Here is a 56,556-nt window from a genome sequence, read left to right on the forward strand (position 1 = left end):
CAGCCGACTCTTCGGAAAAGTCACTTCCCGAACCCGCCAAACCAAAGCCTACAACCGAGCCCGACCCAACGCCTTGACAAACACAGAGGAACCCCCGGTAGCCCGGTGGCTTTCCAGGCATGGTCCGATAGGGCCTGAAGGGAGTCGGTCCGTGGCACCACCGAAGAAGTACCCCGACGAGTTGAGGTCCCGTGCTGTCCGGTTGTACCGGGAATCGGATCCCAAGCCGGTGATCCGGCGTCTGGCCGAGCAGTTGGGCGTGCACCCGGAGGCGTTGCGGAACTGGATCCGGCAGGACGAGGCCGACCGCAGCGAGCGGGACGACAGGCCCACCGCGACCGAGTCGGAGGAGCTGCGTCGGCTGCGCAAGGAGAACGCGGAGCTCAAGCGGGCCAACGAAATCCTCAAGACCGCGTCCGCGTTTTTCGCGGCGGAACTCGATCCGGCCCGGCGACGGTCGTGAAGCTCGTCGAGCAGCTTCGCGGCCGCTTCGGGGTCGAGTTCGTCCTCCGGGTCCTCGGTGTCGCCTCCTCCACCTACCGCGGCTGGGTGGCCCGCCACGACAAGCGCCACCTGGTCGTGCTGCGCAACACGGCCTTCTCCGGCGGGCCCGCCACCACGGCGGCGCTGGAGGCGTTCCGCGCCGACGGGGGCCTGGACCTGCCGATCGCCGAGAGCGACCTGCGCCTGTTCACCGCTCTGGAGAAGATGCGCGACCAGTCACCGCCGGGGTTCCTGCCGTGGCTGCTCACCCGCCGCCCCGCGACCTCCTCGCGGCTGCTGACCAGAGCGCTGGCCGACCTCGACCACTTCGCGACAACGTCCGTGCCGCAGGCCTGTCACGACGACACCGGCCCGGCGCCGGAGTGGCCGGGGGTCAGTGGCACGCTGTCCGACGTCACCGCCGACCAGCCCGCCACCTCGTCGGAGGAGACCGACGCACCGGGAGAGCCCGCCGAGGCGGTGGGGGAACTCGCCACCGACGAGCCGAGCGTGCGCCTGGGCACCGGCGTCGTGACCGGCACGCCGTTCACCGTCCCGCTCGCCCTGCTGCGCAAGCACACCGTCGTCTTCGCGGGCAGCGGCTCGGGCAAGACCGTGCTGCTGCGCCGCCTGGTCGAGGAGGTCGCACTGCACGGGGTCTCCTCGATCCTCATCGACACCAACAACGACCTCGCCCGGCTGGGCGATCCCTGGCCCTCCCCGCCCGCTCTCTGGGAACCCGGCGACGCCGAACGCGCCGACCGCTACCTGCGCGACACCGACGTGGTGGTCTGGACACCCCGGCGCGAGGCGGGCAGGCCGCTCACCCTCGACCCGCTGCCCGGCTTCGACCGCGAACCCGACGACCCGGACGAGTTCCGCACCGCGATCGACGCGGCCGTGGCCGGACTGGTGCCCCGCACCAACCTCGGTGGACGCAAGGCCACCACCGGCCGAGCGGTCCTCACCCAGGCCCTGACGCACTTCGTCCGCGGCGGGGGCGGTGAGCTGCGGGACTTCCTCGCGTTCCTGGCCGACCTGCCGCCCGGGATCAGCACCGTGCGGGACGCCCCGCGCCTCGCCGCCGACATGGCCGACGGCCTCAACGCCGAGATGATCAACGACCCGGTGTTCGGCGGGGCGGGGGAGCGGCTCGACCCCGGTGTGCTGCTCACCCCTCCGGCCGGCAAGCGGGCCAGGGTGTCGGTGATCAGCTGCATCGGCCTGCCCAACGACGACCAGCGGCAGACCTTCGTCAACCAGCTCCAGCTCGCCCTGTTCTCGTGGATCAAGCGCAACCCCGCGAGGGACCGGCCGCTCGGCGGGCTGTTCGTGCTGGACGAGGCGCAGACGTTCGTGTCCTCGCGCACCACGACCGCCTCCACCCAGAGCACGCTGACCCTGGCGTCCCAGGCGCGCAAGTGCGGGCTGGGCATGGTCTACGCGACACAGGCCCCCAAGGCGCTGCACAACGTGGTCTCGGGCAACGCCGCGACCCAGTTCTTCGGCCTGCTCAACGCGCCCGTGCAGATCCAGGCGGCAAGCGACCTGGCGCGTGCCAAGGGCGGCCGCATCGACGACGTCTCCCGCCTGCCCGCCGGTCAGTTCTACGGCGCCACCGAGGGAACCGGGCTGTCGAAGGTCCAGGTGCCGATGTGCCTGAGCCACCACCCGCCCACGGCATTGGCGGAGGAGGAGGTCCTGGCGCGGGCACAAGCGTCGGCGGTGGAAGCCGCGGACGGGCGCGGAGCTTGACTCGGTCAAGTCGTCAAGGATGGCGAACAGGGCGACTGGTCTTGGTCCGCGTGGCACCGGAGTGGGAGTGCTTCCCGTTCTGGGTCCGCATTGCGGAAGAGGTGATCGCCGACAATTGCTCTGTCGAGCGGGTCGTGGTCGAGTTCGGTGCGCCGTCCGACCTGGCGGCGGCGATCGATGGGTGAGACGAGGAGTTCCAGGCCGTCTACGACCGGAGCGATCCGGCGAGCTCGGGCTTCCCCGACGAGGCGACGACGGCGGCGTGGCACGAGCGGGGCGAGCGATTGCCCGGCAGGTTGGCGTCGGCGCTGCGGGTGCGGACCGAGTTCCGCACCGCACGTGGGGAACGCGTGTTCGACGGTTGAGTTCGGCCTCTTCGGCTATTCATGCTGCGGTGGGTGGAGCAGATCTGGAGCAGGCGGTGGAGTTGAACGACGTGCGACGGCTTCGGACGGCGGTGAACGGCACCGGCTGACGTGGCGTTCCCCTGTTTGTGCTGGTCAGGGCACTTGCGGAACAGCACTGGCGGAGTGGGGCTCCGCTTGTTGGCTGCACTTCGCCGCAGTTGGCGTTCATCAGCCGTTTTTGGGTGCAGTTCGTTGATGGGCTGTAGTCCGTGCATCTCGGGTCTGACTGCGGCGCGTGGATGGTCTGACGGGCGGGCTTGGTGGGGTCCTGACGCGCGCACCGTGGTTTGCGGGGCGATGGTCAGGTCGTGGCTTCGGATCCAGTTGGTTCGGTGGACCTCGTGTTGGCGCTCTCGCTCTTCTCTCCCGCCTTGGTGGAGGCGTGGCTCCGCCGCTGAAGTTCGTCGCGTTCGGCGTCCGGGATGGTCATCGACTCGGCAAGCACGGCGGCGAACGCGTCCACTTGAGAGTTGTCGATGTCGGCGTGGAAGAGCCACCGGATGTTCTCGTCACGCGTGATGAGGTCGATCGCCGAGTGTGAGCTTTCATCCTGTGTGGTTGCTGCTCGGACGTAGCGCACTTGGTCGATCGGGATGTCTTGACGGATTTCGGCTTGCTTGAGGAATGCGTTTGCGGTGGCCGTGATGATGCGGCGGTCCGTGATGGCGACCAGTGTCTTTGCCTGGGCTTTTTCCATCACTGCCGCCAGCTTCTCCATGGCTCCGCCGACGATCGCGGAAATGGGATCGAGGGTGTGGAGTTGGTCGGGGAAGCCGAGGGCTCGTAGGGTTTCACCGTCCTTGAAGAACCATCGCAGGATGCGAAGGTGCGGCTCTGGATCCAGTGATTCGAGTGCGCAGACGACGCCGGGAGCCTCGAGCGGAGAGATCGGCGGGTGGAGGGCGTCGGAGAGGGGCTCGATCGTTTCCAGGAGCCGGGTGGAGATTTCGCGGGCTGCTTTCACGTCCTTCCGCTTTCCCCGCAGTGGCCATCCGTCGGGGCCGCGGAGTTCGGAGGTGATCCGCAGCTCCCGCGTCAGCGCGTTGACGAGGCTCGTCGTCTCGGTGAGGGTGGAGTCGAATTCCTCGCGGGTGTCGCGTGCGATGACCTCGGCGTATCGCGCCTCGGCGACGTCTTCGTTTCCAGCGGCTCTCGCCCTCGCGGCGCGAAGCGCGTGGTACCCGGTCCATGCGTTGAGGGAGGACAGGAGGGCGTGGACGTCGAAGGCGATCGCCTCGGCGTTCGTCTGCAGGTACTCGCGATGGGTGCGTGCGTCGGCCCGATCGATCTGCTTGACGTGATCGCGGACGTTTCCCTGGTAGAGCTCAAGTTGCTTCTGCACCAGCGCTCCGCTGCCTGCGACGTCATCCCACAAGGAGGTCGGGACCGACTCGATCTCCCGTGCCTGGTCGACCGCGCGATCGATGGTGGCGACCAGCCCCGTCAGTTCGGCCCACTGGTCCTTGCGGATGGTGGTGAGGACTTGATTCGTCACCGCGAGGTTGGTCCTGACGAGGCCCGAGACCTCACTCAGCATCATCTGGAGACCGATCATGGCCAGCGCCGGCCCGACCGAGGCCGCGATCCGCGCCTTGCTCAGCGCAGTCACGGGGTAGAAGCGGGCCTGGTGCAGGACGCGGCCGCGAACCATCACCGCTCCGAGGTTCCCGCCGTCCTTGACGGCGAGCGTCGCGCCGTTGTTCAGCAGGGCCTGTGCCGTGCCGCCGATCCTGTAGAGCCCCCGCACGCTGGCGAACGCGTTCCCGAGGTTGCCGACCACGGTCGCCGCGTGCCCGATCGACGCGAGGATCGCTGAGATCTGCTCGCGGTCGGCGGCCGGCACGATCCCGAAGTCGATCAGGTCGGGCTTCAGCTCCGGCGGGACCTCGCCGGCGACGACGGCCACCCCCGGGAGCACCTCCACCAGGACCGTCGACGTCGTCGCGTCGATGTCCGCCTCGGACGTCGGATCGCCCACGACGGGGGAGTCGATGGTGTCGCTCCGGCCGTCCTCCTCAGGCTCGGCGATCTCCGTCGAGTCCGAAGGGTCCTGCATGCGATCTCCTCCCGCAGGCGCGCGCAACGGCCGAACCCCGTCGGCGTTGACTGCCGGAGTTTACGGCTCGATGCCTCGCGGGTAGCCCGAATCCTCCGGGTCGGCCGGTGCCGGAATGGTGCTGTGGCAGTGCCGTACGAGGACGTCGCTGGTGACGGCACCCGGACGCGGGGGTGATCAGCGTCGCCGGGGCCGCGGTTCCCGCAGGTGCGGAGCGGTGGGGCCGGCGTTGGCCGCTTGGTCCGGGTTCGTGGTGGTCGCGGAGGTGGTCGGACGGGGTGGGGAAACCCGTGAAAAGTCGCGCCGGACACCGCTGAGCCGGATGCGGACGGCGACCACGACCGGGGTGCCGCCGGTCGTGCTGCGCACGTCCGTGGTCGACGCCGCGGCGGCGAAGATGCCGGCGTTCGCGATCACCACGACGAGGTACCACGTGCCGCGTGCTCGCGGAAGTCCCGTCGCCTGGTGCGGGAACCTCGTCGCGTGGGCCGATCGAACCGGGTGGCGCTGATCGCGGAGGCGACTGTCGACTGCCACGACGGCAGCGAGTGCGTCACGGGATTCCACACCATGGTCGAGGAGCACCTCGCCGTGCCGTGCCGTTCCGGACGGTGGTGCTGGGCGTGGACGTGACCGTGACGGGGGTGGACCTGACCCATGACGAGCGGGTCGTGGCTGTCTGCGTGCGCGGGAAGTCGAAGCAACGGATATCCCTCTTGGACCTGCCGCTGTCTGCTTCGCCGCCGGAAGGCGCGCAGTGGATCGATGCCTACCGCTGCTGGGCGAAGGGGACGTGAACGGGGCGGAGTCCTGGCCGGAGCAGGTGCGGTGCACGGAGGAGGAAGCCCTGGCCAACCTGCGCGCCGTGCTGGAACTGTGCGCGGCCGGGGAGGTGAGGTGCAGCGACAAGACCAGTCGCCCGTCCGCCGCGACCGTGCGTACCGTCGGCGCGCACCTGGTGCAGGGTGACTTCTACCCCGAGGAGCCCATCGCGGCGTTCGCGTGGCCGCTGCTGCTCCAGGCCGGCGGCCTGGCGGCGCTCGACGGCGCCCGCCTCCGGTTGGCCCCGAAGGGCCGTGCGGCGCTCGGGAAGCCGTCCGCCGAGGCCATTCGGAACCTGTGGCGGCGCCGGCTCACCCACGCGGCGATCGACGAGTTCAGCCGGGTGGAGCAGATCAAGGGCCAGCAGGCCCGCAACGTGCTCACCGCGGCGAAGACCCGGCGACGTGGCGCTGTGGAAGCTCTACCTCGTCGACCCGGAGTACGGCAGCCTCGGCTACGCCGGGCACCACGACTGGGAACTCCTCGAAGGTCGCTACACCCTGGCCGTGCTGTTCGAGTACGCGGGCACGCTGGGGCTGGTCGACCTCGATTACGTCGACCCGCGCGGCGCGCGCGACGACTACGTCGACAACTGGGGCGGCGACGACCTGGACGCGTTGAGCCGCTACGACGGGCTGGTGGCGATCAGGCTCACCGCGCTGGGGGCCTACGCCCTCGGCCTGACCGAGGCGTACCAACCGGCCAAGCCCAGGACCACCGGAGCCCGGCCGCTGAAGGTGCTGCCCACCCTCGACGTCGTCGCCACGGGTGACATCGGCGCCGCGGATCGGCTCGTCCTGTCCGCCCACTCGGAGCAGACCGCCGACCGCGTCTGGAGGGTGTCGGCGGCCGGTCTGCTCACAGCACTCGACAACGGCCGTGACCTCGGCGAGTTCGTCGACTTCCTCACCGAGCGGACCGGGCACGACCTGCCCGACGCGCTACGCACGCTGGTCGCGGACGTCGAACGGCGGAGCTCGCAGTTGACCGACCTCGGCCACGTCCGCGTCATCGAGTGCGCCGATCCCGCGCTCGCCGCGTTGATCGTCGGCGACCGCGCCTTGCGCGCGCTGTGCCGCCCGATCGGCGACCGCCACCTCGCCGTGCGGCCGGACCAGGAGCTGAAGTTCCGCAAGGCCCTGCTCAGGCTGGGGTACGTCATCCCGGTCGGGGGCCGCGGAGGTGGGCTCTGACAGGGTTGGGGTCGTGCGTTCGTTGAACGGGCTCGACTCCGCCGCCCTGCGGCCCCTGTGGCGGGCCGTGCACGACCGGTTGTCGTCGGGGCGTCCGGTCAGCCGGGTGAAGGTCGGTCCCCTCGACGAGGAGGAGCGGTCGGCCGTGGCCGACCTGCTGGGGGCCGATCGACTGCCGGGTCGGTACGCGACGGTGTCGGTGGTCGGGCTCGACGAGTTGCTCCGGGAGTCCGTGGAGGCGGGGGTGCGCGAGGTCGTCGTGGCCCTGCTGGGTCCGCTGGACGACCTGGCCGGGCGCCGGGCGCTCGCCACCGGCGCCCGCTCCGAGTTGTGGGCGTGGTTGGCCGGGCACCCCGTGGTGGTGGCCCAGCCGGCGTTGCTGGAGTGGGTGGACGCCGTTCGGCGGGCCGGGCTCGTCGGTGGCTCCGTCGAGCGCACGGGGGATGGGCTCGACCGGGCCCTGCGGGTCGTCGCCGCGTTGCCCGCGACAGGTGTGCCGCTGCCGGTGCTGGCGGAGGCCGTCCTCTCCGACCCGCACGCCCTGGACGAGGGAACGCGGTGCGCCGGGCTGGTCCTGCGGGCGTTGGCGGCGCTCTACGGCGTCGACCCGCCGGGGGACGCGCAGGAGCGGCGGGCGCTGTGGGAGCGCGCCGGGGTGGTCGAGGACGAGTTGTCCCCGGTCGTCCTGGTCGCCGGCCTGCGGTTGGGCGGTGTCGGGGGAGGGGTGCTGCGCGTGTGCGCCGACGCGGGGCACGTCGCGGCCCTGACGTTGGCGCAGGTCCGGGCGACCTCGTTCGTCGGGGCACCGGGGAACGCGTGGGTGTTCGAGAACCCGAGCGTGCTCGCGGTGGCGGTGGCCCGGTTCGGGGCTTCGTGCCCGCCGGTGGTGTGCACGTCGGGCTGGCCCAACAGCGCGGTGATCGTGCTCCTGCGTGGTCTGGCCGCGGCCGGGGCGACGCTGCGCTACCACGGGGACTTCGACGGCGAGGGTGTGCGGATCGCCGCGCACGTGGTGGCGCGCACCGGCGCCGTGCCGTGGCGCATGGCCACCGGCGACTACCTGTCGGCGCTGGGCGGCGCACGCGTCGGCACGTCGGTGGGGCGGGTCACCGAGGCGCCGTGGGACGACGGGCTGGCGGACGCGATGCGCGAGCACGGGCTGGCGGTCCCGGAGGAACGGGTCACCGCGCGGCTGTTGGACGAACTCGACGAGTGCGGACGGGATGTCGGCCGTCTGCCGTAGCGTGCTCGACCGGTGGGAGGAGGGTGCTCGTGGAGGCCATGCGCGTGCCGCCGGAGATGTTCCGGTTCACCACGGGCGAGCGGGCCGAGCTGTACGTGGCGATCCTGCACGCGTTCGGCGAGGCCAACGAGCGGTTGGAGACCGCTCTCGGGTTGGACGACGTGCGGGCGCGGCTCCGCTCGGTAGGGTGGCTCGACCCGCTGGACGACAAGGACCTGACCGAGGCGCTGGGGAGCCTGCGCGACTGGCGGCTGCTCGACGTCACCCAGAACCACGCCGAGAACTACCGGACCGCCGACGAGTACGAGCGGCGTAACCTCCAGTACTCCTTGACCAAGCGCGGTGAAGCCGCCCTGGCCGGTGTGGTGCACGCGATGGGCGTGCTGGCCTCGACGGGCGCGCTCCAGACGGCGGTGCTCGACGCGATCGCGGACCGGCTCGGTGAGCTGGTCGCGCGGCTGGGCGATCCCGGTGTGCCGGACCGCCGGATCTTCGGCACGCTGGTCGAGCTGGAGGGGCACCTGGAGGCGTTGCGGGGCAACACCAAGCAGTTCAACGGCGAGCTCCAGCGCCTGTTGCGCGCCGAGGGGGCTGATCAGGAGACGTTCCGCGAGGTCAAGTCGGCGACCGTGGCGTACCTCCAGGAGTTCACCACGAACCTGGAGCAGCGGGCGCACGCGATCGCCAACCGGGTCGAGTTGGTCGAGGAACGCGGAGTGGCCCTCCTGCACCACCGCGCGCTGGTGGGCGCCGAACTCCCGCCCACCTCGGGTGACAACCCGGCGGTGGCGTGGTTGGAGCTACGCCGGGCCAGGTGGGAAGGGCTGCGGGCGTGGTTCCTGCCGGTGGACGGCGGCACGCCCAGGGTTCAGCAGCTGTTCGTGGTCGCCAGGCGCGCGATCATCGCGTTGTTGCAGGTGCTCGACCGGATCACCGAGTCCAGGCGCAGGTCGACCAGTGCGGCGGCCGACTTCCGCGAGCTGGCGCGCTGGTTCGCGGTCGCGCCGGCGGAGGAGGACCTGCACCTGCTGTGGTCGACCGCCTTCGGGCTCGGTTCGGCCCGGCACGCGCACCTCGCGCACCCCGACCCGGAACTGGTCAGCTCATCGAGCCGGTGGGTCGACGCACCGCCGGTGGAGGTGTCGGCGTTGCTGCGCAGCGCGGGGCGGACGGAGCGGTTCAGCCGCACCGGGCGGGTGCGCGACGTGGCCGCGGTCAAGGCGGCGCGCGCCGAGTCGGCTCGTGCGGAGCGGGCCGCGCTGAAGGCCGCGTGGGACCGGTTGGACACCGGTGGTGGCACGAGGTTGTCGCGGTTCGGGCGGTTGGACCACGAGGTGCTCGAACGGCTGCTCGACCTCCTCGGGCGGGCCTTGACCGCGGCGCCGGACCGGCACGGCGTCCACCGGGCCACCACGGGCGACGGGCGGGTGGAGGTCCTGGTGAGGCCGCCGGGGGCGCACCGCGAGCAGGCGGTGCTCAGGACGCCGCGCGGCGTGTTCACCGGCCCGGACTACGACATCGAGATCCGCACGCCCGGTGGTCGCGCGGCACGGCGGCCGCAGAGGGCTGCCGAAGGGGCGACCGGATGAGCAACCTGGCGAACCAACTGGTCATCGCGGAGCGCGAGGAGGTCGCGCGGGCGATCCGACTGCTGCTGGCGGCACCGCTGATCGGCGCCAAGGCCGCACCGGAGGCATTCGACCTCGTGCGCAGGCGTCGTGAACCCGTCGGGAAGTGGTTCGACTACTACTGCGGGTGGTCGCTGGTCGTCGAACCCCGCCTGGGGTACGCGCGGTTGGCCAAGGTCCGGGTCGCCACCGACCCCACCCGCCCGGCGCGACGGCACCGCGCGGGGCGGGCGCCGTTCGACCGCCGCCGGTACACCCTGCTGTGCGTGGTGGCCGCCGAGCTGCTGGGGGCGCCGGTGACCACGGTCGGGCTGCTGGCGGACCGCGTCGTCCAGGCGTCGGCCGCGGACCCGGTGCTGCCGCCGTTCGACACGTCCAGCCGCGCCGAGCGGATGGCGTTCGTCGACGCGCTGCGACTGCTGGAGTCGGTCGGCGCGGTCGAAGTGGTGGACGGCGCCACCGAGTCGTTCGTGGACTCCACCGACGCGAAAGTCCTCTACCGGGTCGACGCGACGCTGCTCATGCGCCTGCTGGCGGCCCCGGTGGGCGCGTCGCAAGTCGCGGTCCCGGCCGACGAGGTGCCGCCGCGCTTCACCGAGCTGCTGACGCGGTTGTCCCGCGAACGGCGCTACGGCGATGCCGACGAGCCGGTGTCCGAGGTCCAGCGCAACCTGTGGCTGCGGCACTCGGTGTTCCGCAAGCTGGTGGACGACCCGGTCGTGCACCGCGACGACCTGACACCCGCGGAACTCGCCTACCTGTCGTCACCGACCGGCGGGCAGCTCCTGCGCCGGGCCGCCGATCAGGCGGGGTTGCTGGTGGAGGAACGCGCCGAAGGCGTCATGTTGATCGACCCGGACGGCGTGGCCACGGACGGCCGGTTCCCCGACGACTCCGGCAACGCCAAGGTCGCCGCCCTGCTGCTCCTCGACGTGATCACGACCGGGAACGGGCAGGTCGCCGTCGAGCAGCTGCGCGCCGAGGCCGACGCACTGCTCGGCCGCTTCCCCCGGTGGGCCAAGGGCTACCGCGGCGAGGACGGGGCCACGCGACTGGTCGCCGACGCGCTGGACGTGCTCAGGGCGTTCGGCCTCGTCCGGCTCGACGGCGGTGTCGTGCGCGCCCGGCCCGCCGCCGGCCGCTACGCGGTGACCCAAACGAGCGCCGACGACGTCGAGGACGGGTCATGACGGTGACCGAGCTGCCGCGCGTGGAGAGCGATGCGGTGACCAGGTGGGTGCCCGAACGCGCCGGGATCCTGAACGTGTGGCGCTACTACGACGAGGTCTTCAGGTTCCACAAGGGGCGGTTGTTGTTGCGCGGCCCCAACGGCACCGGCAAGTCGAAGGCGCTGGAGCTGCTCCTGCCGTTCCTGTTCGACGCCAACCTGCGCGCCAACCGGCTCTCCACGTTCGGCACGTCCGAGCGCACCATGCACTGGAACCTGATGGGGGAAGGGGCGACCGGCGCCACGAGAGTCGGGTACGTGTGGCTGGAGTTCCGCTTCCCCGGTGCGGACGGCTCGCCGGACGAGTGGTTCTCGTGCGGTGCGCGGCTGGCCGCGACCCGGCACACCACCGCGGTGCACCCGGATTACTTCACCACCCGGCAGCGCGTCGGCGTGCCGGGTGGCCTCGACCTCACCGACCCGAACGGCGCGCCCCTCACCGGCAAGGCCCTGGAAGCCGCGCTCGGCGACCGGGGCACGCTCCACCAGAACGCGGCCGACTACCGGGCGGCCGTGCGCTCGACCCTGTTCCCCGGCCTGAGCGAGCAGCGCTACGACGCGCTCATCACGGCCCTGCTCCAGCTCCGCACGCCGAAGCTCTCGCAACGGCTCGACCCCGGGCTGCTGTCCACGTTGCTGTCCAAGGCGCTGCCGCCGCTGGGCGAGACGGAGATCAGCGACCTCGCGGAGGGCTTCGAGCGCCTGGACCGGCAGCGTGAACAGCTCAAATGCCTCGACGCCGAGCTGGAGACCGCGCAGCGCCTCACAACCAGGCAACGCGCGTACGCGCAACGCGTGCTGCGCGCCGCAGCGGCGAAGCTGATCTCCGCCACCACGGAGCTGGGCAACCTCGCGGACGCCGCGAAGCTCTCGGAAGACGAGCACCGCCGCGCCGACCGGCGCAAACAGGAGGCCGAGGAACGCGGCGAGCTGCTGGAGCAGCGCATCGTCGGGACCGAGGGGCGCATCCAGGGCCTGACCGGCAGCGAGGCGTACCGGAGGGGTGAACAGCTCGACCGGCTGCGGACCCGCGTGCGCGAGGCCCGTGCGACCGCCGGGAAGCGGCGCGCCGACGCGACCCGCCACCGCCAGGTCGCCCGGACCGAGGAGGACGCGGCCGGCACCGCTGCCCGGCACGCGGAGGCACGGGCCGCGACCGCGGGAACGCTGGCCGACGGCGCCTCGACCGCCGCCGCCCGTGTCGGCCTCGCCTCGGTGCACGCCGAGGTCGCCCGCGTCCTCACCGATCCCTCCCGGTCACGGGCCCTGCTGCGCGCCGCGGTGCAAGCGCGTGCCGAGCAGGTCGAGGCCGTGCGCGCCGCGCTCAACGAGCACGAGGTGGCGCTCAACAGCAGGCGGGACGCGGAAGGGACGCTCGAAGAGGCGCGGGAGACCCTGGCGGAGGTCACCGAACGGCGGGCCGAGGTCGCCGACCGGCGCGAGGCCGCGCTCGCGGAGCTCCGGGCCGCCGTCCTGGCGTGGGCGGCTGACTGCCGTGAACTCACCTTCGCCGACCCCGGGGTGCTGGCCGACCTCGCGGCGTCGGAGACCGCCGTGCTGACCGAGATCGATTCCGCCGCGAGCCGTGTGCTGGGCGCCATCACCCGGGACGAGACCCTGGTCGGGGCAGCGCTGGCGAACGCCGAGCGCGATCGGGATGCACTGCGCGACGAGGTCCGGCGGCTGCTCGCCGAGGAGGACCTGCCTCCCCTGCCGCCGCACACGCGCACCGCGGACCGGGTGGCCATGACCGGCGCGCCTCTGTGGCGCCTGGTCCGCTTCGCCGACGCGGTGCCCGACGACGTCCGCGCGTCGGTGGAGGCCGCGCTCCAGGCGTCCGGTCTCCTGGACGCCTGGGTCGGCCACGACGGCGCGGTCACCGGGCACGACACGTTCGCCGTACCCGGCGCCGTGCCGCCGGCGCCGGGTCGATCACTCGCCGACGTCCTCGTACCCGAGGTCGACGCGCCCGTGGCCGTCGACGTCGTCGCCCGCCTGCTCGGTGGTGCGGCGTACGGGGAGGTTCTGCCCACAGGTCACCCGGTCGCCATCGGAGCCGACGGTGGTTGGCGCACGGGCAACCTGCGCGGCACCTGGCGCAAGGACGAGGCATCGCACATCGGCGCGCTCGCCAGGCAACGGGCCCGGCAACGCCGGCTTACCGAACTGCGCGAGCGGATCGCCGCGTCGGAGGAGCTGATCGAGGCGCACACGGTCGCTTTGCGGTCGCTGGCCGGACGCAGGGCCGACGTCGAGGCAGACCGGCGAGACCGGCCCCGTCACACCGACGCAAACGCGGCGCTGGAGGACCTGACCCGGGCGGATTCGGCGGTCTCCAGCGCCGACGGTGTGGTTCGGCGGTCGCTGGACGGCCTGGCGAAGAGCGAGCAGCGCGTGGACCGCGCCCTGCGCGCGCTGACCGCGACGGCGGCCGAACACGGCCTGCCCGCCGAGCGGAACGCGCTCACCGCCGTCGTGGCCGCCGTGGACGCCTTCCGGACCGCGTCCGACGCCTGGATCGACGAGCACGCGGCCCTGCTCGCGGCACGTCGTGAAGCGGACCGGACCGCCGAGCAGGCCCAGCGGTCCCGGCTCGCCGCCGAACAGCGCGAGGACGAGGCGGACGAGGCCGAAGCCGTGGCCCGCGGGCTCGACAGCGAGCTGGACGCCGTGGAGGGCGCCATCGGCGTCGACTACCGGCAGGTGCTCGACGAACTCGCCGAGCTGCGCGAGCAGCTGGGCTCGGTCAGGCGGGAAGCGCGTACCAACCAGAACGAGATCGGCACCCTGGCTGTGCGCCTGGGAGAACTGACCGCCCAGCGGGCCACGGACGCGCGTGACCGCGACCGCGCCACCGAGGTGCGCGACCAGGCCGCGGCGCGATTCCGGCACCTGGCGGACGACAGCCTGCCCGCCGACAGCGGTCTGGACGACCTGGCCGCGTTCAGGCAGGTGCTGACGGCGTCGAGCGGTGTCCGGGCGGCGCTGGACGCGGCGAGGTCGGTCGCGGCCACGTGGCCGACGCTGCCCCACTCGCCGAAGAACCTCGGCGACGCCGCGCACCGGTTGGCGGAGGAGGTGCACGCCTCCCGCGAGGTGCTGGGCGGTCGGGCCGACCTCGAACTCGACTCCGACGAGGACGTCCAGGTCTTCTCCGCGATGGTGGACGGGGTGCGGATCGGCGCATCGGCGCTGTTCGACCTGCTGCGGTCCGAAGCGGAACGCAGCAGGGAGGACATCACCGCGCAGGAGCGCGAGCTGTTCGACCGGACCCTCACGGGGGACACGCGCCGGCACCTCGCCGCCCGGATACGGCAGGCGCACGACCTGGTCGACGGCATGAACGCCCGCTTGGAGCGCGTGCGCACCGCATCGAGGGTGGCGGTGCGGTTGGTGTGGGAGGTCTCGCCCGAGCTGCCACCGGGCACGAAAGCGGCGCGTGACCTCCTGCTCAAGGACCCGGTGCGGTTGACCGAGGAGGACCGCGAGTCGCTGCACCGGTTCTTCCGCGACCGGGTCGAACAGGCCAAGGGCGACGAGACGGCCACCAACTGGGAGCAGCAGCTGGGGCAGGTGTTCGACTACACGGCCTGGCACCGGTTCGTGGTGAAGGTCGACCGCATGAACGGGACGGGCTGGCAGCCCCTGACCAAGAAGCTGCACGGCGCGCTGTCGGGCGGTGAGAAGGCGATCGCGCTGCACCTGCCGCTGTTCGCCGCCGTGGCCGCCCACTACCAGGCCGTCGCCGGGGCGCCGCGGGTCATCCTGCTGGACGAGGTCTTCGTCGGGGTCGACAGCGTCAACCGCGGCCAGGTGTTCGCACTGCTGTCGGCGCTGGACCTCGACCTGGTCCTCACCTCCGACCACGAGTGGTGCACCTACCGCGAATTGGACGGCATCGCGATCCACCAGTTGATCAGCGGTGGCGACGACGACGCCGTCACCACCGCCCGGTTCGTGTGGGACGGCGCCGAGGTGGTCGATGACGAGGTGGCGGAGGACGACTGAGCGCGGTTCGTCGCGAGTCGGGGTCCGGGTTGGGCGAAGGCCACTGTCGTTCACACCGCTGTGTTGGAGCAGATCTGGAGCAGGCGGTGGGGGTGAACGACGTGCGACGGCTTCGAACGGCGGTGAACGGCGCCGGCTGACGTGCCGGTTCGCTGTTTGTGCTGGTCAGGGCACTTGTGGAACAGCACTGGCAGAATGAGGCTCTGCTTGTTTACTGCACTTCGCCGCAGTTGGCACGTAGTGGCGACTGCGGGGTGTAGTTCATTGATGTCCAAGAAGACGCCGACCAGTTGGTGCTCGTCCAGGGTCGCGTGCTTCAGCAGTTCGGCGCGGAACGACTTCATGAGTTCATCGCGAGCGCCGGATAGCGCGTCGCTCTCGGCGCGGAGGAGGGTTGGCTTCTCCTGGGAGAATCAATCGTGCAGGTGGCCCAGGAACCGGCTCTCGGCCGCCTTCGTCCCCTCTCGGATCACCTCGGCGATGACACCGTGGTCCTTGGTGAGGAAATCGAAGCAGTCGGCTCCTCGCGGGGTGGGCAGAGTCGTGAGTTCCACGCCGAAGGCGTGGAAGCTCCCGAGTCGGGTCTGGACGTGACCACCCGTGATGAACGGGCATCGGCCGCTTCAGTTCTGCGGATCCTCACGGTTCTTGCGGTAGTTGGAGAACAGCATGACGCCGCTGGCGACGGCGATCAGTCCGAAAACGGCGCTGATGTAGAGGCTCAGACCGAGTACTTGAGTGGCGACGTTGGCCGCGACGCTGACTACCAGGACCGTCGCGAGCAGGGCTTGGCTGCGGGTGGGCGAGAAGTTCATGACTGAGAAGTTAGTTGTGTTCGCCGGTGTTGCCGATACCGCAGGCGCCCAGGTGTCAGGTAGAGCAGGCTGCACCTCGATTCTGTGTGATGGTGCGATGAGTTCGAAGCGCAGCAGGACCTTGCTCGGTCCTGCGAACTCGTGTGCCGTTGCCGGCCCCACGGTGACCGGGGTTGACCTGCCTGCCGATCACCGGCTCGAGCAGCGGACTCCGTCGCGCTGGTGCGCTGTGCGCGGCGGGGGACCGGCTCTGAGCCGCCCTGCTCTGCGTACGCCGAGAGGTCGATGACATCCCGGAAGATGTCCCAGAAGAGGAAGCCAGGGGTGTTGTCCACGGGCGGCAGCAAGCGGTACCAGAACGGATACGTCGTGTTCTGCAGCATCGTGACCGGCATCGCGATTCCGATGAACCCGACAGCGAAGCCGACTGTGGCGTGCGGCGGCAGCCAGGCCGGCTCACGCCGCACAGCCACGTCGCACAGCCGCGGCGCGCGCCTCGCGCGGCACGGGGCCGGGGTCGAGAACATCGAGGCGGGCTCGTTCCCGGTTCGCGACCGCCCGCAGCACACGCAGGGCGGAGGGCACCAGGAGGATGCCGACACCGACGCAGCTGAGCAGCGCGACCACGCCGACCCAGATCAGGACGGCCATTGCGGGCAATGCCGTGCCCAGGCCACCTGCCAGGCGCGCAGCGGCATCGGCCGTCCGGTCGACACCGTCGGCTCGAGCGGTTGGCGTGATGGCCGAAGGGCTCGGCGACACCGTCATCGCCGAGGAGTTCGTCATCACCGAAGGCGGAGTGCACAAGCGCCCCTGTGGCATCTTCGTGAAATTCGGCCTCGCACCCGACGACCGGGCCGAGGTGGCGCGGCGACCCCGCCCGCGGGTCACTTCGGGCAGGGCCGCTGTGCGACTTCGAGGAGGAGGTTCAGACGACCACGACGCGGCGCCCGCGCGTGTGGCCGGCTTGGCTGTCGACGTGTGCCGCCGCGGCCTCGGCGAGCGAGTACGACTTGTCGACCGGGATGTGGAGCTTTCCCCGTGAGATGAGGGCGCAGGCCTCGGCGAGCGCGTTCGGCATGCTCCCGGCCTCGCCGGAGAACCGGGTGCCGAGTTCCGGTGTGCCGAAGTCGGCGATGGAGATCACCTTTCGCGGGTCACCGGTCAGCTCGACGAGGTCGTGGAGCACGCCCGCGCCGGCCAGGTCGAGGGCTGCGTCGACAGGGCCGAGTCGCCGGACCCGGTCGACCCAGCCCTCGTCGTAGGTCGTGGCGAGGGCGCCCAGGCTGCGCAGGTAGTCCTGGTTGGCGGCCCCGGCCGTGCCGATCACCTTGATGCCGCGATCGCGAGCGATTTGCAGCACCGCCGATCCGACGCCTCCGGCCGCGCCGCTCACGAGCAGTGTCTGCCCGGCCCCCACGCCGGCCTGGTCGATCACGCGCAGCGCGGTCTCCACCACGGAGGGGTATCCCGCCGCCTCTTCGAACGTCAGCCGCTCCGGCATGCGGGCCCAGGCCGACAGGACGGCGAATTCGGCATAGGTGTTCGAGCCCATGCCGAACACGGGGTCGCCGACCTCGGTCCCTTCGACGCCCTCGCCGACCTCGTCCACCACTCCGGCGGCGTCCTGCCCAACCCCGGCGGGCAACTCGATCGGACTGATCTCCTGGAACTGCCCTTCCCGGATCCTCCAGTCGACGGGGTTCACGCCCGCCGCCCGCACGGCGATGCGCACCTGACCGGGGCCCGCACGAGGCGCCTCGACGTCGACGAGGCGCAGCACGTCCGGACCGCCGAACTCGGCGAAGCTCACTCTCTTCATGCCGCCGACGGTAACACTAACGGTTAGGTTTTTGGAACAGTTTCTGTTTCGTACCTGATAGCATCAGGCGATGACCGTGTCGTCTGGGCGCCGTGAGCGCAAGAAGGCCGCGACCCGCCAGAAGATCGCGGACACCGCCCTGCGGCTCTTCCTCGAACGCGGCTACGAGGCGGTGGGCATCCGAGACGTGGCCGCGGAGGCCGACGTGGCCGTCACCACGGTCTTCTCCCACTTCGCCTCGAAAGAGGCGCTGGTGTTCGAGCAGGACGAAGACTTCGAACACCGCCTCACCCAGGCGGTCACCGGCCGGGCGCCGGACGAGCCGCTCATTCCCGCGCTGCGCCGCGAGATCCACGCCATGGTGCGGCACTGCGCGGCGGAGAGCACCGCGCCGACCTGGCAGATGATCGACGCATCGCCGGCCCTGCGCCAGTACGAGGAGTCGATGAGGCTGCGCCACGCCGAGTCGGTGGCGACGGCGATCGCCGCCGAGTTCGACCTGCCGCAGGCCACGACGGCGTGCCGGACGATCGCGAGGTTCGTGGTGGATGCCTACTCGCTGGCCCGCTCGGCGCCCGATCCGGCGGCCGCGGTCGACGAGGTCTTCCGGATGATCGAGGCGGCCTGGGAGGTCACGCCGATGCACCCGCGCCTCCGGCCTTCGTGATGAGGTCCGGCCGTTCTCCTCGGGCTCGGCGACCTCCGTCGAGTCCGACGGGTCCTGCATGTGATCTCCTCCCGCGGGCGCGCGACGGCCGGACCTCGTCGGCGTTGCCTGCCGGAGCCTGCGGCTCGGCGCCTCGCGGGTGGCCCGAACCCACATCGAGCCTCGGTGGCCGAGGGCTGCCACCGAGGCTCGATCACGTGATCCCCGCTGCCGGCCACCGCACGGCAGGACCGTCGCGAGCGGGCGGAGCTCCTACTTCGCGGCGCACAGAGCCTTGTCGAAGAGGGCGATGACCTTGTACTGGTGAACTTCGTCGTTCGTCCCGGCGACGGTGACCGCCCGGCCGTCGGGGATGATGGCGGCGCGGGTCTGGAAGCCGTCGGCGTCGCCGCCGTGGCCGTACGCGGTGATCCCGCAGCTGAGCTTCATCTCGATGACGCCCAGGCCGTAACGCCAACCCTCGAAGAGGCCGGGCGCGTCCACGGCCTGACGCATCTCCGCCAGCCGACCGGGCTTGAGCAGTCGACCGTCCTGGAGGGCGACCAGGAACTTGTTCACGTCACTCGGGGTGGCGATCATCTGCCCCGCGGCGCCGGCGATCGACGGGTCGAACCGGGTGATGTCGATCAGATCACCGGCGATCGGATCACCCTTGTCGTCCTTGGCGAACAGGTAACCCCGGGGGTGCGGGGCACGGATGTCGCGGTCGCCCGGACCCGGGTAGTACGTCTCCTTCAGCCCGATCCGGTTGATGATCTTGTCCGTGACCACCTCGGCGAAGGGGCGTCCCGCCGCTTTTTGCGCCACCAGGCCCAGCAGCATGTATCCGCTGTTGCTGTACGCCCACACCCCGTCCTGCCCCGGAGCGAACGTCGGTGCCTGCGCCAGCACCGCGTCCAGCACCTCCCGGGTCTCGACGTACCGGTCCTTGATCGGCAGGATCCCCTTGGACATGAAGGGGATCCCGGTGGGCATCCCACTGGTGTGGTTCAGCAGTCGCCTGATCGTGATGGTCCGACCGTCGATCGCCGCACCGTCGCCGGTGCCCCGCACCACGCCCGGCAGGAACTTCTCCACCGCGTCGTCCAGCGCGAGCTTGCCCTCGTCGGCCAACTGAAGGACCGTCACGGCGGTGAACATCTTCGTGATGCTGGCGATCCGGACGTAACCGTCCGTCGGCACCTTCGACCTCGTCCGGACGTCACCCACCCCGGCGGTGTAGTTCGTCACCCGCCCGTTCCGGTCTCGCACCGACATCAGCATCCCGGGCAGCGACCCGTCGGCGACCAGCGCCTCCAAGCCCGCCTGCAGCGTCTTGTCGTGGCCTGCCCTCGACCTGTCACCCGAGGCGCCGGCCGACGCCACCTCCGTCAGCGTGAGTCCGGCAACCGCTACCGCCGCCATCGCCGCTGCGACCGCACGACGCCGGCGCGCGGGGCCCAGGCGGATTTCGGCCGGAGGACTGAGATCATTCGACAAGGGACACTCTCCAATTGAACGCTGTGCACTGACCTCACCCAGTGTTGTCGCCGTTCCACCGCCCCACGATCCCCCGTGCTGAACACCTCCGGTACAGCCAGCACTACCTCCGGGGCGCCCGAGCCCTCAGCCGTACGTCAGTTCGCGCACAGCGCGGCGTCGACGAGCGCGCCCCGGTCCGCGGCGACGGACTCGTCCCGCACCGACCCGGTGAGCGAGGTGACCACGACGGTCGCCGCGCGACCGTCGTCGGTGGCCGCGTTGACGGTCGCGTAGCCCGGGATGTCACCGCCGTGGCCCCACGCGACCCCTCCGCAGCTCAACGGCATGCTGAACACGCCGAGCCCGTACCCCTGGCCCGACTCCGGATCCGTCGGGATGGTGGTGCGCAGTTGCGCCAGCTGGGCCGGTTCGAGCAACTTCCCGTCCAGCAGCGCGCGCAGGAAGGTGTTGAGGTCGCCCGGCGTGGAGACCAGGTGGCCGGCCGCCCAACCCCAGCTCGGGTCCATCCGCGTGAAGTCGACCAGCTCGTCGGTCGCCGGATCGCGCTGGTAGCCCCTGGGGTGCCGGCCGCGGACGTCCTCCTCACCGACCTCGGGCGCGTAGGTGTCGCGCAGACCGATCCGCTGGATGACCCGGGTGGTGACCAGCTCGTCGAACGGGCGGCCGGTGACCCGCTGGGCGATCAGGCCGGCCAGGAGGTAGTTCGTGTTGCTGTAGGACCAACCGCCGCCGGCGGCACGCCCGTCCTGCCTGGCGTTCGCCAGGTCGAGCAGTTCGCGGGGTTCGAGGTAGACGTGCCGGTACAGCAGGAAGTCGCCCTTGGACTTGAACATCGACGTGGTGTAGTCCGGCAGGCCGCTGTCGTGCTGGAGCAGTTGGCGGACCGTGATCCTGTCGGCGTCCACGCCCTTGGCCCGGACCAGACCCGGCAGGTACGTCTCGATCGACGCGTCGAGCTCGACCCTGCCCTCACCGACGAGCTGCAGCACGACGACGGAGGCGAACATCTTGCTCGCGCTGCCGATCCGCACCCTGCCGTTCGTCGGCACCTCGCCGCCGGTCCTCAGGTCACCCACCCCGGCCGTGTAGTGGTGGGTCCGGCCGCGCCGGTCCCGAACAGCGGCCAGCGCCCCCGGGTGCCGGTCGGCACCGACGAGCTTGTCCATGCCTTGCTGGATCGCATCGTGGTGAGGCGCGACCCCGGCGGTCGCGACCGGGTCGGTGAACGCCAGGGCACCCGCCACGAGCACCACCGCCGCCGTTGTGGTGACCACCTGTCGGTACCGCGAGGGGGGAGGGCGGTCCTGCTGGTAAGAGGATGTGGACAAAGCAGCCAACTCCTGGGCTCGGCGGACGTCGGTCTTGCGGTGACCGGCTGGATCCAGGCTGCTGACTTCCACCCCGAGTGGACAATCCAGCCCGCTGGAAGGCCGAGGTGGTGGTGGCACCCCGATGTTGTCGTCAGGACGGGCAATCCACGGCGGGCAGCTCGATTCGCGTGAACCTGTGCTTCTGATCCTCACGTGGCCGGCGGCCTCAACGCCGGGATGATCAACGACCCGGTCTTCGGCGGGGCGGGGGAACGGCTCGCCCCGGCGTGCTGCTCACCCCTCCGGTCGGCAAGCGGGTCAGGGTGTCGGTGGCCTGGGTCGGCCTGGCGAACGCCCGTGAGGCCCGCGAGTTCGACAGCCTGATGGAGATCCACGGCAGCGGCGACATCACCCCGCTCGGCGGCGTGCTGTCGGACCCGGGGCACGTCGAGTTCACCGGATCGCGCTACGGCAGCGACCGCGACGGTGCGGCGGTTACCGTCGCCGAAGCCGAGAACGCGGCCGGCGGGCAGTTCGACCACGACACACTCGACGCCATCGCGGAGGTCGCCGCCCACCTGCCGCGCCTGTGACCGCATGCGATTTGCCGAAGAGCACCGATGACCTCGGTCCGGGAGGACGCTCGCACCGTTCTGCGATCATGCCGCACCATGGACCGTTACGAGCGATTCCGCCGCGCGGCGGTCGATCGGGGTCTCCCGGGCGATGAGGTCGACGCGTTCGCCGATCAGCTCCGGTTCGCGGTGTGGGCGGGGGCCGGCGGCCCCGAGGGGGAGGGTGTCGGGCAGGAGGGGGGACTTCCCCGGTTGCCGGTGGGGGTGGGGTGGCCGAGCGGTGGGAGCGGGTCGCCGTTGCCGTTCATCGCTTCCGTTGACTGCGCGGCCCTTCCGCGGGCCGAGGGGCTTCCCCTGCCGGTGGACGGCTCGCTGCTCTTCTTCTTGCACCACGAGGACGACCTGGAAGCCGACCCCGGCACGGACGGGTCGGGGTTCGCGCGGGTCCTGTACGTGCCGGTCGGCACGGAGGCGGTGGTGGCGTCACCGCCGCCCGACCACGACCGCAGGACGTTCTTCCACGAGGAGATCCCGTTCCTCGTTCCCGAGCGCCGGCTTTCCGCTTGGGTCGAGCCGGTCCTGCCGGAGTGGGTCGAGGAGCGTGACGTCGAGTTCGAGTCGGAGGTGGTGAAGCAGGTGTTCGACGGGTTGGAGCACCTCGACGAACTGTGCGAACTGGTCGACGAACTCTGGCCGGAGCCGGATCGGAGCTCCTCGTTCCGCATCGGCGGGTACTGCGCGGCGATCGGAGGTCAGGACCCGCCGTGGACGCGGATGGCGGCCGCCAACCTCGCGGAACGGCTCGCGGGCGAGCCCGACCTCCCGAGGTCGGAGCGGACCCGCCTGCGTCGCGCGGAGGAGTACCGGTTGATCCGCGAGTGGGTGCCGCTCGCCCAGTTCCACACGGGGAGCGACTTCTACTACGGGTGCTTCCTGATCGGTTCCGATGACCTCGCCGCCCAGCGCTTCGACGGGATGCGGTCATTCACCATGTTCACCGAGTAGGCGGGCGGCGGTCGTCGCGGGTCAGGTTTCGCCGCGCTTGCCGAGGCGGTCCAGGTGCAGGCCCCACGGGGTGCTGGTGGCGGGGTCGCGCGTCCCCGTGGTCGTGCACCCCCGCCACTGGCCGAGGTGCTCGAACGAGTACAGGCCGGCCGACCACGGTGGCGAGGTCGGGGCTTCCTCGGCCAACCGCTCCAGCGCGGGGCGGTGCAGGGTGAACGCCGGCTGTCCGATCGCGTCGCCTGACGCCACCACCCAGCTGGTCGCGAAGAACCAAGTAGCGGCCACGGTGAGCGGAGCGCGTGCCGGGCGCCTGCCGCCCAGGCGGCGCCTACGGCGAACCAGGCGACGAACGCCCCGACCCCGTTCCGGTCGTCGACGACGGCGTCCCGGCCGTGGCCAACCTGAACCCCGACCTGCTCGACGCCCTGCGGCCGGGCCGCGACCGACGCCGCGGACGACGGGCTCCGGTTCCTCGTCCACGGTGGCCGGCGCTCCCCGCACAGCAGGACGAGCAGGAACAGCGGGGGTGCACCTCACACCTCGCCGCGCCGGCGGAACAGCGAGAGCAGGCCGCGCCGCTCGTGCATCGTCCGCCAGCGCTGCCACCACCTGCCCCAGCCGCCCTTCGGCGGCTTCACGTCGATCCCGTTCGCGATCGCCTGGAGCGCGCCGCCCACCTGGTCCAGGAACCTGCCCCGGCGCTTGCGCAGGGCGTCGGGCAGGGTCTCCTCGACCAGGAGGTCGTGGGTGTGCGGCCGTTCCAGCCCTCGCCACGCGACGATCACCGCGGCGATCCGGTGCGGCGGCGCGTCGGCCAGGTCGGCGCGCACCGCCTCCCGGTAGGCGGGCAGGAACACCCGCGAGTGCTCGTCGAGCGCCCGGGACAGCAGGTCGCGGTGCAGCGCGGGATCGGCGCGGAGCACGAACGACGCCGCCGCGGCCACCAACCGGCCGCCGAGCGCCTCGGGCAGGGACCCGGCGGCGGCCAGGGCGGACAGCAGCACCCGCTCGCCGCCGCGGCCCGGCGCCGAGCGGCGCAGGTCGGAGATCTTCCTGGCCGCGTCGAGCGAGGTGTGGTCGTGCCGCTCCAGCAGGGCCGCCAGGGGTGAGCGCAGCAGCTCGTCGACCAGCCTGCCGTCCGCCGGGGTCGACTCGTCCGCGCTCACCCGGTCGAGCGCGCGGGCCACGATCCGCGCCGCCAGGCCGCTGTCCGCGAGGACCCGCGGTCGCACCTGCCTGACCAGCCGGACGGCGTCCTCGGCCGACGGGTCACCCGGCCACAGGACGGGGCCGAACAGCCGCCAGTCGACGTGCTGCGCGCGCGTGCCGTCGAGCATCACCCGCACGGGGTCGAGCACGCCGTTGCGGGCGAGCACCAGGTCGGCGAGCAGCCTGATCCGGTCGGTGCCCCGGCCGGCCAGCAGGCGCGCCACCTCCGGCGGCGTCGTGGTCGCCAGCCGGGCGATCTCGCGCGGGTTGACGAGCCTGCGCTCCAGCACCCGGATCAGCGCGTCGACCAGCGCGCGGTGCCCGGCCAGCCTGGTCAGCGCGGGGTGCGGCGATGGCGCGGCCAGCGCCGGGACCACGACGTTCTCCGCGACGTCCTCCAGGTCCGCCGCCGACAGCTCCGGCAGCCACGGCCGCTCGCCGACCGGAGCCCCGCCGCCGCCGGGAGTCGCGCCACCGGGGGGCACGCCGCCGCTCAGCGCCGCGATGAAGTAGGCGCCGAACAGCTCCGCGGGCACCGCCTCTCGCCGGTCGCGGGCCGCGCGCAGCACCTCCGACCACCCGGCCACGTCCACCGGCCCGCCGCCGTCGCGCACCTGGTCCGAGAGCCGCCCCCAGGCCGCCGCCGACAGTCGCCCGGTCACCCGCTCCACGGCCATCCGCGCGGCGGCGAGCAGCAGCTCCTGACCCGCCGGGTCGCGCACCGGCAGGTCGAACGCCAGCTCCAGCAGGACCGCGAAGACCTCCAGGTCCGCCGCGGCGAGGGCGGGTCGCGCCTCGCCCGCCAGGCGCAGCGCGGCCGGCGTCTCGTGGCGCTCCCACAGCTGGGCGACCGCCGACGCGTACCGCGTCCCGTGCGGGTCCGGCGGCGGTTCCGAGGTCAGGTCGATGGCGGTGAAGTCGCCGTAGGCGGGCAGCCGCACGTCCGGTGTCGTGCAGTTGACCAGCGCGGCCGACTCCTCCGGCCGGGCCGTGTAGGTGGTGAACGAGACCGCCAGCCCCAGCGGGTGCGGCAGGGACCGGCAGGTCGCGGCCACCCACAGCGCCGCGGTCCGGTCGTCCGGCACCACCAGCACCAGCCTGCCCCGCCCGGCCACCAGCGCCCGCTGCGTCGCGCCGAGCACGCGCTCCAGCCCGGCGGCGCGGCCGGCCGCGAACCGCAGGGTGTTCTCCGGGCCCGCGTCGTCGCCGGGGACCAGCGAGGCCAGCTCCGGCAGCTCGACGCCCGCCGCCCGGCCGTCCGCCCACCCGCGGCTGCGCCACAGGTCGATCGGCAGCAGCCCTTCCAGCTCGCGCTCGACGTCGTCGAACAGCAGGGAGTGGGCGAAGTAGTTGCCCATCCGACCGGTGAAGTCCGCGCCCGCGTACCGGCTCCGGAACACCACCCCGGCGCGCCCGACCGGCACGAAGCCGAAGCTGACCGGGAACCCGCCCGGGTCCGCCGAGCCCCACCGGCCGACCAGGGCCGGGCCCGGCTCGTACGCGCCGGACCGGATCGCCAGCTCCACCAGCTGCCGCGGCGTGCCGGGGGTCATCGCGCTGACCTGGAAGCCCCGGACGCCCTCCAGGCCGTCCTCGCACGAGGTGTAGTGCAGTTGGCGCACCGCCATCACTTCCCCCTCGTCCCGATCGCCCCGAACCGGGCCGGCAACCACGACACGGGGTCCTCCACGCGGTAGGGGCGCACGCCGACCAGGTCGCGGACCTCGGGCACCTGCACCGGGTCGAGCGGCCGGCCGCGCCGAAGCGGGCGGGCACGGTGATCACGACCTCGACGACCTGGCGCGGGACGAGGGCCGACACCCGCGCCGAGAACGGGACGACGGGGCATGGGCGGTCCTCACGTGGTCGTTCCGGCTCGATCGCTCACGGATGGTTACCACACGTCCGCCTTCGGGTTCACCGCTCATCGCGGATGGGCCTTCCGCAGTTCGGCGGCGTCCTCGTTGATCGGCGCCGGTCGCGGGATGCCCGATTCGTCGACCTCTTGGCGCAGCGCGGCCACCTCGGCCGGCGCGGCGGCCGCGACCCGGTCCCGCCGCCGGCGCTGGAACCGGTAGGCGGCCTCCGCGGTCGCCCCGTACCCCGCCGTCGCCGCGACCACGCCCGCCACCGCCCAGAACGGCGCCGACCAGTGCGTCCCGCCGCTCACCCGGTGGACCACCGCCGCCGCGACGGCCGCGCCCGCGGTGGCGCCGAAGGACAGCGCGTGGGCCAGGACCGGCAGGCGCGGGGCCGCCCGCAGCCACGTGGCGCGGTCCCGGTCGGCGAGTTCCCGCAACCGGGCGGCGGCGGCCTCGACCTGGTCCAGCGCGTAGTGCGCCTGGTCGCGCCGGAGCCGGTTCAGGAAGGGGCCGTGCGCCTCCAGGTGCCGCCGCACGTCGTGCAGCGCTTCGCGGACGGTGGTCGGGTCGGCCTCCAGCTCGGGGCGCGGCCACTGCCGGGCCGTGCGGAACCGGCGCAGCCACGGCACACCGAGAGCGATCACGACCAGCACGACCACGGCCACGGCCACCAGCAGCATCCGCTGCTGCGGTTCCAGGACCGGCACGGACAACAGGACGAACACGGCCAGCGCGGCGACCACCAGGGCGGTGATCACGTCGACCTTCACGTCGCGCGGCAGCAGCGCGGACTCGTGGTCCAGGCCGTCGAGGAAGTCGCGCGCCCCGTACGCGAGCCACGTGATCAGGGCGGGCACGAGCAGCAGCAGCACCCCGGTGATGGCCAGCGCGGCCAGCCAGGCGGCTCGCATCCCCGCGTCCGGCACGAGGGCGGTGGTCGTCGCGACCGGGGCCACCGCGCCCAGCAGCCACGCGAGGACCAGGCCCAGGGGACCGCGCGGCGCGGGGACGCGCGGCTCCACGCGCTCGGGCAGCGCCACGGGCGACAGGTGGGCCTCGACCTCCTGCACGAACAGCCGCACGTCCCGCTCCCAGTGCCCGAAGTCGATGCGGCGGGCCTGCTTGAACGCGAACGGCCTGAGGTCGTCGGGCAGCGCGTCCGGGTCCGGCAGGGCCGCCTGGTCGAGCAGCAACGGCAGGACGTGCTTGCCCTCCTCCAAGGCGGTCCTGATCTCCTGGCGGACCCAGTCGAGGCCGCCGGCCCGGTCGGCGAGGTCGCGCGCCCAGCCCGGGTGCACCACGGCGACGAGCAGCGCGCTGTTCCGGAGGCCTTCGCGCAGCGCGTCGGGGTAGTGCTCGCCCGTGTGGATGCCGGTGTCGAGGAAGACGCGGTCCGGGCCGAAGTGGCTGCGCAACCGCTCGGCGACGGCCTCGACCACCTGCGCGTGGGGCAGCCGGAGGAGCCCGTCGCGCGCCCGGCCGTTCTGCCGGTAGTTGACGAAGATCAGCTCACCGGGCGTGCGGGTCGCTTCGGCCATGCACCGCATTGTCGTGCCCCGGGAAAGCCCGCCACAGCCCGGAGAGCCGGGAGGTTCACCGCTCCAGCAGCCCCGACTCCCAGGCCCAGGCGGCGATCTCGACCCGGTTGCGGGCGTGCAGCTTCGCCTGCACGCTCGCCAGGTGCGTCTTGACCGTGCCGACGGTGACGTGCAGGGCGTGCGCCACCTCGGCGTTCGTGCGACCGCGCGCCACCAGCAGCACCACGTCCAGCTCGCGCGGCGACAGGGGCACCTCGCGGCGCGCGGGGCGGCGGACCGCCAGACCGCGCAGCATCCGCACGGTGATCGCCGGGCTCACCAGGGCCTCGCCCGAGGCGGCCGCGCGGATCGCCTCGACCAGCAGGGTCGCGCCGGAGGTCTTGAGCACGAAACCGCACGCCCCGTTGCGCAGGGCGTCCCGCACGTGCTCGTCGTCGTCGAAGGTGGTGACCACGACGACCTTCGGGCCGTCGATCAGGCGCAGCGCCGCCAGGCCGTCCAGGCGCGGCATGCGGATGTCCATCAGCACCACGTCCGGGGCCAGGTCCCGCGCCAGCGCCACGGCCTCCACGCCGTCGACCGCCTCGCCGACCACCTCGATGTCCGGTTGCGCGGACAGGATCATGCGGAAGCCGGTGCGGACCATCGCCTGGTCGTCGGCGACGAGCACGGTGATCGTCATCGGCCCGCACCGACCGGCAGGCTCGCCTCGACCGCCCAGCCGCGCGGGGTCGGGCCCGCGGACAGCTCGCCGCCCGCGGCGGTGACGCGTTCGCGCAGGCCCCGCAGGCCGAACCCGGTCGGGTGGTCCGGGGCCGGGCGGCCGTCGTCGGTCACGCGGACCTCCAGGGTGGCGCCGGTGCGGCGGACCGCCACGTCGACGGCGGTCGCGCCGTGCGCGTGCCTGCGCGCGTTGGTCAGCGCCTCCATCACGACGCGGTAGGCCGCGGTGGAGGACATCGGGGCGACGTCGGTGAACGGGCCGCGCAGGTCGAGGTCGCCGGGCAGGCCCGAGGTGCGGCGGAAGCGCTCCACCAGGGTGGGCACCTCGGTGACGCCGGGCGCGTCGTCGGTGTCGGTGTCGGCGGTGTCGTCGCTATCGGTGTTGTTGCTGCTGGGGGTGCGCAGCAGGCCGACGACGCGGCGCATGGCGTCGACCGCCTCGGTCCCGGCGCGCTCGATCTCCCGGAGGGCGGGCAGCACGAGGTCGGGGCGGGTGCCGGCGACCGCCGCGGCGCCCTGCGCCTGGACGACCATGCCGGTGACGTGGTGGGCGACGAAGTCGTGCAGGTCGCGGGCGAACTCGGCGCGTTGCGCGACCCGGGCCCGCTCCGCCTGCCGCTCGCGGGTGTCGGCGGTCAGGCGCGCCGCCAGGCCCGCGGTCACGGCCACCGCGACACCCAGCGCCAGCACGAGCACGCCGACGATCGGCCGCAGGCCGTCGAGTTCGCCGCGCAGGGGCTGGACCAGGACCGACACCGTGAGGGCCGGCACCGCGAGCACCGTGCCCAGGGGGTCGCCGCGCCACGCCAGCAGGCCGAGGCCGCAGAGCAGGGCGGCGGTCGCGGAGAGGGTGAAGGGCAGGTCGACCGACGGGTCGTCCCGGGTGGCCCACCACGTGCCCGCCGCGCCGAGCGCCTGCGCGCCGGCGAGCCAGGACACCCAGCGCGAGCCCGGCCACGCGGCGCACAGCGCGACCACCGACGTCGCCACCGCCCACGTCAGGCGGGTCCAGTCGGGGCCGTTGAACTCGCCCAGCCACACGTCGACCAGGCCGAGACCGGCGAGGGCGCACGCGACGACCAGCCAGGCGAACGCTGCTCGGGGTGAAAACCGCACGTCGCCCAGGGTAGGCACCGGGCCGCCGTCTCCGGATCCCTCGGGAGGGGTCTGCCGAAAGGAGGAGGCGGGCGGGAGAAGACCTGTCCCCGGAGGGAGGTGCGAGAGGGGCCCTGAACCGCACGCTGGTGCCGAGTCCAAGGAGGTCGGCAATGTGGGATGACGTCGGTTACGCGGGTTTCGGCGTCGAGTCGTGGCACGTCCTCGTGCCCGTGCTCGCGGTGTGGTTCGCGGTGCTGCTGGTGCGCGCGGTGGGTGGTCGGCCGGGGTGGACCGGCGCGCACCTGGTGACCAGGGCGGTGGTCGCGCTGTACGTCGCGGGGGTCGCGCACTTCACGCTGTTCCCGATCGACGTGCAGCGCGGCCCGTACGCCAACGAGGCGCCGTGGTGGTCGCAGGTCAACCCGGTGCCGCTGCTGACCGCCGACGCGCCGTCGTTCGCGCTCAACGTGGTGATGCTGGTGCCGTTCGGCGTGCTGCTGCCGCTGGTGACGTCGCGGGCCGTGAGCGCGGGGCGGGCGGCGGTGGTGTCGCTGGCGTTCAGCGGGGCGATCGAGGTGGTGCAGTTGCTGATCTACGTGGTCGCCGGCAGCGGGCGCAGCGTCGACGTCAACGACCTCGTCGCGAACACCCTGGGTGGCGTGCTCGGGTACCTGCTGGTCAGATCCCTGCCCGCGCTGCACCGCACCGCGCTGCCCGGTTCGTCGCTCGCCTGAGCCCCGGGCAGCGCGGCACGCCGCCGGGTGGTCAGGTGGTGGGCGCCGTGCTCGCCGTCGTGGGTGCGGCCTCGGTGGTCGACGGAGGGGTCGGAGAGGAGGTTGATGACGGAGCCGATGACGGGGTCGGGGTCGGGGTCGGGGTCGGCGGGAGGTTCGACAGCGACGGCGGGGGAGCGGTCGTCGCCGAGGAGGGGTTCGGGATGATGGCCGCGAACGGCACCCCGGCGATCTCCCGGCACCCGCGCTCGTCGTGCTCGACGCGGGGACGCGGGTACTGGTTGTCCTCGCGCCGGCTGTAGCAGCCGTACCACTGCGACTCGATCGGCCGGCCGTCCTCGTCGTAGAGGTACACGTCGGTCAGCGGCTTGCCGTCCTTGTCGAACACGTAGATGTTGGTCGGCGCCGACGGCTGCGGGCTGTTGTAGACCGACACCGGGACGGACCGGTGGCCCAGTCCGCCGACCAGCGAGCCGAGGATGAACAGCAGCGAGCCGAGGGCGAAGCCGGTCGCGGGCAGGCTGATCCACAGCCAGCGCCGGTCGGTCCGCGCCTTGGGGCCCGCCACCAGCGACAGGGCGCCCAGCGCCAGGGCGATCAGCAGGGTGCTGTCGATCCGGTACACCAGCGCGCCCGCCGCCACGACGAGCAGCGCCCGGACGACCCACCACGCCGGTTGCAGGGTGCGCAGGGAGGTCAGGACGCGACCCGCCTCCGACGCCTCGGCGCGGCGGAGCGCCTCGCGCAGCGCCCTGGTCTCCGGCAGCGCCTCGACCTGCGCCAGGAGCCCGCGCTGCCAGAACACCAGCCCGGTGGCGACAGTGGCGAAGAGGCCGACGAGCACCAGCAGCGGCTCTTCCTCGCCGCCCTGGACGGAGAAGCCGAACGCGACGACGATGAAGACGGCCAGGCTCCAGAACGCGAACCGCGCCAGGAACGCCGCCCTGATCCGGATGGCGGTCGTCGCCTGCTCGACCGCGCGGGGCGGGTAGCCGGCGGCGACGCGCAGCTCCCGCGCGTACACCTCGGGCGTGCCCAGCCGCGCGGTCAGGGCGGCGGCGGAGAGCTCCTCGCCCATCTCCTCGGCCACCTCGGCGACGTGCGCCTCGGCGTCGTCCATGATCTCGCCCACCTCGGCGGCGGGCAGGTCGGACAGCTCCGCGCGCATCCGGGCGACGTAGTCGCGCACCTCGGCGCTGGTCTGCGTGTTCATGCCGAATCCCCCAACATGTCGTCGAGCGTCCGCGCGAACGACTTCCAGGTCTGGCCCGACTCGCGCAGGCGCACGCGGCCCGGCTCGTTGAGGCTGTAGTACTTGCGGTGCGGGCCCTCTTCGCTGGGCACGACGTAGGACGTGAGCAGGCCGGCGTTGTAGAGCCGGCGCAGGGTGCCGTAGACCGACGCGTCACCGACGCCGTCCAGGCCACCCTGGCGGAGCCTGCGGAGCACGTCGTACCCGTAGCCGTCCTCCTTGCGCAACACCGCGAGGACGGCCAGGTCCAGCACCCCCTTGAGCAATTGACTGGTGTCCATCAGCCCTCCCCGGGTGGTGTGCCGTGAACACTACTACGGAATGCGCAGTAGCTCGCGATCGGGGGTAGCACGATCAGGTCACGGTCGACCGGTGGCACCGGGAGCCGGCAGCGTCGCCGGTGGTGGGCGGGACTCCGCCGGGGCGCGGCGTGGTCGGCATCATCCGCGCGGGCCGCGTCGGCGGGTCGCCCCCCACGCGCAGCGCGGTCGGGGCCTGGCACTATGATCGATCCCATGAGCGAATTTCTCCTGATCGCCGCAACGATCATGGAAACGTGCTGGATGCGCTACAGCTGATCGGCCGCTGAACCCCGTGGGACGGCCGCACGACCAACGGCGGCCGGACCTCGCGGGGTCCGGCCCCGACACGTGTCGTGCGGAGTTCCGGCGGCATGCCGGGAAGACGTCCGGGAAGCCGCCTGGTTCCACCTTCCGGGATGCCCGTGCCGCCGGGGGTCGGGAAACACCGCCCCCGAGGTCCGTCGTCAGTCGTCCGGGCGCTCGCGAACGCTGTCGAGGTGCGCCTGGACGACCCTCGCCGTCGGGTCGTTGGTCGACAGGAACAGGGAGAGCGCCTGACGCCAGGCCTGCGCCGCGGCCCGCTCCTGCCCCATGAACACCATCACCCGCCCGAGCAGGTGCAGGCACCTGGCCTGCGCGGTGACGTCGTGGAGTTCGTCAGCGAGCGAGGCGGCTTCCGCGGCGTGGTCGTGCGCCGAACCCAGGTCGCCGTGGTCGAACTCGATGGCCGCGAGGGTCATGAGCGCGTGACCGGTCTCGATCCGGTCGCCCGTCAACCGGTGGATCCGGAGCGCCCGTTGGCAGTGTTCGAGCGCCCGGTCCGGCTCTCCCAACGCCTGGTGCAGAGCGGCCAGGGCGGTCAGCGTCGCCCCCTGGCCCCGGACGTGGCCGATCTCCACCCGGATGCGCAGGGCCTCGTCGAAGCTCCGCTTGGCCTCGGCCAGGTTGCCCAAGCGGTGGTGGGCCATGCCGATCCGGTGGTGGCCGAACGCCTCTCCCTCGCCCCCGCCGAGCTCGTGGTTGATCTCCAGCGCTCGTTCGTAGAGCTCCAGGGCCTTCCGGTCGTCGCCCCGCTCGAAGTGCACGGTGCCCAGGTTGTGCAGGCACACCGCCTCGCCGGGGCGGTGTGCCTGTTCGCGCGCGATGTCCAGCCCTGCCAGGAGGTGCTCGAACGCCTCGTCCACCCGGTGCACGTTCAGGTACATCAACCCGAGGTTGTTGAGGGTGCCGATCTCCGCGTCGACCTGACCGGTGGCCCGGGCGGACCCCAGGGCCAGTTCGTGGCTCGTCAGGAGGTCGTCGTGGTAGCCGGACCGCTCGAACACCTCCTGGACCGCCGCCGGGATGCGCCAGGCGTGCTCGTGGAACCCGTGGGCGGAGGCGAGCCTGGTGGCCGCGACGAGGTTCTCCCGTTCGAGGGCGCACCAGTCCAGGGCGTCCTGGTCCGTCGCGAACAGCAGGGGAGCCACCTCGACCGAGGTCGGCAGGGCGGGGATCGGCGGACTCTGCGGCGACAGCCTCCCGCAGGCCTCCGCGCTGGTGAGCACGTACCAGGTGAGCAGCCGCTCGATCGCGTCCCGTCGCGCTCCGGGCGAGTCGCACTCCTGCGCGCGTCCCGCCGCGTACTCGCGCAGCAGGTCGTGGACGCGGTAGCGGTTCGCCACGTCGTGGTCGAGGAGGTTGACCCGGGCGAGGTTCGCGAGGAGCCTGGCGGCCTCCCTGGACGAGGTCCCCGCGAGCGCCGCCGTGCACTCACCGCTCACCCGGCTCCCGGGGTGGAGCCCCATCAGGCGGAACAGCCGGGCCGCGTCCGGCACCAGGGCCTCGTAGGACCAGGAGAACACCGCCGAGAGGCTGATCGCCTCCTCGTCCTCCTCGTCCAGGAAGAGCAGGTCGCGGTGGGCCTTGAGCTGCTCGGCCAGTTGGCCCGGCGTTTCGCGCGGGCGATCGGCGATGTGCCGCCCGGTGATCTTGAGCGCCAGGGGGAGGCCGTTGGACAGGCGCGCGATCTCCAGCAGTCCCCGCTCGTCGTTGGCGGCGCGGTCGTCCTTGATCGTCGAGCGCAGCAGGTCGAGGCTCTCCTCGACGTTCATCTCCGGGACCGCCAGGGTGTGCGCGCCCTCGCGGATCGCCAGGAACCGCAGCCGGTCCCGGCTCGTCAGCAGCATGAAGCAGTCGGAGGTGACGTCGAGCAGCGGGACGACCTGTTCCGCGTCGCGCACGTTGTCCAGCACGAGCAGCGTCCTGCGGTTGGCGAGTGCCCTGCTGAGCACGACCGGTCGGCGTCCGGGATCGACGGGTATCTGGTCCGCCGGCACGCCGAGCCGGTCGAGGAGCATCGAGATCGCGTGGTCGGGCGTCAACGGCCGGCCGCTGCCGTACCCCCTCATGTCGAGCAGGACCATGCCGTCCGGGAAGTCGTCGCGGTGCCGGTGCGCCCAGTGGACGGCCAGTTCCGTCTTGCCGACGCCGGGCATCCCGTGCAGCGCCACGATGGGGTCGGCGGGGCCCGCGTCGAGGAACGAGTCCAGGCGGCGCAGCAGCTCCAGCCTGCCGGTGAACCCCGGCACCTGCCGGGGGAAGCGGTACGGCCGCGCGTCCACCGGTGCGGCGGACCGGACCGCGTGGTCGGGTTCGCCGGTCGGGGGTTCGGTGAGCAGCCTGTGGTACAGCCGGTCGAGTTCGGCGGAGGTCTCGGTGCCGAACTCGTTGGCTAATCGTCTGCGGAACTGCATGTAGAACGAGGTCGCGCCGTGCCGGTCCCCCATACCGTCCAATGCGGTCATCCGGATGCGGGCGAGCGTATCGTCGTGCGGGTGCTGCTCCAACAACGGCACCAGGTCCCGCATCACCCCGGCGTACTCGCGCAGCTCTAACCGTGCTTGGAGAAGGGCGTGGTGCGCGTGGAGCAGATCGATGCTCTCCATGTCGTTCCGTCTTTTTGCGGCCCACTCGCCGCGGATGTCGGCTAAGGGGACCCCGCGCCAGAGCCCGATCGCCTCGGTCAAGATCAGTTTTGCTTCCGCGTGGTTCTCGGTGGCGCTGGTCGCTCGGCCTGCTTCGACCATTCGCAGGAATCGGTGGTAGTCGACGAGGTTTTGGTCGAGGTCCAGTCGGTAGGTCTCCCCCTCATGAGTGACCCGGTACTCCACCCCGGCTCTGGCGAGCGCTCCTCGGATCCTGCTCATCAGCGACTGGAGGTTGCTCCGGACCCCGTCGTGGACCTTCCCCGGCCACAGGGCCTGGATGATGGTCTCGACCGGTACAGGGCGTTTCACCTGGAGCAGCAGCAGTGCCAGGAGCGCTCGTTGCTTCTTCGCGCCCAGGTCGACCTTCGTGGCTCCGACCTGCAGCGACGTTTGACCCAAGATCGTGAACTCCACCAGTGCCACCCCCTCGGTGGTACCGGGTGCGCAACGGAGACGTGCACTCGGTCCGATCGATCCCTCCCTTGCGCATTAGCGTATCGTCCGGTGCCGCTGTATCGACACGGTTCTGCATGCCAACTGCAGGTCGACTGGCGAACTCACTCGGATGCTTGTCCTCGAGGGTGTTTTTCCTTTTGGAGTGGAAAGAGGCGGGGGATGAGACCATTCGGGTGGCGGGATGTTCCGGTTGGCATGGACGCGGGGCGCTGGGTTACTCGTCGGGGTTGCCGTTCGGTGCTGGCCGTGGGACATACGGTGGCGAGCTGCGAACGTTTGTTCGAAGCGTTGGAGCTGATTGAGTCGGATCGGCGGGTGCAAATTGTCTTCACCCAGGCCCCCGATGTCTTCGGTAATGGGGTGGAGGAGTTCCTCCGTGCGGCCGAGGGGGTCGTCGTCCCGTGGGAGCAGGCGGTGCGGGAGAGGTTCGACCTCGCCCTCGCGGCGGCGTACGGCTCGATCGACCGCGTGCACGCCCCGCTGGTCGTGATGCCGCACGGCGCCGGGTACGCGAAGGGGCACCCCACGTCGACGGGGAGGCTGTCGGTGTACGGCCTGGACGGCCAACGGCTGGTGCGCGACGGCCGACCCGTGCCGCGGATGGTCGTGCTCTCCCACGACAGCCAACTGGACCTGCTGCGGGAGCAGTGTCCCGAGGTGGTCGAGGTAGCCGAGGTCGTGGGGGACCTCAGCTACGACAGGCTGGTCGTCAGCGCGTCGTCGCGGGAGGCCTACCGGGACGCGCTCGGCGTGGGACCGGAGCAGCAACTCGTCGTCGTCACCTCGACGTGGGGGGCCGGTTCACTCTTCGGGATGCACCTGGACCTCTTGGAGCGCTTGATGGACGAGCTGCCGCCGTCGCGCTTCCGCGTCGCGGCGCTGGTGCACCCGGCGGTGTGGTTCGGCCACGGTCCGCGCCAGGTCAAGGCCTGGTTGGCGGACTGCGTCGACGCCGGGTTGATGCTGTTCACCCCCGAGCTCGACTGGCGCGCCGCGCTGGTGGCGGCCGATCGGGTGATCGGGGACCACGGGTCGACCACGGCGTACGCGGCCGCGATCGGACGACCCGTGCTCACGGTCGAGCGACCCGCCGCGCTCGCGCTGGTGCCCGACGCGCCGCAGACCAGGTTGGGCGAGGTGGCCCCCGCGTTGCGGCTCGACGTGCCGCTGCCGGAGCAGCTCGACTCGACGGACGCCGATCCCGTGCTGGCGGAGGAGATCCGCGCGAGGTTGACCTCGCGACCGGGCTCGGCAGCCTGTACGTTGCGACGGTCTCTCTACCGGTTGCTGGGGTTGAGCGAACCGGGCGCCCACCGCGCCCTCTCCGCGGCTCCCACTCCTCGGAAGTGGTGTCGATCTTGAGCCTTGAACCCGTCGTCGTGTCGGTGAACGGTGGTCTCGACCTCCGGGCCTGCGCTTGCGCCGATGTGCTGAGCAAGGTGGTGGACGTCGTCGACCAGGGACTCGCCTGGGCGGAGCAGGCGTTCTCGCGGCTGCCCGGCTTGGCGCTGGTGGCGCTGCGCCTGCCGGACAACCGGATCCTGCTCATGTCGGTCGACCGGCAGTTGGGCTTCGTGGAGGACGGGGACGGGGTGATCGAGCGCGCTTACCTGGGGTGGGCGACCGGTGACCGCGCTCACTCCTCGTTCGGCGGCCTGGCGCTGTCCACGCGCTTGCGCAGCAGGTCGGCCTGAGGCGAGCCGAGCGACCGGAACAGGCGTTCCGCCGAGGCGAAGTGGTCCCGGGCCTCGGTGGAACGCCCCGTCCGGTGCGCGACTTCACCCAGCACCTGGTGCGCTTCCGCCTGGCCGTGCACCGAACCGAGGGCCGTCATCGCCTCCAGGGCCCGCGTCCCGTGCCGGAGAGCGGCGGGGTGGTCGCCGGCGCGGCAGTGCGCGGAGGCCAGGGCGACGACGGCACGGGCCTGGTTGTACGGGTCGGGCTGTTCGAGCCCGGCGAAGACCTGGACGGCCCGTTCGAGGTGGGGCAGGGCTTCGGCCGCGCGTTCCGCCTCGACCAGGGTCGTCCCCGCGTTGATCAGGCTCAGCCCGAGGGGCCTGCCCGCGCCCAGCTCCTCGTTCGCCCCGACGAGCGCGGTGAACTGCTCGAGCGCTTCGTCCACCCGCCCCGTGTCCCGGTACAGGAGGGCGAGCAGCTCACGGGTGTCGCACACCCCACGCGGGTCGTCGAGCCGTTCCCAGATGGCGATCGACGACCGCAGGTGGTCCTCGGCCTCCGCGAACCTGCGGGCCGTCGTCGAGACCCGGCCCAGCCGCTTGAGCATGTCCGCCTCCGCGAACGCGTTCCCCCACGCGCGGGCGGCTTCGACGCCCCGGCGGTCGACCTCCAGGCGGTCGCGGTAGTGCTTCTTCAAGAGGAACAGGGGCCAGAGGACGTCGGACACGTGCCAGGCGAGTTCCGCGAGACCGTTGTCCATCGCGACCCGGCCGGCGGCGACGAGGTTCGTCCTCTCCTCCTCCAGCCACGACAGCGCGCTCGAACGGTCCTGGAAGTCGACGACGTCGAAGGGCGGGACGGAGAACTCGTAAGGCAACCGCCGCCGGTAGGGCGTCAGCACCTCGTCGGCGCGCATCGCCGTCGCCAGGTACCACTCGATGATCCTGCGCAGGGAGGAGATCCGCTCCTCGGCCGTCTCGTCGAGTTCGAGCCGGTGCCGGGCGTGCAGGCGCAGGAGGTCGTGGAACGAGTAGCGGTTCTCGGCGCGTTCCTCCAGGAGGCTGGCCTGCAGGAGCGACTCCACCAGCGTCTCCGACGCGCGGCCGTCCTCCTGGGCCACGGACGAGACGACCCCGAGGCCGAACTCGCCGTGCGGGTGAAGGCTCAGCCGGCGGTACAGCGCCGCGGTGCGCGACTCCAGCATCCGGTACGAGAGGTCGAACGTCGCCCGCACGGACAGCTCCCCGGCGGGGGACAGGCCGGCCAGCCGCGATTGCTCGTCCACCAGTTCGTCGCGCACGCGGGAGATCGACCAGCGCGAGCGCACCAGCAACCGCGCGGCGGCGACCCGCACGGCTATGGGCAGGCCCCCGCACAGCGCGACGAGGTCCTCGGCGCGCTCGCGCTCCTCCGCGACCCTGTCCCGCCCCACGGTGTTGGCGAGCAGGGTGAACGCCGACGCCGGCGCGAGCGGGCCGACCTCCAGGAACCGCGCGCCGTCCCCCATCAGGCCGGTCAGCTTGCTGCGGCTGGTGATCACCACCAGGCTCGTGGGCGACGAGGGGATGAGCACCCTGGCCTGTGCCGCGGAGAGCGCGTTGTCCAGCACTATCAGCAGCGACTTCCGGGCCGTGGTCGAGCGGTAGAGCGCCGTCTGCTCGGCCAGGTGCACGGGCACCCGGTCCGGGGGCGTGCCCAGGGCGCGCAGGAAGGCCCCGACCGCTTCTCCGGGGTCGGTGGGAGCGTCCTGGCTGAACCCGTTGAGGTCCACGAACAGGTGACCGTCGGGGAAGTCCGCCGACACCTCGTTCGCCCAGCGCAGCGACAGGGCCGTCTTGCCCACGCCGCCGGGACCGGTGATCACCGCGACGGTCGGCCTCGACGGGTCGGCGCCCCGCCGCATCGCCTCCAGTTCGCGGAACTCGGCCTCGCGACCGGTGAACCACGCGGGCGGCGCGGGCAGTTGACGGGGCACGGGCAGCCCGGTCGCCGGTTCGGCCACGTGGACGTGGACGCCGCCCTGGATCGAACCGCTCTGGATGCTGGTGCCCAGGACGCTGCCCGACAGGTCGTTCCGCGTGGTCCCGGATCGCCCGTCGGATGTGCCGATCCCCGCTCCGGTCACGTCCTACCTCCAAGTCGGCCAGAATGCAGGACGTCCGTACGGTATAGCGGGCGTTCGGGTGCCGCGCGTTCTTCCCGGCACCGCACGTCAAGCACCGCCGGCGTGGAAGCCGCCCGGGCTGCGGAGCCGGGTGTTCGCCGCGACCAGCATGGTGCGGATGGTCCCGAAAGCGAGTTTGTGCCTCGTGCTCAAGGCGCGGATGCTGGCTCCCGCCTCGTACTCCCGCTTGAGCCGCAGGCTGCCCCTGAGTCGCAGGGGGTCGTCCTCCCTGCGGTACTTGAGCGCCTCGCCCAGTGGCACGTCCTCCGCGTCCTCGTGCGCCGCGAGGTCGTCGACCTCGGGGGCGACCGGGGGTCCGGCCTCGGCCGAGACCTGCTCGGGGGCCACCCCGCAGAACAGGAGGAGCGCTTCGACGACGTAGGGCCGTGACGGGTCCTCCGGCGGTCGGACCTCGCGGGCGACGTCCTCCAGCACGTCGAGCGGCGGCACGTCGTACAGCGCGGCGAGGCGGAGCAGGCGGGGCAGCGCGGGGCGCCACGTCGCGTTCTCGTAGAGCCGCAGGGTCTCGGGGGGAACGCCGATCGACCTCGCCGCCTGTTCGAGCGAGTAGCCGCTCCGCTCCCTGAGGTGGGCCAGGTGCTTGCCGAACGCGGGCCGATAGGCGACCAGTCGGTCGACCGAGGTGGGAGGTGTCGCGGCGGACGACGGTAATTCCTCGTCGTTTGGCATGGCTGAACCCGTCCCCCCGTCTCGCCGGCGCTGCTCTGAGTGAGGTGCCTCCTGTGTGCTCGACCCTCCATGGTGACGCCCGATGGTGATGTCGGGCAAGCTGCTCATGGCGTTACGACGTCCTCTGTGAACTGGATCAACCATCGGGCTGGCAAACCGACCCGAACGCGTGTTCCGACTTGTGCCCCCCGGGGCTTCCTCCCGGCGGGTGTTCGATCCCATTGGTCGGCGTCGGATCCGCGGGTTCGCCGTTGTCGATCTGGTCGGTGCTGATCGGTTCCGGGTCGATCGTGCTCTTCTTCCCCGATCACTCGAAGCTCTTCGGGGGATATTGCCACAACTGTGGAATGTCACCGCATCGGGGCACCCCTTGCGTTTAAGTGAGAGATATCGGCGCAGGTCGTGCGGGAGAAGGGAAAATTCTTCACGTTGCTTGCGCATGCTGAGTGACAATGTTGTTCTTGCGCAACAGTTCCTGCGTCCCTCGGACGAGGAGATCGGTTATTTCGGGGGACCGGAATATTCCGTAAGCGCAACCGCTGATGTGCGGATAGTTGGTTCGTATGCGTTGAGTACGCCGGTAGGAGGATTGGGTGACCCCGTAATGGGGCGTGTGACACCGTGGGTCGACCCGGTGCGACGGCCCTCTTCTCGTCGGGGTGACGTGGAATTCGCACGTGGTTCGGCGGGGCGCTGTTGTGCGGCGCGCGGCCGTCGTGGGAATTCGCCCTGATTGTGAAAAGCCCTCAAAAGGGGTGTGCGGTGATGAACCGGGCGGCGTGCCCCGCAATTCGCGGAGCCGCCGTCAGCGCCGGGTCCCGTGCGGTCGGGCGCCCCGCCGAAAACCGCGACCGGGGTCGGGGCGCCGATTCCCGGCGGGGGTCGACCCGTTGTCCGGCGGCAACGCGCGTGGAGCGGGAGGCGGGATCAGTTGTCGGCGACGGCGAAATCGGACACCTGGGGCAGGTCGTGGCCGAGGCGGTCTCGTTTGGCCGTCAGGTAGCCGATGTTGTGGGGGTTCGGCGGCATCAGCAGCGGGACTCGGGAGGCGACTCGGACGCCGTGCGCCTCCAGCGCTTCGACCTTGTCCGGGTTGTTGGACATCAGTCGGACCGAGCGGATGCCCAGGTGGCGCAGGATCACCGCCGCCGGCGCGTAGTCGCGGACGTCGACCGGCAGGCCGAGGCTGATGGCCGAGTCGAGGGTGTCCAAGCCCTGCTCGTCCTGGAGCACGTGGGTCCGCACCTTGGCCACCAGGCCGATGCCCCGCCCCTCGTGGCCGCGCAGGTAGACGAGGACGCCGCTGCCCTCGGTGACGATCCGGTCCAGGGCGGCGTCGAGCTGGTCGCCGCACTCGCAGCGCATGGCGCGGAAGATGTCGCCGGTCATGCACTCCGAGTGCACCCGCGTCAGGGTGTTCTCCGCCTGCGGTCCTCCGTGGACCAGGGCCATGTGCTCGTGGCCCGCGATCCGGAACGCCACCGCGCGGAACGTGCCGCGCCGTGTCACCAGCTCGGATTCGGCCACGTCGTCGTCGTCGAACAGTCGCTCGCGCATCCGGCTCCTCCACTCCGCGAAACCGGCCGATCGTCACTACGCTCGGTCGGCAGACTGGCACCGTAACCCGCTCGCGCAGTGGAGGTCACCCTGTTCAGCATCACCGTACGTGATCACGTCATGGTCGCCCACAGCTTTCGCGGCGAGGTGTTCGGTCCGGCACAACGCCTGCACGGGGCAACGTTCGTGGTGGACGCGAGGTTCAAGAGGACCGATCTCGATCCGGACAACATCGTCGTCGACATCGGACTGGCGACGCGGCGGCTGCGCGCCGTGCTCGACGGGCTGAACTACCGCAACCTGGACGAGGAGCCGGTGTTCGCCGGGGTCAACACCTCCACGGAGTTCCTGGCCAGGCACATCGCGGACCGGTTGGCCGAGGACGTGCGGGCGGGTGAGCTGGGTGAGCACGCGCGCGGGCTGACCGGGATCGAGGTGACCCTGCACGAGTCGCACGTGGCGTGGGCGTCATACGAACTGGCGCTGTGACCGTCCTGCCCGGCACGGTCCACTTCGTCCTGCCGGAGCCGACCGCGCCCAGCGGTGGCAACGAGTTCGACCGGCGGGTCGCGGGCCTGCTCGGGTTGCGAGAGGTTCGCGTCGGCGGTCGGTGGCCGCGCGACGGCGACCTGCGCGGGCTCGCGCGGGCGCTGGACGCGGTGCCGGACGGGCACGTGGCGCTGTTGGACGGCCTGGTGGCGTGCTGCGCGCCCGAGGTGGTCCGGCCGCACGTCGGGCGGGTGCGGGTCGTGGTGCTCGTGCACCTGCCGCTGGCCGACGAGGTGGGCCTGCCCGCCCGGGTCGCGGCGGGGTTGGACGCGCGGGAGCGGGCGTGCCTGCGTGCGGTGGACGCGGTCGTGGCCACCAGTCCGGCTGCCGCCACTCGGATCGCCGACCACCACGGCCTGCGGGAGGTCCGCGTCGTCGTGCCGGGCGTCGACCCCGCGCCGCCCGCCGCCGGGACGGACGGCGTCTCGCGGCTGCTGTGCGTGGCGTCGCTGACCCCGCGCAAGGGCCACGACGTGCTGCTCGCGGCCCTGCGCGGTGTCGACGCGCCGTGGACCTGCGCGTTCGTCGGTCCCGGCGCGCCACCGGCCGACCTCGACGACCGGGTGGAGGTGACCGGGCCGCTCACCGGCGGCGCGCTCGACGACCAGTACGCGCGGGCGGACCTGTTCGTGCTCGCCTCCCGTGCCGAGACCTACGGCATGGTCGTCACCGAGGCGTTGGCGCGCGGCCTGCCGGTGATCGCCAGCGCGGTGCCGGACGCGCTCGGCGGCGGCGGGCTGCTGCTGCCACCCGGTGACGTGGGCGCTTTCACGCGCGCGTTGCGGCGCTGGTTCGCGGACGAGGAGTGGCGCGGTGAACTGCGCGCGGCCGCGCGCGTGAGGCGGGCCGTACTGTCCACATGGGACAGCACAGCGCGTGATCTCGCGGCGGTGCTGGCTAGTCTGCGCCCATGAGCGACTTCTCCCCGGCCTGGCTGCGCCTGCGCGAGCCGGCCGACGCGGACGCCCGCGCGGCCGGCCTGGTCGACCGGCTGAAGATCCATCTGAACCGACCGCCCCTCGTGGTGCGTGATCTCGGGTGTGGAACGGGATCACTGGGGCGGTGGCTCACCGGGCGGCTGCCCGGACCGCAGCACTGGGTGCTGCACGACCGCGACCCCCGCTTGCTCGACCTGGCGCGGGCGACCGTGACCGGGCCGGGCGTGACCGTCGAGACGCGGGAGGGCGACCTCGCCGAGCTGACCGCCGCCGACCTGGCGGGCGCCTCGCTGGTCACCGCGTCGGCGCTGCTCGACCTGGTGACGGCCGAGCAGGTGCGGGGGCTGGCGGCGGCGTGCGCCGGGCGGCCGGTGCTGTTCACGCTGTCCGTGACGGGTCGCGTGGAGTTCGCGGCGGCCGAGCCGCTGGACGCGGTGTTCCAGGAGGCCTTCAACGGGCACCAGCGGCGGGGCGGGTTGCTCGGGCCGGACGCGGTCGGGGTGGCGCGGGCGGCGTTCGCGGAGCTGGGCGCGGTGGTCGCCACGGGCCCCAGCCCGTGGCGGTTGGGGACGGATCGGCGAGAGCTGGCGCTGGAGTGGCTGCGCGGCTGGGTGGGCGCGGCGGTGGAGCAGGAGCCGGAACTGGCCCGCGAGGCGCCCGCCTACCTGCGGCGCAAGGCCGCCGACCCGCGCGTGGTGGTGCACCACGAAGACCTGTTGGCGGTGCCGGGGTGAGACGTGCGGAGGTGACCGGAGGCTGGGCGGGACGGGCGGCTGCGGTGAGGAGCGCGGTCGTGGCTGGGGCCGGGGCCGGTGTGAGACGTGCGGCCGGGGTGAGGCGCGTGGCCGGGGCCGGCGGTGCACGGTTGGCGCGGGCGTGGCCGTGGGTGCGGTTGGTGTTGGCGGTCGGTGTGCTCGTCGCGCTGGGGCTGCGGTTGGGCGCCGACGCGTTCGTGGACGGGGTGCGCGCGGTCGACGCAGGGTCCGCCGTCGTCGCGCTCGGTCTTGGCGCGGTGACCACGGTGTGCTGCGCCTGGCGGTGGTGCGTGGTGGCCCGCCGGCTCGGGTTGGTGCTGCGGCTGCGGGTCGCGGTGTCCGACTACTACCGGGGTCTGCTGCTCAACGCCGTGCTGCCCGCCGGGGTCCTGGGCGACGTGCACCGGGCGGTCGGGCACGGGCGGCGGGCGGGTGATGTCCGGCGCGGGCTGCGGGCGGTGCTGGTCGAGCGGGTCTCGGGTCAGGCGGTGTTGGCCGTCGCCGGGGTCGCGGTCCTCGTGCCGCGCGGCGCGCCGGTGGCGGTGGTGCTCGCCGTGGTGGCGCTGTGCTGGTCGCGGGACGTGCGGCGGGTGGTGCTGTCGTCGGCGGTGGCGCTGGCGGGGCACGTCGCCCTGTTCGCGGTCGCGGCCGGCGCGGCGGGCGTCCGGGCCCCGCTCGACGAGCTGGTCCCGGTGGCCGTGCTCGCGCTGCTGGTGATGGCCGTGCCCCTCAACGTCGGCGGCTTCGGACCGCGCGAGGCGTTCCTCGCGGTGGCGTTCGGCGACGCCGGGCTCGGCGCGGCGCAGGGCGTGACGACCGGTGTGGTGTACGGGGTGCTGGCGCTGGTCGCGAGCCTGCCCGGGGTGGTGCCGCTGGTCGGTTCACCGCGCTCACAGGACCGCGAGGTGGGCGCCGAACGCCTCGACCAGCGCGGCGAGCACGACCTCGCCCTTGCGCGCTGACGCGAGCGAGGGCCTGCCCACCACGCCGGAGTCCGTGTACGGCGCGAGGCCCAGCGACAGCAGGTGCCGCCGGTCCTCGGCGAGGTGGTCGGCCGACTCCCAACCGGGGCGGACCAGCTCGGGGTGGGTGTGCAGCAGGATCGACGTCTCCAGCTCGCCCGCGTGCATGTCGCTGTGCGACGACGTCACGACCCCGGCGCGCGCCCGCGCCTCGGCCCAGTCCTTCGAGTTCGGGAACAGGGCCATCCCCTCGGCCTCCTGGACCACGTTGGACAGCACGTAGTTGCCGCCGTGCGCGTTGACCAGCACCAGCTTCGGCACGCCGGACCGGCGCAGCGAGTCGGCGACGTCCGTGACGACGGCGTGCAGCGTGCGCGCCGACACGCTGACCGTGCCCGCCCACGCGGCGTGCTCGTGCGAGCAGGAGATCGCGACCGGCGGCAGCAGCCGGACGGGGTGCGCGGCGGCGACGGCGCGGGCGACCTCCCACGCGACGATCGTGTCGGTGGCCAGCGGCAGGTGCGGGCCGTGCTGCTCGTGGCTGCCGATCGGGAGCACGGCGGTGGTCGCGGCGCGGTCCCGGGCGTCCTCGGTCGTGTCAGGCGGGAACATCACCGGCACCGTAGTCCACCCGGTGGCACAGGGCGGGCAGCTCGCCGCTCGCCAGCGCCGGCAGCACGTCGGGCAGCTCGTCGAAGCGGCTCGACCCGGTGACGAGCGCGTCGAACACCGGGTCCGCCAGCAGGTCCAGCGCCAGGGCCAGCCGCTCGGCGTGCGTGCGGTCCGGGCGGGCCACCGCGCCGACCTGGCTGCCGATCACCCGCAGCCGGCGCGAGTGGAAGACCTCGCCCAGCGGCACGGCCGGTCGGCGGTCGCCGTACCAGCTCAGCTCGACCACGCGGCCGCCCGGCGCCAGCAGCTCCAGCGACCGCGCCAGCCCCGCCCCCGTGGCGCTGGCGTGCACGACCAGGTCGCACGAGCCCAGCGCGTCCTCCGGGGACGCGAAGTCCACGCCCAGCGCCGCCGCCAGCGAGGCCCGCGCCGGGTCGGCGTCCACGAGCTGGAGCCGCACGCCGGGGAACCGGGCCAGCAGGGCGGCCGCGCTGCCGCCGACCATGCCGCCGCCGACCACCGCGATCCGGTCGCCGACCAGCGGCGCGGCGTCCCACAGGGCGTTGACCGCCGTCTCCACCGTGCCCGCCAGCACGGCCCGCGCCGCGGGCACCGCGTCCGGCACGGGCGTCACCGCGTCGGCGGGCACCACGTAGCGCGTCTGGTGCGGGTACAGGCAGAACACCGTCCGGCCCGACAGCGGTCCCCGCTCGACGACGCCGACGTTGAGGTAGCCGTACTTGACCGGCCACGGGAACGCGCCCTCCTGGAACGGGGCCCGCATCACCTCGTGCTGGCTCCTCGGCACGCCGCCGCGCAGCACCAGCGCCTCGGTGCCCCGGCTGATCCCCGAGTGCAGGGTGCGCACCAGCACGTCGCCGGGTCCGGGCTCGGGCAGCCAGGTGTTCCGGATCTCGCATTTTCCGGCCGAGGTGAACCACAGCGCCCTCGCCGTGCGTGTCATCTGACAGACCTCCGAAACGGTGCACGAGGGACGTGATGACCACACTTCAGCACAGCGCGACGCCGACCGCGCGAGAACCCGCGGCCTGGGCGGTGGCGCAGCTCCTGCTGCTCCTGCTGCTGGAGGCCGCGGTGGGCCTCGGGCCGCTCGGCTGGTTCGCGGGCGCGGCCCACGCGGTGGTGACCCTGGCGCTGCTGGGCGGCGCGGTCGAGCGGGCCGGGCGCCGGCTGGGTCCGGCGGACCGGGTCACGTCGGCGCGCGGGCTGCTCGTCGGCGGCGCGCTGGCGCTGGTGGCGGGCCGCTCGGGGGAGACGGCGCTGCTGGTCGGGCTGGCCGCGGTGGCGCTGGCGCTGGACTTCGTGGACGGTCGGGTCGCCCGGCGCACCGGCACCGCGTCGCCGCTGGGCGCGCGGTTCGACATGGAGGTCGACGCGTTCCTGATCCTGGTGCTGAGCGCGCACGTGGCGTGGCAGCTCGGGCCGTGGGTGCTGGTGATCGGGCTGCTGCGGTACGCGTTCGTGGCGGCCTCGTGGGCGTGGGGGTGGCTGCGCGGCGACCTGCGGCCGAGCTGCGCGCGCAAGGTGGTGGCCGCGGTGCAGGGGATCGTGCTGGTGGTCGCGGTGTCGGGGCTCGTGCCGCACTCCGGCGCGCTGGTCGGGTGCGCCCTGGCGGCGCTGGTGTGGTCGTTCGGGCGCGACATCGCGTGGTTGTCCGGGAGGAGAGGGCCGTGTCCGTCCAGGTGAGTTCCGCGCGACGCGTGGCGCTGTGGGTGCTCCAGGCCGCGTTGGGCGCGTACTTCGTCCACAGCGGGTTGTCGTTGTTCGGCGACGGGTTCGTGGGCAAGTTCGACCGGATCGGCTTCGGGCAGGGCCTGCGGCACGTCACCGGGGTGCTGGAGGTCGCGGGCGGGGTGGGGCTGCTGGTGCCGCCGCTGGCCGCGTTCGCCGCGCTGGGGTTGGCCGGGGTGATGGCCGGCGCGGTGGTCACCGAGCTGGTGGTCCTGCTGGACCCGGGGGCCGCGGTGCTGCCGGCGCTGCTGTTCGCGCTGGCCGTGGCGGTGGTGCTGTTCCGCTGGGACGCCGTGAGGTCGGCGGCTCAGCGTTTCGGGAAGTAGCGGAGCACGGCGACGTCGCCGAGCCTGGACACGTCTTCGAGGTGGAATCGGTGGGCTGGTCCGCCGGGGAACGCGGTGGGGTCGACGAAGCGCGGCGCGTCGGCCTGGCCGATCAGCAGGGGCGCGACGGCGACGCGGAGCTCGTCGGCGAGGCCGGCGGCGAGGAACGCGGTGTGCACGCGGGTGCCGCCCTCGACCATGAGGCGCCGCACGCCGCGCGCCCCCAGGTCGTCGAGGAGCGCGCCGAGGTCGAGGTCCGCGCCGAGGGGGACGACCTCGACGCCGGGCAGGCCGGCCACGGCGGCGGCGTCGGAACCCGCGGTGTAGACGAGCTTCCCGCCGCCGCAGTGCCAGAACGCGCGGTCCGGGTCGAGGTCGCCGCTGCGGGTGACGGTGACCTTCAGCGGGTGCTCGGGCCGCCCGGCGGCGACGCGCGCGGCCCGGCGCCCGGGGTCGTGGACGAGCAGCCGGGGGTTGTCCCGGCGGATGGTCCCCGCGCCGACCAGGATCGCGTCGGACTCGGCGCGGACGCGGCCGACGTGGTCGAAGTCCTCGGCGTTGGACAGCGGGAACCGGGCCTCGCCCCGGTCGTCGATGTGGCCGTCCACGCTGACCGCGACGCTGAGCAGGACGTGGGGTCGGATCACCGCCCCACCGTAACCCGATCGGGTGGTGTGGTGGCGCGGACCGCGCTCTCGGCGCTGCTCGTGCTGTTCGCCCTGCTGCTGCCCGCCGACTTCGACGAGCTGGCGCCGTCGGCGTTCCTGCGGGTGCCGGTGGAGGCGCTGGTGGGCGTGGTGGTGCTGGTCGCGCTGCCCGCGCGGCGGCGGCGGGCGGTCGCGGCGGTCGGCGGCGCGCTGCTCGGCCTGCTGCTGGTGGTGAAGGTCCTGGACATCGGGTTCGACTCGGTGCTGTACCGGCCGTTCGACCTGGTGCTGGACTGGCCGCTGCTCACGCCCGCGGTGGACTACGTCGCGGTGACGGCCGGCCGGGCGGCGGCGGTCGGCGCGGTGGCCCTGGTGGTGGCGCTCGCGGTCGCGGCGCCGGTGCTGGTGGCGCGGTCGGCGGTGCGGCTGGGTGGCGCGGTGGGCGCGCACCGGGCCGCGGCGGTGCGGGTGGTGGCGCTGGCGGCGGTGTGCGCGGTGGTCCTGCCGGTGGCCACGCACGGCACGACCGACCTGGTGGAGGACCACGCGCGGGCGGTGCGGGCCGGGCTGGACGACCGGTCGGCGTTCGCGGCGGAGTCGGCGGTGGACGCGTTCGGGGACGTGCCGGGCGACCGGCTGCTGACCTCGTTGCGCGACAAGGACGTCCTGGTGGTGTTCGTGGAGAGCTACGGGCGCGACGCGGTCGAGGACCCGGGGGTCGCCGCGGCGCTGGAGGACGGCACGCGGCGGCTCGCCGGGAGCGGCTACGCCTCCCGCAGCGCCTTCCTGACCTCGCCGACGGCCGGCGGCGGCAGCTGGCTGGCCCAGGCCACCCTGCTGTCCGGGCTGTGGGTGGACAACCAGCAGCGCTACCGCACGCTGGTGGCCGGCGACCGACTGACCCTCGGCGGCGCGTTCCGGCGCGCCGGGTGGCGGTCGGTCGGCGTGATGCCGGGCATCACGCAGGCGTGGCCGGAGGGGCTGTTCTTCGACTACGACCGGATCTACGCCGCCGCCGACCTCGGGTACCGGGGACCGCGGTTCGGCTACGCGACCATGCCCGACCAGTACGTGCTGGCCGAGCTGGAGCGCGCGGAGCGGGGCGCGCGCGACGAGCCGGTGATGGCGGTGGTGACGCTGCTGTCGAGCCACGCGCCGTGGACGCCGTTGCCGGAGGCGCTGCCGTGGGACGGGGTGGGCGACGGCGCGGTGTTCGGGGAGATGCTGTCGGGCGCGGTGCCGCCGGAGAGCATCTTCGGCCGGGACCCGGTGGAGGTGCGCGCCGACTACGGCCGCTCCATCGAGTACTCGATCGACACGATCGTGTCGTACCTGGAGACCTACGGCGACGACGACCTCGTGGTGGTGGTGCTGGGCGACCACCAGCCGGCGCAAATGGTCACCGGAGAGGGCGCGAGCCGGGACGTGCCGGTCACGGTCGTCAGCCGGGACCGCTCGGTGCCGGGGCGCGCCGAGCCGTGGGGCTGGACCGAAGGGCTGGCGCCCGCGGGTGACGCCCCGGTGCGACCCATGAGCGCCTTCCGCGACCAGTTCCTGGGCGCGTTCAGCTGACCCCGCGGCCTTCCCGCCACCTGCGTGATCCATCCGTGACCAATGCTCTACGGTCGGTCGTGACAGCAGATCCACTTGGGGGAGACGCCATGAGAACCACCCGACGCGCGGTGACCGCGGTGACCGCCGCCGCGGTCCTGCTCGGCGCCGCGACCACGCCGGCCTCGGCCCAGGCCGCGCCCGACGACATCACCGCCCGGCTCGCGGAGCAGGTCCGCCAGGCCAGTCCCCGGCTCGCGGAGCGGGTCCGCCAGGCCGTGGTGGCGCAGGGCTTCCACGACGTGCTCGACCTGACCCCGCCGGAGCTGTTCGCCGCGTCGCGGGCGGGCGCGCCGGAGAAGTACGACTCCGTGCCCGCCGAGCGGGCCGCCAGGCTGGGCGCCGCCGCGGCCCGGCCGCTGCACCAGACGCCGAACCTGGACATCGCGGTCATCCGGCTCGGCCCGCTCGGCAAGCCCGCCGCGGTGGCCGACGTGCTGCTCAGCCCGCAGCACCCGCAGGGCGTGGCCGTGCCGGTGGACGCCCGGGAGCTGGCCACCGACCAGGTCCGCTACCGCTGGTGGGACGACACCGAGTGGGACGTCAACGGCGGGCGCGGCACCCGTGACGTGCTGCCCGGCCGGGAGGGCGCGCCGATCGACTTCTCCTCGCCCTACCCGGCGTCGGTGCTGAAGCTGATGGTGGGCTTCGGCGTCCTGCGGCTGGCCGACGCCGGCCGCGTCGACCTCGACGGGACCTACGCCTACCAGCCGACCGCGCCCAACGCGGCGTGCGGCGGCGCGCAGGGCAAGACCGTCCGGGCGTTCTTCGACGAGATGATCACCAAGTCGCAGAACGAGTCGACCTGCGCGCTGATCAAGATGATCCACGACCTGAACGCGTGGGACGAGGTCAACCGGACCTTCGCCGAGCTGGGCATGCCGACCCTGATGGTGACCGGCACCAACCCGGCCAACGGCGGCCGGTGGATCGGCTCGAACATGAGCGCCCTCGACACCGCCAAGCTGCTCCTGCTGGTCAACGGCGGCTACGGCACGCTGTGGACGACCGACGCGGGCCGCGCGGTCACCCGGAACGAGCTGAGCGCGTCCTCGCGCGCGTTCTTCCAGCGGACCCTCGCCGACCAGGGCCACAACGAGATGCTGTCCACCACCAACTGGTGCGGCCGCGACTACCCGGTCCAGGGCATCCCGCAGCTGACGCCGCCGCGGTGGGTCCGGCCCGACGGCACGGTGCGCGTCGGCGACGCGGTCTACGACCGGGACGTGCGCCCGTGCGACGCGGTCGCCGAGGTCACCTACGCCCACAAGAACGGCTGGGTCGACACCACCGGCAGCGACGCGGGCATCGTCAAGTCGCTGCGCGGCGAGGCGAAGCGCGACTACATCGTGGTCGTGTTCTCCAACCTGGGCACCGACTACGTCGATGCCCGCCGGCCCGCCGACCCGCCCGGCGTGTTCCCGGTGCTCTACACGGAGAAGTACGCCAAGCTCGGCAAGGCCGTCGACCGGATCATGACGGACCCGCGCTGACCTCCCGCGGCGGGCGCGCCCACGGGGGACTCCACGGGGGCGCGCCCGCCGCGGGTGAGCGGGACGGGGCGGCCGTTCGGTGGTGGAGCCGCGTCCGTGCGGCTGAATTCCGTTGCCGGCGCGGGCCGGGCGCGCTGGACTGGCGACCATGGGTCGGCGACCGGCGCTCGTCAACGGCTTCCCCGAGTGGCCGCCGCACGTCCGCGCGGCCGAGCTGAGGTGGCTGGACCACGTTCGCCGGGTCGTCGGGTCGCACGGGTTCTGCCCGGTCGCGACGCCCTCGCTGGAACCGCTGGAGGAGGGCGAGGACCCCCGGGAGGGCGGCCGGTTCCGCGAGTCCACGTGGTGCGCCCTCGGCGTCGTCGACGCCGGGCGGCTGTCGCCGCGCTTCGACGCCGAGCTGCCGCGCGTCGCGCACGAGGTGCTGTCCGGCCTGGACCTGCCCGCCTGGACGATCGGCGTCGGCAACCGCAAGGTCCTGGCGGGCTTCTGCGAGGGGCTCGGCGTGGACGACCCGCTCACCGTGCTCCGCGCGGTCGCCCGGCTGGGCGAGATCGGCGTCGACGGGGTCGCGGAGGCCCTGCGGTGGAGCCTGACCGGCGAGCAGGTGCACGGGTTGCTCCAGCCGGCGCGGACGTCTGCTCGGGCGGCAGGCGCCGGGGTGTCGCGGGTTCGTCCGCCCGGCGGGACCTGCCCGGTGTCGGCCTGGCCCTCGACCTGGGCCGGGTCTTCGCCGCGGCGGTCGACGGCGGGCTGCCGGTGGAGCGGCGGAGCACGCCGACCGACGTGCTGGTGGTCCTGCCCGTGAACGGGCACCGCGAGGCCGCGGCGATCGCGGCGGCGCTGCGGCGGCGGGAGGTCAACGTTGAGGTGCACCACCGGGAGGACAAACCGGCCGCACAGGTCCGCCACGCCGCCCGCAAGGGCATCCCGTTCGCGTGGTTCCCGCCCGCCGTCTCCGGAGGCGGGCACGAGGTGCTGGACCTGGGCACGGGCGAGCGGGTCCGCGCCGACCCGGACACGTGGTCGCCCCGGCGGTAGCGCCGCCGGGTGGTCGCCCGGGGGAGTCCTCGGGGGAGTCCCGCCGGGTCGCGGGCGGGTGGTCGCGCGACCCGGCGGGCCCGTCACCGGCGGTCGAGCCGGTTCGGGATGCGGGCCAGCCGGTAGACCCGCCAGAAGTACTGGTCGGCCGCGTGCTGGTCCTGCGCGAAGTTGATGGCCTCCACGATGCGCCGCGCCCGGATCCGGAACGCGAGCGCCCACGTGATGTCCAGGCCCTCCGGGTTGGTGCTCCAGCCGCGGTGCAGGTCGATGACCCAGTCGCCGTCCGGGGCCAGGGCGAGGGGCTCCGCGCGGAACCCCGCCCGACCCAGTTCGGCGAAGAACGCGAGCACCTCCTCGACGCCGGTCTTGGTGCCCGCCAACGGGTGGTGACCGGGGATGGTCCACTTGATGTCGTTGGCGAAGAACCTGCGCAACTGGTTGAGGTCACCCGACGCGTACGCCGCGTAGTAGTCCTTGATCAGCTTGACGTTCGGGTGCTCGTCCCGGCCCGGGGAGGCGGTGGCGCTGCCGGCGCCGAGCAGCGAGCCGGCCGCCACTCCCACCGCGGTCATCCCGGCGCCGCGCAGCACATCGGCTCGGGACACGCCTGCGGGGTTTTCCGTCGTCATGCTCACTCCTGGTTGAGGGGTCGCGGATCCGTCGGGGTGGGGAATCCGTCGGCACCTCGAACCTAAGATCGCCGAGCGTGACCAGTCCAATACTTGAAGCGATTACACATCCGCATGAGTATCGGGCATGAGATACAAAACGCCCATCGCTGGTAGGGTGAGCGCCGCCGAGGCGGGTTGCCCGTGGTACGGCGTCCACTCGGCCACGGCCGTGCCGAGGTTGCCCACCCCCGACCCCCCGTAGTCGACGCCGTCGGTGTTGACGACCTCGCGCCACCGCCCCGCGCGCGGCAACCCGACGCGGTAGTCGTGCCTGGCCTCGTCGGCCAGGTTCACCACGCACGCCACCACGTCGTCGCCCGCCCGGCGCAGGAACGCGAGCACCAGGTCGTCCGCGCGCACCCAGGCGAACCCGTCCGGCGAGGTGTCCAGCTCGTGCAGCGCGGGCGTGGCCCGGTAGGTCGCGTTGAGGTCGGCCACGAGCCGCCGCACGCCCGCGTGGACGGGGGAGTCGAGCAGGTGCCAGTCCAGGCCGAACTCCGACCACTCGTCGCGCTGCCCGAACTCGCCGCCCATGAACAGCAGCTGCTTGCCCGGGTGCGCCCACATCAGCGCCAGCAGGGACCGCAGCGACGCCGCCTTGAGCCGGTCGTCGCCGGGCATCCGCTGCCACAGCGAGCCCTTGCCGTGCACCACCTCGTCGTGCGACAGGGGCAGCACGAAGTTCTCGCTCCACGCGTAGCTCAGCGAGAACGCCGGTTCGCCCTGCCGCGCCGCCCGCTGCTCCGGCTCCAGGCCGAAGAACCGCAGGTCGTCGTGCATCCAGCCCATGTTCCACTTGAACCCGAAGCCGAGCCCGTCGTGGTCGGTGCGCCGGGTCACGCCGGGCCAGGTGGTGGACTCCTCGGCGATCACCACCGCGCCGGGGTGGTGCTTGTAGACGGTCGCGTTGAGCTCCTGGAGGAACCGCACCGCCTCCAGGTTCTCGCGTCCACCGTGGACGTTCGGCTCCCACCCGCCGGGCGGGCGCGAGTAGTCCAGGTACAGCATCGACGCCACCGCGTCCACGCGCAGCCCGTCGACGTGGAACTCCTCGATCCAGTACAGGGCGTTGGCCACCAGGAAGTTGCGCACCTGCGGCCGGCCGAAGTCGAACACGTACGTGCCCCAGTCCGGGTGCTCGCCGCGCCGCGGGTCCGGGTGCTCGTACAGCGGGGCGCCGTCGAACCGGGCCAGCGCCCAGTCGTCGCGCGGGAAGTGCGCGGGCACCCAGTCCATGATCACGCCGATGCCGCGCTGGTGCAGCGCGTCGACGAAGTGCCGGAAGTCGTCCGGCGAGCCGAACCGCGAGGTCGGGGCGTAGTACGAGGTGACCTGGTAGCCCCACGACCCGCCGTAGGGGTGCTCGGCGACCGGGAGCAGCTCCACGTGCGTGAAGCCCAGCTCGGTCACGTAGTCGGCCAGCTCGTCGGCCAGCTCGCGGTAGCCCAGGCCCGGCTTCCACGACCCGAGGTGCACCTCGTACACCGACATCGGGGCGCGCGACCAGTCGGTGGCCTCCCGCGCCGCCAGCCACGCCGCGTCGCCCCACTCGTGGGCCGGCGAGTGCACCACCGAGGCGGGCAGCCGGGCCTCGAACGCCAGCGGGTCGGCCTTGTCGCGCCACACCCCGTCCGCGCCCAGCACCCGGAACCGGTACTCCGCGCCCGCGGCCACGCCCGGCGCGAACAGCTCCCACACCCCGCCGCCGAGCCGCCGCATCGGCAGGCCGAGCACCTGCACGCCGCGCGCGTTCGGCGCCCACACCGCGAACGCCGTGCCCGGCACGCCGCCCAGCTCGCGGGGGTGCGCGCCGAGCACGTCCCACAGCCGCTCGTGGCGGCCCTCGCCGATCAGGTGCAGGTCCAGCTCGCCGACGGTCGGCAGCCACCGGTACGGGTCGTCCACCGGCTCGACCCGGTCGCCGCGGACCACCTCGAACCGGTAGTCCGCCGGCCGCACCGGCACCACGCCGGAGAAGAGGCCGTCGCGCAGCTCCACCAGCTCGAACCGCCCGTCGCCGGTCACCACGGCCACCGCGTCCGCGCCCGGCTGCCAGGCCCGCACCACCGCGCCCGCGGGCCGGGGGTGCGCGCCCAGCACCAGGTGCGGGTTGTCGTGGGTGCCGGCCAGCAGCCGGTCCACCGCGCCCGGGTCGGGCGCGCCCACGTCCACCAGGGACAGCTCAACGGTCATCGAGGTCCTCCTCCCCGAGCAGCCGCCGCACCGCGCGCAGCGGGATGTCGACCCAGTCGGGTCGGTTGCGCGTCTCGTACACCGCCTCGTAGACGGCCTTCTCCAGCTCGAACGCGGTCAGCAGCCGGCCCGCCGGGTCGAAGCCCGCGGCCTCGGCGTACCCGGCGGTGAACGCCTCCCGGTTGTGCGCGGTCCACCGCCGGGCCCGCCGGCGCAGCTCCGGCGTGGGGTGGAACAGCCGCAGCTGGTGCTGCGCGGCGTAGTCCAGCGACCGCAGCATCCCGGCCACGTCGCGCAGCGGCGACCGGGGCGCGGTGCGCTCGGCGATCGGCGCGGCGGGCTCGCCCTCGAAGTCGATCAGCAGCCAGGTGGCGGGGGTGCGCAGCACCTGCCCGAGGTGCAGGTCGCCGTGCACCCGCTGCACCGGCACCCGGTCGCGCAGCGCCCCGACCTCGGCGAACGCGGCCCGCAGCCGGTCGGCGTGCGGAGCCAGCGCGGGCACCGCGGCCAGGGCGGGCTCCACGTGGGCGAGCATGTCGCCGGCCACGTCCCGCGGGTCCGCCGTGCCCGCGCCCAGCTCGCGGGCCAGGTCCGCGTGCACGGCGGCCACCGCGCCGCCCAGCCGGCGCGCCTCGGCGGCGAAGTCGGCGCCCGCCGCGTCCGGGTCCGCGTCGGTGTCGGCGAACAGGTCCCGGACGCTGGTCATGGCCATCGCCCAGCCCTCGGCGGCGTTGGCCGCGAACGCCTGCAACATGCCGAACGTGGCCGGCGCGCCGCCCACCTCGCCCTCGATCGAGCCGAGCAGCGGCGCGATGTGCCGCGACCGGGCGCGCCGCAGCGCGCGGTGCGCCTCCAGGTCCGGGTTCAGCCCGGCCGCGACCCGCCGGTACAGCTTGAGGATGTACCGGTCGCCGTACACGACCGAGGTGTTGGACTGCTCGGCCCCGATCGGCCGCCCCACCAGGCCGCGCTTGCTGGACCCGGCGAAGGTCGGCTCGGGCGTGAACTCGACGCCGTCGCGGCCGGCGCGCTGCCCGATCAGCCGCAGCAGCACCGCGTTCAGCTCGGCGTCGCCGGTCGCGTCGTACACCACGCACCCGTCGAACCCGGCCAGCACGGCGGGCGCGAGCCGGTCCGGCAGCGCGGTGCGCACCCCGATCGGCACCTGGTACCGCTCGGGGTCGCCGCCGTCGGCGAACCGGACCGCCACCACGCCCAGCAGGCCCAGCGGCCCGCCGGACGCGCGCTGGTCGACCAGCTCGGTCAGCTGCTCGACGTCCACGCCGGCGACCGGGCGGCCCTTCCCGCCGAACCAGCGCTGCCACGGCAGCCAGGCGGCCAGAGCGCGCTCCAACCGCGGCCGCAGCTCGGTCGTGCTCATCGGTGGTCTCCCATGCGGTGGATGGCGAACCAGTAGAAACCGTGACCGGGCAGGGTGAGCCGGTACGGGTCGGCCTCGATCGGCGCGAACACCACGCCGCCGGTGAGCTCCACGGGCAGGCTGCCCGCGAACTCGGCCAGGTCGAACTCGGCCTGCTGCGGGAACCGCGACAGGTTGTTCACGCACAGCACCAGGTCGTCCCCGTGCGTCCGCAGGTACGCGAGCACGCTGGGGTTCGCGCAGGTCAGCTCGCTGAACGTGCCCAGACCGAACGCCGGGTGGGCGCGCCGGACGGCGAGCATCCGCCGCGTCCAGTGCAGCAGCGACGACGTGGTGCTCAGCTGCGCCTCGACGTTCACGCCCTGGTAGCCGTACACCGCGTCGGCGATGGTCGGCAGGTACAGCCGGCCCGGGTCGGCGTGGGAGAACCCGGCGTTGCGGTCCGGGCTCCACTGCATCGGCGTGCGGACGCCGTCGCGGTCGCCGAGCCAGATGTTGTCGCCCATGCCGATCTCGTCGCCGTAGTAGAGGACGGGCGAGCCGGGCAGGGACAGGAGCATGGCGGTGAACAGTTCCTGCTGGTTGCGGTCGTTCTCCAGCAGGGGGGCGAGCCTGCGCCGGATGCCGATGTTGGCCTTCATGCGCGGGTCTTTGGCGTACTCCGCGTACATGTAGTCGCGTTCTTCGTCGGTGACCATTTCGAGGGTCAGCTCGTCGTGGTTGCGCAGGAAGATGCCCCACTGCGCCCCTGCCGGGATCTCCGGCGTCTGCGCCAGGATCTCCGAGATCGGGATGCGCGACTCGCGCCGCACGGCCATGAAGATGCGGGGCATGAGCGGGAAGTGGAACGCCATGTGGCACTCGTCCCCGCCCACCTCCGGGTCGCCGAAGT

53 protein-coding genes are annotated in these 56,556 nt (G+C 72.8%); 26 read left to right on the top strand and 27 right to left on the bottom strand.

What is annotated here, in order from left to right; all coding sequences use genetic code 11:
* Positions 1-151 precede the first annotated feature (151 nt).
* Genes ABD223_RS39820 through ABD223_RS39830 form a run of 3 tightly spaced genes read left to right on the top strand, consistent with a single transcriptional unit; the run spans position 152 to position 2,423 of the window.
* A complete protein-coding gene (locus tag ABD223_RS39820; protein ID WP_344042836.1) occupies positions 152-463 on the top strand; it encodes a transposase in 312 nt (103 codons plus the stop codon).
* On the top strand, positions 460-2,238 hold the full coding sequence (locus ABD223_RS39825; RefSeq protein WP_344042838.1) for an ATP-binding protein: 1,779 nt from the start codon (positions 460-462) through the stop codon (positions 2,236-2,238). The genes ABD223_RS39820 and ABD223_RS39825 overlap by 4 nt, the downstream gene beginning before the upstream one ends.
* Positions 2,239-2,288: 50 nt before the next feature.
* Entirely contained in the window at positions 2,289-2,423 is a 135-nt protein-coding gene (locus ABD223_RS39830; protein WP_344042840.1) for a hypothetical protein, read from the top strand.
* Positions 2,424-2,946: 523 nt separating this feature from the next.
* Here the strand turns inward: ABD223_RS39830 and ABD223_RS39835 are convergent.
* Positions 2,947-4,701, bottom strand: a complete 1,755-nt coding sequence (locus tag ABD223_RS39835; RefSeq protein WP_344042842.1) for a hypothetical protein — start codon at positions 4,699-4,701, stop codon at positions 2,947-2,949.
* Between the two features lie 177 nt (positions 4,702-4,878).
* Positions 4,879-5,118 (bottom strand): hypothetical protein, encoded by a 240-nt coding sequence (locus ABD223_RS39840; protein WP_344042844.1) that lies wholly within the window; start codon positions 5,116-5,118, stop codon positions 4,879-4,881.
* Between the two features lie 66 nt (positions 5,119-5,184).
* On the opposite strand from ABD223_RS39840, the gene ABD223_RS39845 reads away from it, so the two are divergent.
* The 7 genes from ABD223_RS39845 (at position 5,185) to ABD223_RS39875 (ending at position 14,823) form a co-directional block, all read left to right on the top strand.
* The gene (locus ABD223_RS39845) at positions 5,185-5,334 is read left to right on the top strand and encodes a hypothetical protein (protein WP_344042846.1); all 150 of its coding nucleotides are present in this window, start codon (positions 5,185-5,187) and stop codon (positions 5,332-5,334) included.
* Positions 5,325-5,498, top strand: coding sequence for a hypothetical protein (locus ABD223_RS39850; protein ID WP_344042848.1), 174 nt, complete (start codon positions 5,325-5,327; stop codon positions 5,496-5,498). The genes ABD223_RS39845 and ABD223_RS39850 overlap by 10 nt, the downstream gene beginning before the upstream one ends.
* A gap of 429 nt (positions 5,499-5,927) precedes the next feature.
* Positions 5,928-6,716: a helicase-associated domain-containing protein gene (locus ABD223_RS39855; RefSeq protein WP_344042850.1), complete on the top strand. Its 789-nt coding sequence runs from the start codon at positions 5,928-5,930 to the stop codon at positions 6,714-6,716.
* 13 nt (positions 6,717-6,729) lie between these two features.
* The gene (locus tag ABD223_RS39860; protein ID WP_344042852.1) at positions 6,730-7,959 is read left to right on the top strand and encodes a TIGR02679 family protein; all 1,230 of its coding nucleotides are present in this window, start codon (positions 6,730-6,732) and stop codon (positions 7,957-7,959) included.
* Positions 7,960-7,997: 38 nt separating this feature from the next.
* Positions 7,998-9,548: a TIGR02677 family protein gene (locus tag ABD223_RS39865; RefSeq protein ID WP_425564091.1), complete on the top strand. Its 1,551-nt coding sequence runs from the start codon at positions 7,998-8,000 to the stop codon at positions 9,546-9,548.
* A complete protein-coding gene (locus ABD223_RS39870; protein ID WP_344042856.1) occupies positions 9,545-10,777 on the top strand; it encodes a TIGR02678 family protein in 1,233 nt (410 codons plus the stop codon). Before ABD223_RS39865 ends, ABD223_RS39870 begins: the two co-directional genes overlap by 4 nt.
* Positions 10,774-14,823 (top strand): TIGR02680 family protein, encoded by a 4,050-nt coding sequence (locus tag ABD223_RS39875; RefSeq protein WP_344042858.1) that lies wholly within the window; start codon positions 10,774-10,776, stop codon positions 14,821-14,823. Before ABD223_RS39870 ends, ABD223_RS39875 begins: the two co-directional genes overlap by 4 nt.
* Before the next feature lie 50 nt (positions 14,824-14,873).
* Here the strand turns inward: ABD223_RS39875 and ABD223_RS39880 are convergent, their stop codons facing one another.
* The 5 genes from ABD223_RS39880 to ABD223_RS39900 form a co-directional block, all read right to left on the bottom strand.
* Entirely contained in the window at positions 14,874-15,167 is a 294-nt protein-coding gene (locus ABD223_RS39880; RefSeq protein WP_344042860.1) for a hypothetical protein, read from the bottom strand.
* Between the two features lie 69 nt (positions 15,168-15,236).
* The gene (locus tag ABD223_RS39885; protein ID WP_344042862.1) at positions 15,237-15,377 is read right to left on the bottom strand and encodes a hypothetical protein; all 141 of its coding nucleotides are present in this window, start codon (positions 15,375-15,377) and stop codon (positions 15,237-15,239) included.
* A 69-nt stretch (positions 15,378-15,446) separates the two neighbouring features.
* On the bottom strand, positions 15,447-15,638 hold the full coding sequence (locus tag ABD223_RS39890) for a hypothetical protein (RefSeq protein ID WP_344042864.1): 192 nt from the start codon (positions 15,636-15,638) through the stop codon (positions 15,447-15,449).
* A 456-nt stretch (positions 15,639-16,094) separates the two neighbouring features.
* Positions 16,095-16,424, bottom strand: coding sequence for a sensor domain-containing protein (locus tag ABD223_RS39895; RefSeq protein WP_344042940.1), 330 nt, complete (start codon positions 16,422-16,424; stop codon positions 16,095-16,097).
* Positions 16,425-16,566: 142 nt separating this feature from the next.
* Complete coding sequence (locus ABD223_RS39900) at positions 16,567-17,460, bottom strand: NADP-dependent oxidoreductase (protein WP_344042866.1); 894 nt, start codon at positions 17,458-17,460, stop codon at positions 16,567-16,569.
* Positions 17,461-17,530: 70 nt separating this feature from the next.
* On the opposite strand from ABD223_RS39900, the gene ABD223_RS39905 reads away from it, so the two are divergent.
* The gene (locus ABD223_RS39905; protein WP_344042868.1) at positions 17,531-18,127 is read left to right on the top strand and encodes a TetR/AcrR family transcriptional regulator; all 597 of its coding nucleotides are present in this window, start codon (positions 17,531-17,533) and stop codon (positions 18,125-18,127) included.
* 252 nt (positions 18,128-18,379) lie between these two features.
* On the opposite strand, the gene ABD223_RS39910 is transcribed toward ABD223_RS39905, so the two are convergent.
* Together ABD223_RS39910 and ABD223_RS39915 are read right to left on the bottom strand one after the other, a co-directional pair.
* The gene (locus ABD223_RS39910) at positions 18,380-19,492 is read right to left on the bottom strand and encodes a serine hydrolase domain-containing protein (protein WP_344042870.1); all 1,113 of its coding nucleotides are present in this window, start codon (positions 19,490-19,492) and stop codon (positions 18,380-18,382) included.
* Positions 19,493-19,743: 251 nt separating this feature from the next.
* Positions 19,744-20,883, bottom strand: a complete 1,140-nt coding sequence (locus tag ABD223_RS39915) for a serine hydrolase domain-containing protein (RefSeq protein ID WP_344042872.1) — start codon at positions 20,881-20,883, stop codon at positions 19,744-19,746.
* Between the two features lie 323 nt (positions 20,884-21,206).
* Here ABD223_RS39915 and ABD223_RS39920 point away from each other — a divergent pair, with 323 nt between their 5' ends.
* Positions 21,207-21,512, top strand: coding sequence for a hypothetical protein (locus tag ABD223_RS39920; protein ID WP_344042874.1), 306 nt, complete (start codon positions 21,207-21,209; stop codon positions 21,510-21,512).
* A gap of 78 nt (positions 21,513-21,590) precedes the next feature.
* Entirely contained in the window at positions 21,591-22,499 is a 909-nt protein-coding gene (locus tag ABD223_RS39925) for a DUF1963 domain-containing protein (protein WP_344042876.1), read from the top strand.
* A gap of 21 nt (positions 22,500-22,520) precedes the next feature.
* Here the strand turns inward: ABD223_RS39925 and ABD223_RS39930 are convergent, their stop codons facing one another.
* From ABD223_RS39930 to ABD223_RS39950, 5 genes are all read right to left on the bottom strand, one after another.
* Positions 22,521-22,784, bottom strand: coding sequence for a hypothetical protein (locus tag ABD223_RS39930; protein WP_344042878.1), 264 nt, complete (start codon positions 22,782-22,784; stop codon positions 22,521-22,523).
* Between the two features lie 248 nt (positions 22,785-23,032).
* A complete protein-coding gene (locus ABD223_RS39935; RefSeq protein WP_344042880.1) occupies positions 23,033-25,336 on the bottom strand; it encodes a GAP1-N2 domain-containing protein in 2,304 nt (767 codons plus the stop codon).
* A gap of 296 nt (positions 25,337-25,632) precedes the next feature.
* Positions 25,633-27,108 (bottom strand): TIR domain-containing protein, encoded by a 1,476-nt coding sequence (locus tag ABD223_RS39940; RefSeq protein WP_344042882.1) that lies wholly within the window; start codon positions 27,106-27,108, stop codon positions 25,633-25,635.
* Positions 27,109-27,163: 55 nt separating this feature from the next.
* Positions 27,164-27,790: a response regulator gene (locus ABD223_RS39945; protein WP_344042884.1), complete on the bottom strand. Its 627-nt coding sequence runs from the start codon at positions 27,788-27,790 to the stop codon at positions 27,164-27,166.
* Entirely contained in the window at positions 27,787-28,947 is a 1,161-nt protein-coding gene (locus ABD223_RS39950; protein ID WP_344042886.1) for a sensor histidine kinase, read from the bottom strand. The genes ABD223_RS39945 and ABD223_RS39950 overlap by 4 nt, the downstream gene beginning before the upstream one ends.
* Positions 28,948-29,099: 152 nt before the next feature.
* Here ABD223_RS39950 and ABD223_RS39955 point away from each other — a divergent pair, with 152 nt between their 5' ends.
* Positions 29,100-29,663, top strand: coding sequence for a VanZ family protein (locus ABD223_RS39955; protein ID WP_344042888.1), 564 nt, complete (start codon positions 29,100-29,102; stop codon positions 29,661-29,663).
* A gap of 31 nt (positions 29,664-29,694) precedes the next feature.
* On the opposite strand, the gene ABD223_RS39960 is transcribed toward ABD223_RS39955, so the two are convergent.
* The 3 genes from ABD223_RS39960 to ABD223_RS39970 all read right to left on the bottom strand — a co-directional run bounded on the left by ABD223_RS39960 (position 29,695) and on the right by ABD223_RS39970 (position 34,600).
* Positions 29,695-30,876 carry a DUF1700 domain-containing protein gene (locus ABD223_RS39960; protein WP_344042890.1) on the bottom strand — a complete coding sequence of 394 codons (1,182 nt, stop codon included), beginning with the start codon at positions 30,874-30,876 and terminating at the stop codon, positions 29,695-29,697.
* Entirely contained in the window at positions 30,873-31,196 is a 324-nt protein-coding gene (locus tag ABD223_RS39965; RefSeq protein WP_344042892.1) for a PadR family transcriptional regulator, read from the bottom strand. The genes ABD223_RS39960 and ABD223_RS39965 overlap by 4 nt, the downstream gene beginning before the upstream one ends.
* Positions 31,197-31,681: 485 nt before the next feature.
* On the bottom strand, positions 31,682-34,600 hold the full coding sequence (locus tag ABD223_RS39970; protein ID WP_344042894.1) for an AfsR/SARP family transcriptional regulator: 2,919 nt from the start codon (positions 34,598-34,600) through the stop codon (positions 31,682-31,684).
* Positions 34,601-35,002: 402 nt separating this feature from the next.
* Between ABD223_RS39970 and ABD223_RS39975 the strand changes: the two genes are divergently transcribed.
* Complete coding sequence (locus ABD223_RS39975; protein WP_344042896.1) at positions 35,003-36,004, top strand: hypothetical protein; 1,002 nt, start codon at positions 35,003-35,005, stop codon at positions 36,002-36,004.
* Positions 36,001-36,336, top strand: coding sequence for a hypothetical protein (locus ABD223_RS39980; RefSeq protein ID WP_344042898.1), 336 nt, complete (start codon positions 36,001-36,003; stop codon positions 36,334-36,336). The genes ABD223_RS39975 and ABD223_RS39980 overlap by 4 nt, the downstream gene beginning before the upstream one ends.
* On the opposite strand, the gene ABD223_RS39985 is transcribed toward ABD223_RS39980, so the two are convergent.
* The 3 genes from ABD223_RS39985 to ABD223_RS39995 form a co-directional block, all read right to left on the bottom strand.
* Positions 36,279-38,444, bottom strand: coding sequence for an ATP-binding protein (locus tag ABD223_RS39985; protein WP_344042900.1), 2,166 nt, complete (start codon positions 38,442-38,444; stop codon positions 36,279-36,281). The genes ABD223_RS39980 and ABD223_RS39985 overlap by 58 nt on opposite strands.
* A gap of 87 nt (positions 38,445-38,531) precedes the next feature.
* Positions 38,532-39,173 carry a helix-turn-helix domain-containing protein gene (locus ABD223_RS39990; RefSeq protein ID WP_344042902.1) on the bottom strand — a complete coding sequence of 214 codons (642 nt, stop codon included), beginning with the start codon at positions 39,171-39,173 and terminating at the stop codon, positions 38,532-38,534.
* 927 nt (positions 39,174-40,100) lie between these two features.
* Complete coding sequence (locus ABD223_RS39995) at positions 40,101-40,730, bottom strand: GTP cyclohydrolase II (RefSeq protein WP_344042904.1); 630 nt, start codon at positions 40,728-40,730, stop codon at positions 40,101-40,103.
* Between the two features lie 90 nt (positions 40,731-40,820).
* Between ABD223_RS39995 and ABD223_RS40000 the strand changes: the two genes are divergently transcribed.
* From ABD223_RS40000 to ABD223_RS40015, 4 genes are all read left to right on the top strand, one after another.
* Complete coding sequence (locus ABD223_RS40000; RefSeq protein WP_344042942.1) at positions 40,821-41,219, top strand: 6-pyruvoyl trahydropterin synthase family protein; 399 nt, start codon at positions 40,821-40,823, stop codon at positions 41,217-41,219.
* Entirely contained in the window at positions 41,216-42,193 is a 978-nt protein-coding gene (locus ABD223_RS40005) for a glycosyltransferase family 4 protein (RefSeq protein WP_344042906.1), read from the top strand. The genes ABD223_RS40000 and ABD223_RS40005 overlap by 4 nt, the downstream gene beginning before the upstream one ends.
* A complete protein-coding gene (locus ABD223_RS40010; protein WP_344042908.1) occupies positions 42,190-42,951 on the top strand; it encodes a class I SAM-dependent methyltransferase in 762 nt (253 codons plus the stop codon). Before ABD223_RS40005 ends, ABD223_RS40010 begins: the two co-directional genes overlap by 4 nt.
* A 107-nt stretch (positions 42,952-43,058) precedes the next feature.
* On the top strand, positions 43,059-43,934 hold the full coding sequence (locus ABD223_RS40015; protein WP_344042910.1) for a lysylphosphatidylglycerol synthase domain-containing protein: 876 nt from the start codon (positions 43,059-43,061) through the stop codon (positions 43,932-43,934).
* On the opposite strand, the gene ABD223_RS40020 is transcribed toward ABD223_RS40015, so the two are convergent.
* Both ABD223_RS40020 and ABD223_RS40025 read right to left on the bottom strand, forming a co-directional pair.
* Complete coding sequence (locus ABD223_RS40020) at positions 43,863-44,546, bottom strand: creatininase family protein (protein WP_344042912.1); 684 nt, start codon at positions 44,544-44,546, stop codon at positions 43,863-43,865. The genes ABD223_RS40015 and ABD223_RS40020 overlap by 72 nt on opposite strands.
* Entirely contained in the window at positions 44,533-45,510 is a 978-nt protein-coding gene (locus ABD223_RS40025; RefSeq protein ID WP_344042914.1) for a zinc-dependent alcohol dehydrogenase, read from the bottom strand. The genes ABD223_RS40020 and ABD223_RS40025 overlap by 14 nt, the downstream gene beginning before the upstream one ends.
* A 35-nt stretch (positions 45,511-45,545) precedes the next feature.
* Here ABD223_RS40025 and ABD223_RS40030 point away from each other — a divergent pair, with 35 nt between their 5' ends.
* Together ABD223_RS40030 and ABD223_RS40035 are read left to right on the top strand one after the other, a co-directional pair.
* A complete protein-coding gene (locus ABD223_RS40030) occupies positions 45,546-46,253 on the top strand; it encodes a CDP-alcohol phosphatidyltransferase family protein (protein ID WP_344042917.1) in 708 nt (235 codons plus the stop codon).
* Positions 46,238-46,624: a DoxX family protein gene (locus ABD223_RS40035; RefSeq protein WP_344042919.1), complete on the top strand. Its 387-nt coding sequence runs from the start codon at positions 46,238-46,240 to the stop codon at positions 46,622-46,624. The genes ABD223_RS40030 and ABD223_RS40035 overlap by 16 nt, the downstream gene beginning before the upstream one ends.
* Here ABD223_RS40035 and ABD223_RS40040 read toward each other — a convergent pair.
* Positions 46,606-47,271, bottom strand: coding sequence for a RibD family protein (locus ABD223_RS40040; RefSeq protein WP_344042921.1), 666 nt, complete (start codon positions 47,269-47,271; stop codon positions 46,606-46,608). The genes ABD223_RS40035 and ABD223_RS40040 overlap by 19 nt on opposite strands.
* Before the next feature lie 30 nt (positions 47,272-47,301).
* On the opposite strand from ABD223_RS40040, the gene ABD223_RS40045 reads away from it, so the two are divergent.
* From ABD223_RS40045 to ABD223_RS40060, 4 genes are all read left to right on the top strand, one after another.
* On the top strand, positions 47,302-48,843 hold the full coding sequence (locus tag ABD223_RS40045) for a sulfatase-like hydrolase/transferase (protein WP_344042923.1): 1,542 nt from the start codon (positions 47,302-47,304) through the stop codon (positions 48,841-48,843).
* An 89-nt stretch (positions 48,844-48,932) separates the two neighbouring features.
* The gene (locus ABD223_RS40050) at positions 48,933-50,375 is read left to right on the top strand and encodes a serine hydrolase (protein ID WP_344042925.1); all 1,443 of its coding nucleotides are present in this window, start codon (positions 48,933-48,935) and stop codon (positions 50,373-50,375) included.
* Positions 50,376-50,523: 148 nt separating this feature from the next.
* The gene (locus tag ABD223_RS40055) at positions 50,524-51,183 is read left to right on the top strand and encodes a HisS family protein (RefSeq protein WP_344042927.1); all 660 of its coding nucleotides are present in this window, start codon (positions 50,524-50,526) and stop codon (positions 51,181-51,183) included.
* On the top strand, positions 51,162-51,416 hold the full coding sequence (locus tag ABD223_RS40060; RefSeq protein ID WP_344042929.1) for a His/Gly/Thr/Pro-type tRNA ligase C-terminal domain-containing protein: 255 nt from the start codon (positions 51,162-51,164) through the stop codon (positions 51,414-51,416). The genes ABD223_RS40055 and ABD223_RS40060 overlap by 22 nt, the downstream gene beginning before the upstream one ends.
* An 83-nt stretch (positions 51,417-51,499) precedes the next feature.
* On the opposite strand, the gene ABD223_RS40065 is transcribed toward ABD223_RS40060, so the two are convergent.
* The 4 genes from ABD223_RS40065 to ABD223_RS40080 form a co-directional block, all read right to left on the bottom strand.
* Positions 51,500-52,048, bottom strand: a complete 549-nt coding sequence (locus tag ABD223_RS40065; protein WP_344042931.1) for a nuclear transport factor 2 family protein — start codon at positions 52,046-52,048, stop codon at positions 51,500-51,502.
* Positions 52,049-52,150: 102 nt separating this feature from the next.
* The gene (gene glgB / locus ABD223_RS40070; RefSeq protein ID WP_344042933.1) at positions 52,151-54,283 is read right to left on the bottom strand and encodes a 1,4-alpha-glucan branching protein GlgB; all 2,133 of its coding nucleotides are present in this window, start codon (positions 54,281-54,283) and stop codon (positions 52,151-52,153) included.
* On the bottom strand, positions 54,273-55,664 hold the full coding sequence (locus tag ABD223_RS40075; RefSeq protein ID WP_344042935.1) for a maltokinase N-terminal cap-like domain-containing protein: 1,392 nt from the start codon (positions 55,662-55,664) through the stop codon (positions 54,273-54,275). Before ABD223_RS40075 ends, glgB begins: the two co-directional genes overlap by 11 nt.
* Positions 55,661-56,556: alpha-glucosidase C-terminal domain-containing protein (locus ABD223_RS40080; protein WP_344042937.1), on the bottom strand; the 896-nt coding region annotated here is incomplete at its 5' end. The genes ABD223_RS40075 and ABD223_RS40080, both read right to left, overlap by 4 nt.

This window comes from Saccharothrix xinjiangensis (assembly GCF_039527585.1).
In the GTDB taxonomy this organism is placed as follows: Bacteria; Actinomycetota; Actinomycetes; order Mycobacteriales; family Pseudonocardiaceae; genus Actinosynnema; species Actinosynnema xinjiangensis.

What these genes read in the sequence shown, in the direction of transcription:
- ABD223_RS39880 (WP_344042860.1), bottom strand. Translation starts at nt 15,167, where the DNA reads ATGAAGTCGTTCCGCGCCGAACTGCTGAAGCACGCGACCCTGGACGAG.
- ABD223_RS40075 (WP_344042935.1), bottom strand. Translation starts at nt 55,664, where the DNA reads ATGAGCACGACCGAGCTGCGGCCGCGGTTGGAGCGCGCTCTGGCCGCC.
- ABD223_RS40020 (WP_344042912.1), bottom strand. Translation starts at nt 44,546, where the DNA reads ATGTTCCCGCCTGACACGACCGAGGACGCCCGGGACCGCGCCGCGACC.
- ABD223_RS39955 (WP_344042888.1), top strand. Translation starts at nt 29,100, where the DNA reads ATGTGGGATGACGTCGGTTACGCGGGTTTCGGCGTCGAGTCGTGGCAC.
- ABD223_RS40030 (WP_344042917.1), top strand. Translation starts at nt 45,546, where the DNA reads ATGACCACACTTCAGCACAGCGCGACGCCGACCGCGCGAGAACCCGCG.
- ABD223_RS39870 (WP_344042856.1), top strand. Translation starts at nt 9,545, where the DNA reads ATGAGCAACCTGGCGAACCAACTGGTCATCGCGGAGCGCGAGGAGGTC.
- ABD223_RS40050 (WP_344042925.1), top strand. Translation starts at nt 48,933, where the DNA reads ATGAGAACCACCCGACGCGCGGTGACCGCGGTGACCGCCGCCGCGGTC.
- ABD223_RS39925 (WP_344042876.1), top strand. Translation starts at nt 21,591, where the DNA reads ATGGACCGTTACGAGCGATTCCGCCGCGCGGCGGTCGATCGGGGTCTC.
- glgB (WP_344042933.1), bottom strand. Translation starts at nt 54,283, where the DNA reads ATGACCGTTGAGCTGTCCCTGGTGGACGTGGGCGCGCCCGACCCGGGC.
- ABD223_RS39875 (WP_344042858.1), top strand. Translation starts at nt 10,774, where the DNA reads ATGACGGTGACCGAGCTGCCGCGCGTGGAGAGCGATGCGGTGACCAGG.
- ABD223_RS39895 (WP_344042940.1), bottom strand. Translation starts at nt 16,424, where the DNA reads ATGACGAACTCCTCGGCGATGACGGTGTCGCCGAGCCCTTCGGCCATC.
- ABD223_RS40065 (WP_344042931.1), bottom strand. Translation starts at nt 52,048, where the DNA reads ATGACGACGGAAAACCCCGCAGGCGTGTCCCGAGCCGATGTGCTGCGC.
- ABD223_RS39835 (WP_344042842.1), bottom strand. Translation starts at nt 4,701, where the DNA reads ATGCAGGACCCTTCGGACTCGACGGAGATCGCCGAGCCTGAGGAGGAC.
- ABD223_RS39940 (WP_344042882.1), bottom strand. Translation starts at nt 27,108, where the DNA reads ATGGCCGAAGCGACCCGCACGCCCGGTGAGCTGATCTTCGTCAACTAC.
- ABD223_RS39995 (WP_344042904.1), bottom strand. Translation starts at nt 40,730, where the DNA reads ATGCGCGAGCGACTGTTCGACGACGACGACGTGGCCGAATCCGAGCTG.
- ABD223_RS39900 (WP_344042866.1), bottom strand. Translation starts at nt 17,460, where the DNA reads ATGAAGAGAGTGAGCTTCGCCGAGTTCGGCGGTCCGGACGTGCTGCGC.
- ABD223_RS40055 (WP_344042927.1), top strand. Translation starts at nt 50,524, where the DNA reads ATGGGTCGGCGACCGGCGCTCGTCAACGGCTTCCCCGAGTGGCCGCCG.
- ABD223_RS39935 (WP_344042880.1), bottom strand. Translation starts at nt 25,336, where the DNA reads ATGGCGGTGCGCCAACTGCACTACACCTCGTGCGAGGACGGCCTGGAG.
- ABD223_RS40010 (WP_344042908.1), top strand. Translation starts at nt 42,190, where the DNA reads ATGAGCGACTTCTCCCCGGCCTGGCTGCGCCTGCGCGAGCCGGCCGAC.
- ABD223_RS39890 (WP_344042864.1), bottom strand. Translation starts at nt 15,638, where the DNA reads ATGAACTTCTCGCCCACCCGCAGCCAAGCCCTGCTCGCGACGGTCCTG.
- ABD223_RS39990 (WP_344042902.1), bottom strand. Translation starts at nt 39,173, where the DNA reads ATGCCAAACGACGAGGAATTACCGTCGTCCGCCGCGACACCTCCCACC.
- ABD223_RS39960 (WP_344042890.1), bottom strand. Translation starts at nt 30,876, where the DNA reads ATGAACACGCAGACCAGCGCCGAGGTGCGCGACTACGTCGCCCGGATG.
- ABD223_RS39905 (WP_344042868.1), top strand. Translation starts at nt 17,531, where the DNA reads ATGACCGTGTCGTCTGGGCGCCGTGAGCGCAAGAAGGCCGCGACCCGC.
- ABD223_RS39965 (WP_344042892.1), bottom strand. Translation starts at nt 31,196, where the DNA reads ATGGACACCAGTCAATTGCTCAAGGGGGTGCTGGACCTGGCCGTCCTC.
- ABD223_RS39865 (WP_425564091.1), top strand. Translation starts at nt 7,998, where the DNA reads ATGCGCGTGCCGCCGGAGATGTTCCGGTTCACCACGGGCGAGCGGGCC.
- ABD223_RS39945 (WP_344042884.1), bottom strand. Translation starts at nt 27,790, where the DNA reads ATGACGATCACCGTGCTCGTCGCCGACGACCAGGCGATGGTCCGCACC.
- ABD223_RS40025 (WP_344042914.1), bottom strand. Translation starts at nt 45,510, where the DNA reads ATGACACGCACGGCGAGGGCGCTGTGGTTCACCTCGGCCGGAAAATGC.